48 protein-coding genes, 2 pseudogenes and 2 CRISPR repeat arrays (1 of these 52 running past the window's edge) are annotated in these 57,671 nt (G+C 51.3%); of the genes and pseudogenes, 9 read left to right on the top strand and 41 right to left on the bottom strand.

Going from position 1 to position 57,671, the window contains the following annotated elements; genetic code table 11:
* The 4 genes from GZ1_RS08535 to gabT all read right to left on the bottom strand — a co-directional run.
* Window positions 1-1,393, bottom strand: the 5' portion of a protein-coding gene (locus GZ1_RS08535) for an aldehyde dehydrogenase family protein (RefSeq protein ID WP_015375003.1). Its footprint begins 35 nt before the window's first position; the window shows 1,393 of its 1,428 coding nt (coding positions 1-1,393); the start codon lies at window positions 1,391-1,393; its stop codon lies off the left edge, out of view.
* A 106-nt stretch (window positions 1,394-1,499) separates the two neighbouring features.
* Window positions 1,500-2,918, bottom strand: coding sequence for a sodium:solute symporter family protein (locus tag GZ1_RS08530; protein ID WP_041470498.1), 1,419 nt, complete (start codon window positions 2,916-2,918; stop codon window positions 1,500-1,502).
* Window positions 2,919-3,064: 146 nt separating this feature from the next.
* Window positions 3,065-4,402, bottom strand: a complete 1,338-nt coding sequence (locus GZ1_RS08525; RefSeq protein ID WP_015375005.1) for an aspartate aminotransferase family protein — start codon at window positions 4,400-4,402, stop codon at window positions 3,065-3,067.
* A 321-nt stretch (window positions 4,403-4,723) separates the two neighbouring features.
* Window positions 4,724-6,070 carry a 4-aminobutyrate--2-oxoglutarate transaminase gene (gene gabT / locus GZ1_RS08520; RefSeq protein WP_015375006.1) on the bottom strand — a complete coding sequence of 449 codons (1,347 nt, stop codon included), beginning with the start codon at window positions 6,068-6,070 and terminating at the stop codon, window positions 4,724-4,726.
* Window positions 6,071-6,230: 160 nt separating this feature from the next.
* Between gabT and GZ1_RS08515 the strand changes: the two genes are divergently transcribed.
* From GZ1_RS08515 to GZ1_RS08485, 7 genes and pseudogenes are all read left to right on the top strand, one after another.
* Window positions 6,231-7,625: a sigma-54 interaction domain-containing protein gene (locus tag GZ1_RS08515; RefSeq protein WP_033011456.1), complete on the top strand. Its 1,395-nt coding sequence runs from the start codon at window positions 6,231-6,233 to the stop codon at window positions 7,623-7,625.
* A gap of 165 nt (window positions 7,626-7,790) precedes the next feature.
* The gene (gene speB, locus GZ1_RS08510) at window positions 7,791-8,765 is read left to right on the top strand and encodes an agmatinase (protein WP_033011454.1); all 975 of its coding nucleotides are present in this window, start codon (window positions 7,791-7,793) and stop codon (window positions 8,763-8,765) included.
* A gap of 30 nt (window positions 8,766-8,795) precedes the next feature.
* Window positions 8,796-10,244 (top strand): aldehyde dehydrogenase family protein, encoded by a 1,449-nt coding sequence (locus tag GZ1_RS08505; protein WP_060788325.1) that lies wholly within the window; start codon window positions 8,796-8,798, stop codon window positions 10,242-10,244.
* Between the two features lie 78 nt (window positions 10,245-10,322).
* The gene (locus tag GZ1_RS08500) at window positions 10,323-11,696 is read left to right on the top strand and encodes a purine-cytosine permease family protein (protein WP_060788324.1); all 1,374 of its coding nucleotides are present in this window, start codon (window positions 10,323-10,325) and stop codon (window positions 11,694-11,696) included.
* A 1-nt stretch (window position 11,697) separates the two neighbouring features.
* Window positions 11,698-12,519 (top strand): carbon-nitrogen hydrolase family protein, encoded by an 822-nt coding sequence (locus GZ1_RS08495; RefSeq protein ID WP_033011723.1) that lies wholly within the window; start codon window positions 11,698-11,700, stop codon window positions 12,517-12,519.
* 7 nt (window positions 12,520-12,526) lie between these two features.
* Window positions 12,527-12,868, top strand: a pseudogene (locus tag GZ1_RS08490) (cyclase family protein); the annotation flags it as partial.
* A gap of 400 nt (window positions 12,869-13,268) precedes the next feature.
* Window positions 13,269-13,580, top strand: a pseudogene (locus tag GZ1_RS08485) (cyclase family protein); the annotation flags it as partial.
* 60 nt (window positions 13,581-13,640) lie between these two features.
* Here GZ1_RS08485 and GZ1_RS08480 read toward each other — a convergent pair.
* Complete coding sequence (locus tag GZ1_RS08480; protein ID WP_060788323.1) at window positions 13,641-14,198, bottom strand: sugar O-acetyltransferase; 558 nt, start codon at window positions 14,196-14,198, stop codon at window positions 13,641-13,643.
* A 51-nt stretch (window positions 14,199-14,249) separates the two neighbouring features.
* The gene (gene dsdA / locus GZ1_RS08475) at window positions 14,250-15,629 is read right to left on the bottom strand and encodes a D-serine ammonia-lyase (RefSeq protein WP_060788322.1); all 1,380 of its coding nucleotides are present in this window, start codon (window positions 15,627-15,629) and stop codon (window positions 14,250-14,252) included.
* Between the two features lie 269 nt (window positions 15,630-15,898).
* On the opposite strand from dsdA, the gene GZ1_RS08470 reads away from it, so the two are divergent.
* Both GZ1_RS08470 and GZ1_RS08465 read left to right on the top strand, forming a co-directional pair.
* On the top strand, window positions 15,899-17,068 hold the full coding sequence (locus GZ1_RS08470) for an MFS transporter (protein WP_060788329.1): 1,170 nt from the start codon (window positions 15,899-15,901) through the stop codon (window positions 17,066-17,068).
* Between the two features lie 333 nt (window positions 17,069-17,401).
* Window positions 17,402-17,881 carry a GNAT family N-acetyltransferase gene (locus GZ1_RS08465; RefSeq protein ID WP_060788321.1) on the top strand — a complete coding sequence of 160 codons (480 nt, stop codon included), beginning with the start codon at window positions 17,402-17,404 and terminating at the stop codon, window positions 17,879-17,881.
* Between the two features lie 110 nt (window positions 17,882-17,991).
* Here GZ1_RS08465 and GZ1_RS08460 read toward each other — a convergent pair whose 3' ends face one another.
* From GZ1_RS08460 to GZ1_RS08300, 35 genes are all read right to left on the bottom strand, one after another.
* Window positions 17,992-18,615 (bottom strand): urease accessory protein UreH, encoded by a 624-nt coding sequence (locus tag GZ1_RS08460; protein ID WP_060788320.1) that lies wholly within the window; start codon window positions 18,613-18,615, stop codon window positions 17,992-17,994.
* 20 nt (window positions 18,616-18,635) lie between these two features.
* A complete protein-coding gene (locus tag GZ1_RS08455; protein ID WP_015375015.1) occupies window positions 18,636-19,451 on the bottom strand; it encodes an urease accessory protein UreD in 816 nt (271 codons plus the stop codon).
* Complete coding sequence (ureG, locus tag GZ1_RS08450; protein WP_033011718.1) at window positions 19,448-20,062, bottom strand: urease accessory protein UreG; 615 nt, start codon at window positions 20,060-20,062, stop codon at window positions 19,448-19,450. The genes GZ1_RS08455 and ureG overlap by 4 nt, the downstream gene beginning before the upstream one ends.
* Before the next feature lie 49 nt (window positions 20,063-20,111).
* Window positions 20,112-20,789: an urease accessory protein UreF gene (locus tag GZ1_RS08445; RefSeq protein WP_015375016.1), complete on the bottom strand. Its 678-nt coding sequence runs from the start codon at window positions 20,787-20,789 to the stop codon at window positions 20,112-20,114.
* Window positions 20,782-21,228, bottom strand: coding sequence for an urease accessory protein UreE (gene ureE / locus GZ1_RS08440; protein ID WP_020960052.1), 447 nt, complete (start codon window positions 21,226-21,228; stop codon window positions 20,782-20,784). The genes GZ1_RS08445 and ureE overlap by 8 nt, the downstream gene beginning before the upstream one ends.
* Window positions 21,229-21,238: 10 nt before the next feature.
* The gene (gene ureC, locus GZ1_RS08435) at window positions 21,239-22,948 is read right to left on the bottom strand and encodes an urease subunit alpha (RefSeq protein ID WP_015375018.1); all 1,710 of its coding nucleotides are present in this window, start codon (window positions 22,946-22,948) and stop codon (window positions 21,239-21,241) included.
* The gene (locus GZ1_RS08430) at window positions 22,945-23,280 is read right to left on the bottom strand and encodes an urease subunit beta (RefSeq protein WP_015375019.1); all 336 of its coding nucleotides are present in this window, start codon (window positions 23,278-23,280) and stop codon (window positions 22,945-22,947) included. Before GZ1_RS08430 ends, ureC begins: the two co-directional genes overlap by 4 nt.
* A 45-nt stretch (window positions 23,281-23,325) precedes the next feature.
* Window positions 23,326-23,631 (bottom strand): urease subunit gamma, encoded by a 306-nt coding sequence (ureA, locus tag GZ1_RS08425; protein ID WP_020755308.1) that lies wholly within the window; start codon window positions 23,629-23,631, stop codon window positions 23,326-23,328.
* Window positions 23,632-23,715: 84 nt separating this feature from the next.
* The gene (gene urtE, locus GZ1_RS08420) at window positions 23,716-24,417 is read right to left on the bottom strand and encodes an urea ABC transporter ATP-binding subunit UrtE (protein WP_060788319.1); all 702 of its coding nucleotides are present in this window, start codon (window positions 24,415-24,417) and stop codon (window positions 23,716-23,718) included.
* On the bottom strand, window positions 24,396-25,160 hold the full coding sequence (urtD, locus tag GZ1_RS08415; protein WP_060788318.1) for an urea ABC transporter ATP-binding protein UrtD: 765 nt from the start codon (window positions 25,158-25,160) through the stop codon (window positions 24,396-24,398). The genes urtE and urtD overlap by 22 nt, the downstream gene beginning before the upstream one ends.
* Window positions 25,135-26,193: an urea ABC transporter permease subunit UrtC gene (gene urtC / locus GZ1_RS08410; protein ID WP_060788317.1), complete on the bottom strand. Its 1,059-nt coding sequence runs from the start codon at window positions 26,191-26,193 to the stop codon at window positions 25,135-25,137. Before urtC ends, urtD begins: the two co-directional genes overlap by 26 nt.
* A gap of 10 nt (window positions 26,194-26,203) precedes the next feature.
* Complete coding sequence (gene urtB / locus GZ1_RS08405; RefSeq protein WP_060788316.1) at window positions 26,204-27,103, bottom strand: urea ABC transporter permease subunit UrtB; 900 nt, start codon at window positions 27,101-27,103, stop codon at window positions 26,204-26,206.
* Window positions 27,104-27,159: 56 nt separating this feature from the next.
* Entirely contained in the window at window positions 27,160-28,416 is a 1,257-nt protein-coding gene (urtA, locus tag GZ1_RS08400) for an urea ABC transporter substrate-binding protein (protein WP_025039014.1), read from the bottom strand.
* 289 nt (window positions 28,417-28,705) lie between these two features.
* Complete coding sequence (locus GZ1_RS08395; RefSeq protein WP_255211281.1) at window positions 28,706-30,016, bottom strand: methyl-accepting chemotaxis protein; 1,311 nt, start codon at window positions 30,014-30,016, stop codon at window positions 28,706-28,708.
* A 205-nt stretch (window positions 30,017-30,221) separates the two neighbouring features.
* Complete coding sequence (locus GZ1_RS08390; protein WP_060788314.1) at window positions 30,222-31,571, bottom strand: GntP family permease; 1,350 nt, start codon at window positions 31,569-31,571, stop codon at window positions 30,222-30,224.
* Window positions 31,572-31,705: 134 nt separating this feature from the next.
* Window positions 31,706-33,250 carry a gluconokinase gene (gntK, locus tag GZ1_RS08385; RefSeq protein ID WP_060788313.1) on the bottom strand — a complete coding sequence of 515 codons (1,545 nt, stop codon included), beginning with the start codon at window positions 33,248-33,250 and terminating at the stop codon, window positions 31,706-31,708.
* 17 nt (window positions 33,251-33,267) lie between these two features.
* Complete coding sequence (locus GZ1_RS08380) at window positions 33,268-34,284, bottom strand: LacI family DNA-binding transcriptional regulator (protein WP_060788312.1); 1,017 nt, start codon at window positions 34,282-34,284, stop codon at window positions 33,268-33,270.
* A 725-nt stretch (window positions 34,285-35,009) separates the two neighbouring features.
* Window positions 35,010-35,912 carry an Rpn family recombination-promoting nuclease/putative transposase gene (locus GZ1_RS08375; protein ID WP_060788328.1) on the bottom strand — a complete coding sequence of 301 codons (903 nt, stop codon included), beginning with the start codon at window positions 35,910-35,912 and terminating at the stop codon, window positions 35,010-35,012.
* Window positions 35,913-36,219: 307 nt separating this feature from the next.
* Window positions 36,220-36,777: direct repeats of the CRISPR family, unit length 30 nt; unit sequence GTTTCAATCCCTCATAGGTACGATAAAAAC.
* Between the two features lie 183 nt (window positions 36,778-36,960).
* Window positions 36,961-37,896, bottom strand: a complete 936-nt coding sequence (locus GZ1_RS08370; RefSeq protein ID WP_060788327.1) for an AEC family transporter — start codon at window positions 37,894-37,896, stop codon at window positions 36,961-36,963.
* A gap of 59 nt (window positions 37,897-37,955) precedes the next feature.
* Window positions 37,956-38,648, bottom strand: a complete 693-nt coding sequence (locus GZ1_RS08365) for a response regulator (protein WP_060788311.1) — start codon at window positions 38,646-38,648, stop codon at window positions 37,956-37,958.
* A gap of 13 nt (window positions 38,649-38,661) precedes the next feature.
* Entirely contained in the window at window positions 38,662-40,272 is a 1,611-nt protein-coding gene (locus tag GZ1_RS08360; RefSeq protein ID WP_060788310.1) for an ATP-binding protein, read from the bottom strand.
* A gap of 72 nt (window positions 40,273-40,344) precedes the next feature.
* On the bottom strand, window positions 40,345-41,871 hold the full coding sequence (locus tag GZ1_RS08355) for a tripartite tricarboxylate transporter permease (protein ID WP_060788309.1): 1,527 nt from the start codon (window positions 41,869-41,871) through the stop codon (window positions 40,345-40,347).
* Window positions 41,872-41,884: 13 nt separating this feature from the next.
* A complete protein-coding gene (locus GZ1_RS08350; protein WP_015375035.1) occupies window positions 41,885-42,340 on the bottom strand; it encodes a tripartite tricarboxylate transporter TctB family protein in 456 nt (151 codons plus the stop codon).
* Window positions 42,341-42,392: 52 nt separating this feature from the next.
* The gene (locus GZ1_RS08345; RefSeq protein ID WP_060788308.1) at window positions 42,393-43,433 is read right to left on the bottom strand and encodes a Bug family tripartite tricarboxylate transporter substrate binding protein; all 1,041 of its coding nucleotides are present in this window, start codon (window positions 43,431-43,433) and stop codon (window positions 42,393-42,395) included.
* Window positions 43,434-43,812: 379 nt separating this feature from the next.
* Window positions 43,813-44,661: an Rpn family recombination-promoting nuclease/putative transposase gene (locus GZ1_RS08340; RefSeq protein ID WP_060788307.1), complete on the bottom strand. Its 849-nt coding sequence runs from the start codon at window positions 44,659-44,661 to the stop codon at window positions 43,813-43,815.
* 100 nt (window positions 44,662-44,761) lie between these two features.
* Window positions 44,762-46,792: a CRISPR direct-repeat array (repeat unit 30 nt; unit sequence GTTTCAATCCCTCATAGGTACGATAAAAAC).
* A gap of 181 nt (window positions 46,793-46,973) precedes the next feature.
* On the bottom strand, window positions 46,974-48,134 hold the full coding sequence (locus GZ1_RS08335) for a mannitol-1-phosphate 5-dehydrogenase (protein WP_020756935.1): 1,161 nt from the start codon (window positions 48,132-48,134) through the stop codon (window positions 46,974-46,976).
* Window positions 48,134-48,577 carry a PTS mannitol transporter subunit IIA gene (locus GZ1_RS08330; RefSeq protein ID WP_020756936.1) on the bottom strand — a complete coding sequence of 148 codons (444 nt, stop codon included), beginning with the start codon at window positions 48,575-48,577 and terminating at the stop codon, window positions 48,134-48,136. Before GZ1_RS08330 ends, GZ1_RS08335 begins: the two co-directional genes overlap by 1 nt.
* A 5-nt stretch (window positions 48,578-48,582) precedes the next feature.
* Window positions 48,583-50,673, bottom strand: a complete 2,091-nt coding sequence (locus GZ1_RS08325) for a BglG family transcription antiterminator (protein WP_060788306.1) — start codon at window positions 50,671-50,673, stop codon at window positions 48,583-48,585.
* 268 nt (window positions 50,674-50,941) lie between these two features.
* Window positions 50,942-52,393 carry a PTS mannitol transporter subunit IIBC gene (locus tag GZ1_RS08320; protein WP_060788305.1) on the bottom strand — a complete coding sequence of 484 codons (1,452 nt, stop codon included), beginning with the start codon at window positions 52,391-52,393 and terminating at the stop codon, window positions 50,942-50,944.
* Between the two features lie 138 nt (window positions 52,394-52,531).
* Window positions 52,532-52,699: a DUF3368 domain-containing protein gene (locus tag GZ1_RS18205; protein ID WP_122983775.1), complete on the bottom strand. Its 168-nt coding sequence runs from the start codon at window positions 52,697-52,699 to the stop codon at window positions 52,532-52,534.
* Between the two features lie 156 nt (window positions 52,700-52,855).
* Window positions 52,856-53,257, bottom strand: coding sequence for a PIN domain-containing protein (locus tag GZ1_RS08315; RefSeq protein ID WP_223810919.1), 402 nt, complete (start codon window positions 53,255-53,257; stop codon window positions 52,856-52,858).
* Window positions 53,250-53,393 (bottom strand): UPF0175 family protein, encoded by a 144-nt coding sequence (locus GZ1_RS19945; RefSeq protein ID WP_020756490.1) that lies wholly within the window; start codon window positions 53,391-53,393, stop codon window positions 53,250-53,252. The genes GZ1_RS08315 and GZ1_RS19945 overlap by 8 nt, the downstream gene beginning before the upstream one ends.
* Window positions 53,394-53,446: 53 nt before the next feature.
* Window positions 53,447-54,910, bottom strand: a complete 1,464-nt coding sequence (locus GZ1_RS08310; RefSeq protein WP_033006555.1) for a CoA-acylating methylmalonate-semialdehyde dehydrogenase — start codon at window positions 54,908-54,910, stop codon at window positions 53,447-53,449.
* Between the two features lie 201 nt (window positions 54,911-55,111).
* Window positions 55,112-56,299 (bottom strand): iron-containing alcohol dehydrogenase, encoded by a 1,188-nt coding sequence (locus GZ1_RS08305; RefSeq protein ID WP_033006554.1) that lies wholly within the window; start codon window positions 56,297-56,299, stop codon window positions 55,112-55,114.
* Between the two features lie 198 nt (window positions 56,300-56,497).
* The coding region (locus GZ1_RS08300; protein ID WP_060788304.1) for a sigma-54 interaction domain-containing protein at window positions 56,498-57,671 on the bottom strand (1,174 nt) is incomplete at its 5' end.

The following is a 57,671-nucleotide window of genomic DNA, read 5'->3' as shown; positions in this document are numbered from 1 at the left end:
TCATTTCCTCGATCGCATAGCGAATCCCTTCGCGGCCAAACCCGCTTTCTTTCACGCCGCCGTACGGCATATGGTCAACGCGGAACGTTGGGATGTCGTTAATCAACACGCCGCCAACGTGCAGTTGTTTCGCCGCTTTCCACGCGGTATGGACGTTGTCGGTGTAGATGCCCGCCTGCAAGCCGTAGCGCGAGTCATTGACAAGTTCAATGGCTTCATCGATCGAACGGACGCGGTTGATCAAGACGATCGGGGCGAACACTTCTTGGCAAGACACTTTCATCGTCGGTTCGGCGTCCACAATGACCGTCGGAAGCAAGATATTGCCGTCGCGCTCGCCGCCGAGGACGACGTTGGCGCCGCCTTGTTTTGCCTCTTCGATCCAAGAGAGCGCCCGGTCGACATCGTTTGGCGTAATCAAGGCGGATACATCGGTGGTTGGATCCAACGGGTCGCCTGTTTTCAACTGTTTCGCGGCGGCGACAAATTTTTCGACGAACTCGTCATAGCGCTTTTCATGGACATAGACGCGCTGGAGCGAAATACATACTTGTCCTTGGAACGTGAACGCGCCAAATACGCAGCGCGGGATGATGCGGTCAATATCGACCTGCTCGTCGACGATCACGGCCGAGTTGGAGCCGAGCTCGAGCGTCACCCGCTTTAAGCCTGCTTTATTGCGGATCGCGATGCCGACTTCCGGGCTGCCGGTGAAGGTGATCATGCTGATGCGCGGGTCGGTGACGATTTTGTCGCCGACCGTGCGGCCGCTTCCGGTGACGACGTTGAGCGCCCCTTTCGGCAAACCGGCTTTTTCGAACAATTCGGCGATAAAATAGGCGGACAGCGGCGTTTGGCTGGCTGGTTTTAACACAACTGTGTTGCCCGAGGCGATGGCCGGGCCAAGTTTATGGGCGACCAAGTTCATCGGGAAGTTAAACGGCGTAATCGCCCCGATGACGCCGATCGGCTCGCGGACCGTCAAGGCGATGCGATTTTCCCCGCCCGGCGCCGCGTCGAGCGGCAGTGTTTCCCCATGAATGCGTTTGGCTTCTTCGGCGGCGAATTTGTACGTTTGGATCGTGCGGGCGACTTCCCCTTTCGCCGTGGTGATCGGTTTGGCTGCTTCCAAGGCGATCAACCTCGCCGCTTCTTCCTGCCGCTCTTTCAGCTGCTCGACGACCCGCTCTAAAATGGCGGCTCGTTCATGCGCTGGCATGGCCGCCATCGTTTGCCGCGCGGCGTACGCCGCCGCGATCGCTTCGTCGACTTCTTGTTCGGTGGCCACAGGGATTTCGGCAATCGTCTCGCGTGAGTATGGCGATTTCAGCTCAGTGTACGACTTGGCTTCCCGCCATTCACCGTTGATGTATAGCTGTTTTCTTTCCGCCATGTTCCCATCCTTTCCCTAAACTAGTATTCGCAACCCAAACATTGCCTGTGTCAATCCATTTTTTTATTTCGCCGCAAATTTGCTAGAATCCTCTTTTCTGATCCGTTTATAGGACATGTTGTTGCTCCTCTATCATTTTATTCCCTTCTTTCAGATTGGAGGATGGAAAGAGGTAAGAAAAAACCACAATCGAAACGATACTCACCCCAATTCCATACATGATCGGGTTGGTGGAACTCAATCCCTCCACGACCAAACCAATGAGAACGACCAATGAGCTGATCACAATCGAATAGAAGCCGGCTTTCGCTGTTGCTCGCTTCCAAAAGAAACCGAGAACCACTGGCACGAAAATGGCGCCTGACAAAATGGCATAGGCTACATCCAATGCGACAAGCACATCCTGAATCCAAATAGCAAAGACAATGGCGACAATCCCAACCGCTAGCGTCATCATTCTGGACAAAAGGACAAACTGTCGATCGCTCATATTTTTAAGCCAATATTGCTTCAAAATATCATGCGATAACAGAGTAGACGAGGCAAGCAATGTTCCGGAGGCCGTTGACATGAGAGCAGAACATACGCTGGCCAAAATGAGCCCTAACAAGCCGTGTGGCAAAATCTCTAATGACATGTTGGCAAATACGTTTTGCGGATCGTTCATATTCGGAAAAACAATCACCCCGCACATACCAATGACGCTTAACGCTACGGCATAAGCAACGCTGTAGAGACCAGCATATATTGCGCCGCCTCGAGCAATGTTCGGTGTTCTGGCCGTAAACACCCGTTGCCAAATGTCTTGTGATACCACCATTCCTAACGTATAGAGCAAGAAGTATTGGAAAATATTTGCCCATCCCATGGACGTCAGATCAAAATGCGACGCTGGCAATCGCTCCAAAAGCGATGTCCATCCGCCGACATGGGACAAACTCATTGGCAGCATTACGAAGAAAATGCCGACTGTCATGACGATAAACTGAATGATGTCCGTCATCGTAACGCTCCACATGCCCCCGAGAATCGTGTAAAACAGCACGATCCCCCCGCCGACTAACATCGAAACGGTCATGCTCCAACCTAAAACAGCATGAATGATGGTGCCCATCCCAATGACTTGTGTCACCGAAACCATCAGCGTATAAATCGCGGCAACCAACGCGCTGATCAAACGCGTTTCCTGATTGTAACGGCGGCCAAGCAGTTCGCTGATCGTGGTCACATGGGCGCCGTAAATTTGGTTTGTAAAAAACAGACCGAGCACAGCAATGCCCAAGCCAATCATAAAAACAAACCACATACCCGAAATCCCAAATTGATACCCTAACTTCGCCGTCCCAATCGTTGAAGCGCCGCCCAAAATCACAGCAGACAGACATCCAAGATAGACAAATAGTCCGAGATTTCGGCCTGCCAACGCAAAATCTTCGGCGGTTTTCGCCCGCTTCGCCCCCAAAATCCCTGCGACGATCAATACGAGAAAATAACATAAGAGAACCCCACTATCCAGTGCGTTCATAACCATTCCCCCATCCTCTTATAATTCAGAAATCGATCTCCTTCGAGGTCCTTTCATAAAGGCAGACATTCCTTCAACGAGACACGACATCGGTTCCTGAATACACCCAATTTCCAAATTGCAATCGACATGTGCCCCCTCTTTTTTCATTTTCCAGAAGCGAACGAATGCACACCGATTTCCGCTTCATATTCGGTCAACGCCTCGTCGAGCATGCTTAATCCTTCGTCAATCTGTTCTTTTGTCACGATCAGCGGTGGGATCATGCGAATCACTTCTCCTTGATTGCCGCATAGATAGAAAAGAACGCCTTTTTGCAGGCAACGATTCAAAATATTCATCACTCCCTCCCCATTCGGTTCGCCAGTATGCGGCTGGACGATCTCAATGCCGATCATCAGACCGATCGAACGCACGTCTCCAATGACGGGATGCTTCCTTTTTAAAACTTCCAGTTTTTTTCGCGCGTATTCCCCAACTTCCCTGCAATTTTCTAACAATTTTTCTTCCCTAAATACTTCTAAAGTCGCCAGCGCCGCCTCGCATGCGATGGGGTTGCCTCCAAAGGTTGTCCCATGGCTGCCGAGCGGCCACTGTTTCATTAATTCTTTCGAAGCCACTGTTGCACTTAATGGAAGACCGGAAGCGATGCCCTTGGCAATGGCCATAATGTCTGGAGTGACACCGAATGTTTGAGCAGCAAACCACTCGCCAGTACGACCAAAACCTGTCTGTACTTCATCGAAAATAAGTAAAATTTCATAGCGATCACAAATTTCCCTCATCTTGTGAAGCCACCCTTTGGGAGGCACAATATATCCTCCTTCTCCCAACACCGGCTCGACAATCATGCATGCCACTTCTTCCGGAGTCACTTGATGGGCAAACAAAGAAGCCACGTCGTTTTCAAGCCTATTGGCAAAATACACATCTGGATCCTCCCCAACTGGACAATCCTTTGGATTGGCATATGGAAGTTGATACGTCAACCCATTTGGCTGCAAGTATTTCCGATATTTGCTTTTCGATGTGCTGACGCTGAGCGCCCCTAACGAACGGCCATGAAAACATCCGGTAAATGAAATGACGTATGGCCGCCGTGTCACATGTTTCGCTAATTTGATCGCACCTTCGATCGCTTCTGTTCCACTGTTGGCAAAAAAGAAGCAGTCAAGTCCTTCTGGCAAAATTTTCGTCAGCTCTTCGGCCAAGCGCAAAATGGACTCATACATGATCACACCGCTCGGCCCGTGCATTAGGCGGTCTGCGGCCTCTTTGATGGCCTGCACGACCTTTGGATGACGATGCCCCGTATTCGCCACGGCGATACCAGAAGTAAAATCAAGATATTTCCTTCCATCTAATCCGTAATAGTAGCACCCCTCTTCCTTGACAACCGGCAGATTCGGATGGTCTTTCGCCATCGTTGGCGCGAGCAGGTCGGGCATTTTGTGAAAGAGAGGCATCCAGTTGCTCTGTGTCATGTACATCCCCCTTTGACCAAACCATTTGTTCATTGAAAGTAGTTCGCAAGTTTTGTGCCACCATTTTGACTATTCGATATTTTTTGTCAGCTATCCGCACTGGTTTCTATCATCTCATTTCCTGCGACCCCCCAACTGTTCTAATTCTTTTTTGAATTAAAAATTCATTTTTGCATCAATACGGATTGTTCTCCCTTCAAAAACATTCTCTCGTGGTAAAAGTGGTCAATCTCAATAAAAAACCGCGCCACAAAAAGGTGGCACGGTCCAAAATTCGACTGCATAGCGAAGTTTTCATGAGTAGTTTGGTCAGGACACTAATCATGCCAATTCGGCAATAACCTCTTCGATGACATCCAATGCTTCCTCCAGCTGTTCATCTGTGATGACAAGCGGCGTTAACAGACGAATGACATTGCTGTATAGGCCCGCACCCATGACGATGACCCCCCGTTGATGGCATTCTCGCAAAATGGCGGCCGTCAACTCCTTATTCGGTGTTTTCGTCTTAGCGTCAGTGACAAATTCAACGGCCACCATGGCGCCGAGCCCCCGAACATCCCCGACCGTCTCGTATTTCTCCTGCAGCCGTCTGAACCGATCAATGGCGATTTGTCCAATGACATTGGCCCGTTCAACCAACTGTTCTTGTTGCAACATGCGAATCACTTCCAAAGCGGCCACGCAGCCGAGCGGGCTGCCTCCGTACGTCCCGCCGATTTCTCCCGGGTTGGGTGCATCCATGACTTCCGCTCTTCCCGTCACCGCACTAATCGGCACTCCTGCCCCGATCGACTTGGACATGGTGATTAAATCAGGGATCACATCAAAATGTTCAATGGCAAACATCTTCCCCGTTCGTCCAAATCCCGTCTGGATCTCATCGGCGATAAACAAAATCCCGTATTTTTCACAAATTCGTTTGACCCCTTGAACAAATGTTTTCGACGGAACAATAAACCCGCCCTCCCCTTGTACAGGCTCCATAATGATTGCGGCTACCTCTTCTGCCGGAACGTCGGAGAGGAAAAAATCCTCAAGCCGCCGCAAAAGCTCGGCGTCCAATTCCTCGTTGGTCATGCCCGCTGGCTTTCGGTAATAATATGGATAAGGCAGTTTGTACGTATCGGGCGCAAAGGGGCCGAATCCGAATTTATAGGGTTTGACTTTGCTCGTGAGCGACATCGCCAGCAGCGTCCGTCCGTGAAATCCTCTTTCAAAGGAGAGAATGGCTCTTCTCCCAGTATACTTTCGGGCAATTTTGACGGCATTTTCGACCGCTTCTGCCCCGCTGTTCAAGAAGAAGGTCTTTTTCGAATGATTCCCTGGCGTGATGCGGTTCAATGTCTCTGCCAATTCGACATACGGTTCATACATCATAACGTGAAAACATGGATGAATATACTGCTCCGCTTGTTTTTGGATCGCTTCCACCACTTTCGGGGGGCAATGGCCGACATTGAGGCTTCCAATCGCCCCAGCCAAGTCGATAAACGTATTTCCATCCACATCGGTTAAGAGAGCCCCCTCTCCTTTTACCCCAAATGTCGGTACGGTGTGAAACGGCCCCCGCGGAACATTCTCTTCTTTTTTTCTTAATAGCTCCTTTGCTTTTGGTCCCGGAATCGCTGTTTTGACTTGGATATATTTTTTTGTTTTTGCCTTCATCTTTTTTCCTCCGTTCCTTATGTCATGATTCACTTTTTCATACATGCAAACAACATGCCAAAAACTTCACGGAAAATCATATGACAAAGAAAGAGGATTTTTTCTCTTCTTTAGATAAAGTTAGTAATAGAAGCGCTGACAGACTGCTAGGAGGGAAAGTATGCAACGTACAGCCGATGTGTTGGAATTCGAGTTGGATGCGATATTGAGATCATCGAACGACAATATTGTCATCGCAGACGAAAACGGGATCGTTCTTCGCGCCAGCCCGAATTGCTTGTCCATATACGGAAAGGACGCCTCTTATTTAGTCGGAAAATCGGTCTATCAATTAGAAAAAGAAAACGTCTTTTGCCCTTCCGTTACAGCCAGAGTATTGCGGGAGAAAAAAGAGGTTCAATTGATGCAGCAAACCGCCACCGGCCGGGTTGTCATGGCGACAGGAGTGCCGGTATTTGACCAACAAAACCGCCTTGTCCGGGTGATCAGTTTCTCCCACGATTTAACAGAACTGGAGCGTTTAAAAGAAGACTATGAAAAACTGAGAAAGCAGATGGAACATTATCAAATGGAAATCGAGGAGTTGAAACCGGACCATATCGTCATCCAAAGCAAGGCGATGGAACGAATTTGGAAGCTCGTGCACCGCGTGGCCCAATCGGATGCGACGGTTCTTTTCCTCGGCGAGTCTGGAGTCGGAAAAAACGTATTCGCCCGTTCCCTTCATCTCCATAGCCCAAGGCGAAACGAACCGTTTATTGAGGTCAATTGCAGCGCCATTCCTGAATCGTTGTTTGAATCGGAAATGTTCGGCTATGAAAAAGGGTCCTTTACCGGTGCGCAAAAAACAGGAAAACCGGGGCTGATCGAATTGGCCGACAAAGGGACTCTCTTCCTTGATGAAATTGGCGAGCTTCCCCTTTCGATGCAAGCGAAACTGCTGAAAGTGCTTCAAGAGAAAAAAGTCATACGCGTTGGAGGCATTAAAGAACGAACGGTCGATTTTCGTCTGATCGCCTCGACGAATCAGAACCTAGAACAGATGGTGAAGCAAGGGAAGTTCCGCCAAGATTTATTTTATCGTTTGCATGTGATTCCGATTTATGTTCCTTCTTTGCGCGAGAGAAAAGAAGATATTTTCATGCTGGCGCAATACTTTTTGAAAAAATTCAACGAAAAATACCAAATGGATAAATATTTCCATCCGTCCATCGTCGACCATCTCATTCAGTACGACTGGCCGGGCAACGTGCGTGAGCTGGAAAATATGATCGAACGGTTAGTCATTACTTCTGAAACGAGAGCCATTTATCCGGAATATCTTCCTTTTTCGATCCAAAAACATCCAGAGGTGATCACAACCCATCAATCGTTGGAAAAACAGAACGAACCGTCGACATTAAAAGAAGCCATGGAACAAGTGGAACGGCAATGGCTCCTGCGCGCCGTCAAACAGTGCAAAACAACATACGAGATGGCTGATTATCTTGGCATCAGCCAGCCAACGGTCGTACGAAAGCTGAAAAAGTATGGTATTGATTCAAAAACGAATTAAGATTCATTTTTGAATCAAGCGTTCGCTCATTTTTGAACATACGCAAGCAAGGATGGCGGTCAAAACAGCCCTGCTTACGTATTTTCTTGTCTACTTCCCCTTTTTGGCATACTTTTTGCTTCTAAATATCACAAACTATTTTTCACTGCCCAAGGAGGTCTTGACATGTATAAACCGAAAGATTCTTCCCAATCACCCCGCTTTTGCGGAGTTCGAACCTTTATGCGTCTAGAACCAATCAAAACGACAAATGGCATTGATTTCGCCGTGCTCGGTGTTCCATTCGACACAGCAGCCTCGAATCGCACCGGCCAACGATATGGTCCGCAGCACATTCGCAATTTTTCCGTCCTGTTGCGCCCTTACAATCCGGACATGGATATCGATATTTTTGCCTATTGTTCTGGCGTCGATTACGGGGACGTTGATGTCATCCCGGGCAATGCGCTCCGCACATATGATCGCATCGTCGAAGAGCTGCGGCCATTGTTAAAGAAAAACATCGTTCCGATTCTGATGGGCGGCGACCACTCCATTACGTTAGGACACTTGCGGGCTTTTTACGAACGCTTTGGTCCCGTTGCCCTCGTTCATTTTGACTCACACAGCGACACATGGGACCATTACTATGGAGAAAAATATATGCATGGCACACCGTTCCGCCGCGCGGTTGAAGAAGGGCTGCTCGATGTCAATCATTCCATTCAAGTCGGAATGCGCGGACCGCTCTACAGCGCGGATGATCTCGAGGACGCACGACGGCTTGGTTTTGAAGTCATTCCGATGAGGGAAGTCCGACAAATCGGCTTTTCCGAAGTGATGCGCCGCATCCATCAACGCGTCGGAAACAAACCGGTTTTCGTTTCTTATGACATTGACTTTGTTGACCCGGCATTCGCTCCTGGAACAGGCACGCCGGAAGTAGGCGGACCGACAAGCTATGAGGCATTAGAATACGTAAGAGGGCTTGACGGGTTAAATATTGTCGGATTTGATCTTGTCGAGGTGTTGCCTGCTTACGACAGCGGGGAAATGACAGCCATATTGGCGTCTGCTATTATATATGAAATGATCACACTTGTGGCGCTAAAGAAAAGGCGGGCGCAGGCCAACCGTCTATCCACAGCGACAACGCCATAAAACCATCTTGCCGAAAAGGAGCAATCTTCCATGATATACGTCAACGGAAAATGGAGTAAAGGAGAAGGAAAAAAAAGACCGGTCATCAATCCCGCGAATGAGGAAATCATTATAGAAATCAATGAAGCATCCCAACAACAAGCCGTAGAAGCGATCCAAGCAGCTCGTCATGCTTTTCAATATACCGATTGGCCATTCAATCCAGCAAAACGGATCGCTGCGCTTCGCCAATTAGCGGACCTGTTGGAACAAAACGCAGAAACATTCGCTTCGATCGAGACGTTGAATACAGGAAAACCGATTCGCGAGTCGCGCCTCGATGTCAGCGATTCAATCCAATGCCTTCGTTACTACGCCGATTTTGTTGAACAACGGGCCATCGAGGAAATAAAAAGAACCGATGGCACGACAAGCAAAATCATTGAGGAGCCAATCGGGGTATGCGCGTTGATTGTTCCTTGGAATTTTCCTCTCTTGTTAGGAATATGGAAACTGGCTCCAGCGCTTGCGGCGGGAAATACAGTGGTATTTAAACCATCAGAACTGACTCCGTTATCGTTCATCGAACTGACAAAGCTGATCGATTCCATCGGTCTCCCGCCAGGCGTGTTTAATCTTGTTCCTGGAGGCGGTTCGCCGGTTGGAGAAACATTGGTGACACACCCTGATGTGGAAAAAATATCGTTTACCGGCGGAACGAAAACCGGACGATGGATTTACGAACAAGGCGCTCGCCGTTTGAAGCGAGTATCTTTGGAACTTGGCGGAAAATCCCCGCTGCTCATTTTTGACGATGCGGATCTTGCCAGCACCATCGAGTGGGCGTTGTTTGCCTCCTTCTTCAATCAAGGAGAAGTGTGTGTGGCTGCTTCGCGAATTCTTGTTCAACGACGCGTTTATGATTCGTTTCTTGATCAGCTGACCCAAAGACTAGCTTCCCTCCGCATTGGCGATCCTTTCGCGGAACATACGGAGATGGGGCCGTTAATCAGCTCCTCACATTTAGAAAAAGTGGAAACGTATATCCAGATCGGCTTGCAGGAAGGAGGAGTACTGCTGCAGGGAGGAAAACGAATGAAAGAACGGGGGTATTATCTCACTCCTGCCGTTTTCGCCCATGTCCGTCAAGATATGCGCATCGTCCAAGAAGAAATCTTTGGACCGGTCATAACCGTACAACCGTTTGAACATGATGAAGAGGCGATCAAGTTGGCGAATGACACCATATACGGTCTGGCAGCCGGCCTATTCAGCCGCGATCTCGAACGGGCGGAACAAATCGCCGGGAAATTGAGAGCAGGAACGATTTGGATTAACAGCTATCACACTCCCTATGTCGATGCCCCTTGGGGAGGATTGAAACAAAGCGGAATCGGCCGAGAGCTTGGACCGCAAGGATTCGCTGCTTTTACGGAAACAAAGCATGTGAACATCAGCCAACATGGCAAACCACTCGGATGGTATTCATCGCACTCCTGATTTCGTCCTAAGGACGAAATCGGTGCAAGTTTATTATTCTGAATATTTAAAATAGAAAATCAAGAAGGGAGAATCCTTATGAAGTGGACAGAACGATTTGGTCATGATGATATTCGGCCGACCCCGATGAACGAACGGAGCATGAATTTTTTTAGCACGTTTACTCTTTGGATTGCGGCGAATGTGGTGATTACGACGGTCATGACGGGGATGATGTTTGTTCCTGACATTTCCTTCTCCAACGCCATGCTGGCGATTATTGTCGGTTCGGCGATCGGCGCCATTCCGCTCGCCCTTACTGGAAACATCGGCATCCGCACCGGTCTCCCTACAATGGTGATCACAAGAGCGGCCTTTGGACAAAAAGGCGCCATCCTTCCCGCCCTTGTCAACACGATCATTTTAATCGGCTGGAGCTGGATTCAAGCCTATATGGCTGGCCTTAGTCTGAATTATGCCGTCCATTACGCCACTGGATACAGCAATATCAACCTATTTGTCATCTTGACGGAACTTCTTGTTGTGATCATTACGATTTTTGGCCACCGAGGGGTGGAACGAATCGAAAAATATATATCGATTGCCATGTTGATTTTATCTTTCCTTGTTTTTTATAAAATTTTTACGACTTATGACATTTCGACACTAGTCGAAATGAAATTGAGCGAACATCCATCCATCACCACGATTATCGCCTTTGACATCGTCATCGCCACCGCTTTTTCTTGGATGTCGACGGTTTGCGATTTCAACCGCAACTGCCGCTCCGAAACAAGCGGTTTTTGGGGAACGTATTTTGGCTATCTGGTCGCTTCCATTGTTGCAATGGGGCTCGGCGCTGTCGTCAGCGGCTTCAGCATCGCCTCGAACATGGAACGGACGTATGATCCAACGATTCTCCTTGCGGCTTACGGGTTTGGATTGATCGCATCCATCGTTGTGTTCTTTTCTGTACTCTCGACCAATGTCATGGCATTATACAGCGCCACGATGTCGTTCATGAATGTCTTCCCGCGCGCAGGCTTTTGGAAACCGACGTTGATCATGGGAGTGATTTGCACGCTTGGCGCCTTGCTGAAAGAAGTGCTGATGTCCCATTTCTTTAACTTCATTATGCTGATTGCCACGTTGTTCATTCCTGTGTTTGCGATTGTGCTCGTTGATTACTTTTTGATCAAAAAAGGGGTATACGACGCAGAAGATATTTTGTACGACACAAAAGGTCAATATCGTTATCAAAAAGGAGTCAACATCGCCGCCTACATCACCTATATCGTTGGAGCTGTCTTCGCCTATTATTTTACGTACATTCATCCGCTTGCCGTCGGCTCCACCATGCTGACGTTTCTTTTATCGGGAGCTGTTTATTGGGGGGTGATGAAATGGACAAAACAAATATCTGCGAGCACGAATACGGTCGAGCTTCAATCTCCCACTCGCTTGGAGGGATGATATGAACAGACCATTTGACATCGCATTGGCGCAGATGATGCCGGCCGACGGCGACATTGGCGCCAACTTGGCCAAAATGGAAACGATCATCCATGAGTGCAAACGAAAGTTCCCTAATGTTCGCCTTCTTCTGTTCCCGGAACTTTGCACCACTGGTTACGTACTGTCAGAAATGCTAAAAGAGGCGGCCCAGACATGGGACGGCTCTACGTTCCAACACATGAGCCAACTTGCCCAAACATTTCAATTGTATCTGGCCTACGGGTACGTTGAAAAAGACCATACAGGAAATCTATACAACTCTCTTATGTTGATCGATCCTAATGGACAATGTATCGGAAATTACCGGAAAATCCATTTGACTCCTTTTGAAAAAGCCTGGTTTTCCAAAGGAGCCGAGCCGGTGCTGGTGGATACAGAACTCGGCCGCATTGGTCTAATGATTTGCTGGGACTTGGCTTTTCCGGAACTAGCAAGATACTTAGCGGTTCATGGAGCCGAGCTTCTTCTCGTTCCATGTGCTTGGGAATCTCCCTTTCATGCACCGTTTCAAAAATTCGCCATGGCACGAGCGATCGATAACACGGTTTATGTGGCGGCATGCAATCAAATTGGATCGTCTTCTTCTTTCCATTTCTTTGGTTTATCCTCTATTTATGGGCCGGATGGAAGGAAAATAGCCGCAGCCAACATGAATGGACGGGAAGAGCTCGTACACGCTATGATCGATCAAAATCAACGCCAAGCGTTAAAGAAACACTTTTACACCATGATGGACGAACGACGAATCGACCTTTACCGACAATGGATTTGGAGGGAATGACGAGAACATGATCATCCAAAAACTCATCGACCTCACCATGCCGATCACGGCCCAAACTCCGGTGTACCCGGGGGATCCGAAGCCGAAAATCGAACCGGCGGCGACGTTCGCCCAAGACGGCTATCACGTCAGCCGCCTTGTGCTTGGGTCGCACAGCGGCACGCATGTGGATGCGCCGTTTCACTTTTACGAACACGGTTGGCGGCTCGATGACGTGCCGCTCACCTATTTTCTTGGCCGCGGCATCGTGATCAATGCCACGGGGAAAGCGGAAGGCGAAGCGGTGACGATGGCCGATGCCGCTCCGTATATCCCGAAGCTGTCGCCGGGAACCGTTGTGTTGTTTCATCCTATTTCGCGCAGGAGACTCCCACTTCAACGACCAAAGGGAGTAAGTGGGAGAGGAATGCGCGTTCCCCCTTTCTTTTGTGTATGATAGAATAAAGGCGTGGAGAAAACCGTTCAATAAAGGCACTCCAATCACGGCTACTCGATGTATGGAGTTGGTTACAGGAAACGTTGTAACCGTAAAACATCGAGCGTAGGTCCGTCTGTTGTGTGTGGAAGCCAAGTACTGCCAACAGACACACCGAGAGAATCGGTAACGATGCAGGCATGACCTGCGTCGTTGGGTAGTCGTCAACCTGCCCCCTGATGCAACCCCAAGTCAAGGAAGGAGGACGAAGTCCGTTTGCACTTCTGGGGAGTTGCAAGCCCCCACTTCAAGCGTTCGCAAAGTGGGGGTAGTTGACACCGGCTGGTCGCAATACGCCGGAACAAAGCGGTATTTTTCCCATCCGTACGTTGCGCCGGAGGTGATTGAAGCGATGCTGGAGCGAGGCGTGCGGACGTTTTTCATCGACGCGCTCAACATCGACCCGCCGGACGGCTCTTCGTTCCGCGCCCACGAACTTATTCTTGGCGCCAACGGGGTGATCGGAGAAAATTTCGTGAACTTCGAGCGAATCGATTTTGATGACCCGTATATTATTGCCCTTCCTCTTTCCTTGCCTGGCTGCGACGGTTCGCCTGTTCGGGCGGTGGCAGTGCAGTGGGCGTAACAAAGAAGGATGATGCAACCAAACGCCCCGCACATGCTTTGCGCGGGGCGCGGCCTTGGGCTATTTGAGCCATTTGATCACTTTCGCCGGGTTTCCGCCAACGACCGCGTTGGCGTGGACATCTTTTGTCACAACCGCCCCTGAGGCGATGACAGCGTTGTCGCCGATCGTGACGCCCGGATTGATGACAGCCCGCCCGCCGATCCAGACGTTATGGCCGATCACAACCGGCTTTCCGTACTCCAACCCGGAATTTCGTTCGTGCGGATCGAGCGGGTGAGTCGCCGTATAAATGTGCACACCGGGACCAATAAAACAATGGTCGCCGATTCGCACTTCACATACATCCAAAATCACGCCATCAAAGTTCATAAAAAAGTTTTCGCCAACGTGAATGTTATAGCCGTAGTCGCAGCGGAAGTTCGGCTCGATAAACAGCCGTTCTCCCGTTGAACCGAACAGTTCTTTGAGCAGAGCGGTTCGCTTTTCATATTCCGTTTCCAACGTTTCATTATACAAACGAACGAGCCGCCGCGCCCGCTCCCGCTCCTTGACGAGCTCCGGATCAGCGGGATTGTACAAGTGTCCCGCCACCATCTTTTCTTTTTCGGTTTTCATCGAACCCCTCCAACATTTCATGCATTCGTTTCAAAACTCCATGGAATGATCTTATCGTCCTTCAGAAAAACCGTTCCCTGTCATCGTTTCGATGCGCACGCCTTCCCGATAATAGGCCTCCATCACATCCTTTGGCACCATGCTTCCACCCGTCGCCCAGCCAATATGGACGGCGTTTTTCATCTTTTCTTTCAAACCGTTTGCCTCTACGTACGTTTGCCCCGCCAAATCACGAAACAGCCGAACAGGCCCCGCCACCCCCGCCAAGGCGGACGGCTCTAAATAGATTTCCTCCGTTTCCACCATCGCCGCGAGCAAGCGGTAAAGCGTCGAATCGTCCACCGTATAGACGCCGCTGATGACGTTCTCAAGCATGTTTCCCACCAGCCGCGACGGCCGCCCCACCGCTAGCCCGTCCGCTTCGGTCTTATTGTCGAGGCCAAAATCTTGCACCGACACGCGGTCGTGCTCTCCTGTCATCAACCCAAGCAGCATGCAAGGCGAATGCGTCGGCTCAGCGAAAAAGCAATGCACATGATCGCCGTACACGAGCTTCAGCCCAAACGTCACCCCGCCCGGACCGCCGCCGACGCCGCAAGGAAGATACACAAAGAGCGGATGGGTTTCATCAACCGTGATGTTCATGTCCTCTAATTGCTTTTTCAGCCGAAACGCCGCCACCGCATAGCCTAAAAACAGATGGATCGAGTTCTCATCATCGATAAAATACGACGTTGGATCCTCGGCGGACTGTCTTCGCGCCTCTTCCACCACTTTGTTGTAATCAGTGAGATGTTCGATGACGGTGACCCCTTTGCTTCGCAATAAGTCTTTTTTCCATTGTTTCGCATCGGCTGACATATGAACGGTGACGCGGAACCCAAGCTGCGCCCCGATGATGCCGATGCTCAAGCCTAAATTTCCTGTCGAACCGACGACAAGCGAATAGCGGGAAAAGAACTGCCGGAATTCTTCGCTGTCCATCACCGCATAGTCCTCTCCTATGGCGATCATCCCGTTGGCGAGCGCAAGATCTTCCGCGTGTTTCAACACTTCGTAAATGCCCCCACGCGCCTTGATCGACCCGGAAATCGGGAGATGGCTGTCGCATTTTAGCAACAGCTCCCCCTCGATGTTGGTCTGAAACATCTTTTCCAAACGCCGTTGCATGTTCGGAATCCGGACTAAAGGGGATTCGATGATGCCATAGGCCGGCCGCGTCTCGGGAAAAACTTTCGCGATGTAGGGGGCAAAGCGGCGCAATCGTTCTTCCGCCTCCTTGACATCGCGTTCGCGTAAAGGAATCGTTCGAATAGCTTGCGCAAACGCGTGATATTTTGGATTGCGCCAAAACACCTCTTCGGCCGCCATGATCGTTTTAAGCAGCGGGAATTCCTTTATCCACTTTTGGATTTCGTTTTTGGTCATCATGCACCATTCTCTCCCATGCGTGTTTGTCGTTTCGCACCCTGGGCGGATGCCGGTCCAAAGTCCGCTTCATTGTTTGTCGAACCGTTTACCTCCAGTCTCGCGAAAACCGCTTCCATTGTCAATGGGGATGAATGGAAATGGTTTGTGGATGACATTCGGGAGTGATCCCAGCCTTGTCGGAATGGCCAAGCGAGGCATGATCTGCTTTGAAAAACGCCTGTCTTTCCATTATGATGAAAGAGGCAAACCATATCGTGGAGATGATGATCATGGGCAATCGCCGTGATTTATCGCTTTTGTTTCTTGTGATGTTTTTGGTCATGGCCGGGTTTGGCATCATTATCCCTGTCCTTCCATTTTACGCAGAAAAAATCGGCGCGACTCCAACACAACTCGGTTGGCTAATGGCCGTGTATTCGCTCATGCAATTTTTATTTGCGCCGATGTGGGGGAATTTATCGGACCGCTATGGACGAAAGCCGATGTTGCTCATCGGTATTTCTGGCTTAGCACTTTCGTTTTTCTTGCTCGCCGTCGCGACAAAACTTTGGATGTTGTTTGCCGCTCGCATCATCGGCGGATGTCTATCGGCGGCCACGATGCCGGCCGCTATGGCGTACGTCGCAGATGTGACAACGGAAGAAGACCGGGGCAAAGGAATGGGGATGATCGGAGCGGCCGTTGGGCTTGGATTCATTTTCGGACCGGGGATCGGCGGCGTGTTCTCGAAAGCGAGCTTAACCGCTCCGTTTTGGATGGCAGGCAGCTTGGCGCTCTTGACCGCTCTATTCGTTTTCGTTTTCTTGCATGAGTCGCTTCCGAGAGAAAAACGAATGAATATACGAACAAAGCGGCCATCGCTTGCGGCCGCCCTCCAAGGGCCTGTAGCGCGCCTATACTTACTGCAGCTGATCACAACGTTTTCCCTCGCCGGACTTGAAGCGACGTTCGCCTATTTTGCCGCTGAACGAGCGGGGCTTTCGTCGACGGAACTTGGCTACATCTTTATGATCATGGGGCTTGCAGGGGCCATCGTCCAAGGAGGGTTGCTTGGAAAACTGATCCGCTCATTCGGGGAAGGAGCTGTCATTCGTGTCGGGCTGTTCTTGTCAGCAGTTGGCTTTTTTCTCATTTTATTCGTTCACAGCTTTTGGACAGCCGCGCTCTATTTAACGATTTTCGGCATTGGAAACGGCGTCATCCGCCCGTGCGTCTCCGCGTTGTTGACGAAGTATACAGCGGATGGCCAAGGAAGCGCAACAGGCGTCTTATCCTCGTTCGATTCGCTCGGCCGCATTGGCGGTCCGGCGATCGCCGGCTGGTTGTTCACCTTAAAGTCCAGTTTGCCATATATGTCAGGGATTGTGCTAACATTCATTTCCTTCGCTGTTTTTCAATCGTTTCAACGCGCGATGATGCAAAAAGACTCGGCCCTTTGACACAAGAGGAGGACGGATGTGGACATCCCCTGTTACAGATCAGCGAGCGAGAAAGCCCACTCCTTGAGGGGTGGGATGAAAGCGAGCCCCGTCTAACCTAGCGCACTGGTCACAGGTGCGCCGCCCATGGGGGTACATCCTAACCCGATGGGACGGGGTGATGACACACCCCTGAATTTGGGCGTTGTCCGAACCAGAAATGGATGAGGACGCGAACGACTCAAGAATCCCACGCCTTTAGGCGTGCGGAGTGTCAAAATCACGCACGGAAGTGAACGTCTTATGCATTGGGGTGATCAAACATCATCATCTGCACAAAGGAGGAGGAGCGCCTTGAACATCGTTCCAACCAAACAGTTGGACCGCGCCATCGTCAACCAATTTTTCAACGACCATTGGGGAAGTCCGCAAATGGTTGTCTCGACCGGCATCTATACCTGCAGCGAGCTGGATGGATTTGCGGCTGTTGAGAATGGATCTCGGATCGTCGGGCTCATTACGTTTGTGATTTGCGGAAACGAATGCGAGATCATCTCGCTAGACAGCATAATGGAAAACCGCGGCATCGGCAGCGCCCTTTTGCATGAGGCAGAGGCATGGGCGAGACAACAAAGGTGCACGGCTGTTCAACTGATCACTACCAACGACAACTTGCATGCCCTTCGTTTCTATCAAAAGCGCGGCTATCAAATTGTGAACGTCTTTCCCAACGCTGTCGACAAGGCGCGACAAATCAAGCCAAACATTCCGAAAACAAGTCCTGACGGCATTCCTATTCGAGATGAGTTGTTGCTTGTAAAACCACTGGTGTGACACGAGGTGATGATGACGCCGCATCGAAAAAGAAGCACCGGCCTTCTCCCAAGACCGGTGCTTCTTTGTTTTGAACAACCCTCCACCTATGACGCCAGCCGCGAGGAGCGTCAAATTTCGGCGGCGATATGATACATGTAATAGACCCCATAGGCGATGCTGATGAGGGAAACGGTTTTCACGATCCATTGATTCATGACTTGCTGTTTCGCTTTCATCCAAACAAACGGAATCCCGAGAAACGTCGTGAACAGCATCATGCCGATGACCGTTCCTAGGCCAAAAATCAAAATAAAAGCAAGCGCCATCCAAGTTCCTTTGACCGTCGTCATCGTCAACAACACCATTCCGGCGCTGCCGGCCAAACCGTGGACGATGCCGATCAATGTCGATTTCACATGTAAATGATGAATATCGCCCTGGTGATGATGATCCAGCCTCATTGTCGAGCGAAAACTGGCGATCCCTAACATGATGATCATTACGCCGACGGCCATTTCAAGGTAAGAAGCAATCTGTTCAGGAATTTGCCGCTCAAAGGCGATCATCGCCATCCCAACAACGAGCAGCGTCAACGTATGGCCAATTCCCCAAAACATGCCGGCCAGCGATGAAAGGGACAGTTTTTTCGTCCGGCTGGCAATGGTCGAAACGGCAATGACATGATCCGGTTCCGTCGCATGCTTCATTCCTAGCAGCAATCCAAACAAGAGCACAGGCCATATCGTTCCCATTGTCTTCTTCCTTTCCCTTGTCAATATTTCCTCCAACAGACTGGCGCTTTCTCACCGCATTGTTGGCGAATAAACTGTTGGACGCGTTGGAATATCGCTTCAATGGCCGATGTTTCATACGCCAATATACGTACAGAAAAGCCTGGAACGGCTGCCGCTGAAAAACCGCAGCGAACCTCTTTCGGCATCTCTTCCATGAATTGGTTGAACTGTTCTAACACTTCCTTTGTGATGAACGGAGAAAGAGCCACGAATGATCCGACATGCGTATAGCCGCCGAGCTGCAGCATGCTCGTTAAGTGCTGCCGCGAGTCCAAGTACAGATGATCAAACAGAACGAGCGCCTCGTCTTGATACACCTTCAGTTTCGAGCGAATCCAATCATAGCGGAACAGCTCGCCGCTTTCCGACCATCCAGGCGTGATGATTTCGCCATAAACAAACGTGGAGCTTGGCGTGATGTACACTGTCGTTTCTTGATAAAAGCGCGCATGCTCATAGGCGATCGTCGGGTCGGGGAAATATTCAAGTACGCTTTGCTCCCCAAGTGACAATCGTGTATACTGCCTTACAGGCGTTGAAGGAGTTTTGTAGATTTTCGCCGCCGACTGGGTCGTCACCATCAACCGGGCGCTGGGCTCGAGGAAGATTTCCATATCATATGAATCCCCATCGACATACCCGCCGCCCACGTGGACAAGATATAACGTCGGATGAGCCGGATCGAGGTAAACAGGACGCATCAGTTTCAGCGCCCCTTCACTATAGTTGTCCAAAATGACGGTGCGGCCGTTTTTCACGACCGCTGTACATCGCAAACGCCCCGTCCAGCTCATTCTTCCAGCCCTGCCAGCAGCACCTGTTTTTCGATCCAATCCACAACGTCAAAAAGACCAATCTCTTCTTTTAAATTTGTAAAAATGACCGGCTTCGCCCCTCGCGCTGCTTTGGCGTCCCGTTCCATCACTTCCAGACTGGCGCCGACGTAAGGGGCAAGATCGATTTTGTTGATCACGAGCAAATCTGACTTCATCATCCCCTGTCCGCCTTTGCGCGGAATTTTCTCCCCTTGGGCGACGTCGATGACATAAATGGAGAAATCGACCAACTCCGGGCTGAAGGTCGCCGCCAAGTTATCGCCGCCGCTCTCGATCAAAATGAGTTCCACATCTGGATGGCGCCGTTTCAGTTCATCAATGGCCGCAAAATTCATTGATGCGTCTTCGCGAATGGCCGTATGCGGGCACCCGCCCGTTTCGACGCCGATAATCCGATCTTCCGGCAAGACGCTATGTTTGATTAAAAATTGGGCATCTTCTTTTGTATAAATATCATTCGTAATGACCGCGATGCTAAAGCGGCGATGCATCGCCCGCGTCAGCTTCTCGACAAGCATCGTTTTGCCGGCGCCGACCGGGCCGCCGATGCCGATTCGTACCGGTTCCATTCTGGATTCTCCCTTCTCTGTCCTTCTTTCGTTCCACGTCAAACAAGATTTACGACATAAACAATCGAACAGGAAGACGTTCATGCTGCATTTGCGCGATTTCCAAGCCGACGGCTGCCGCCCCGAGCTCCTCTTCGTCGAGTGTCTCGATGATGCTCGCGGCATGAATCAAATATGGCTGCGCCATGACGAGCAGCTTTTGCCCGTCCGTCTGGCCGAGGGGAATGCCGCGAACCGCGTTTTGCACCATCGTTTGTACGGAAGCAAACAAATACGTCAGCACCGTCGTTTGTTTGGCTGCTCCGATTTTGCGGCCAACCGCCGCAAACACAATGGCCGGATGAATGGACCGCGTCGTTTGCACGATCTCATCCAATTCATCGACTCCGTAAATGTCGCGGCACAGTTTCCATAAGCGCCCCCCAATCATTCTCGTTCCTTCTCGCGTTTCCTTCGCCAAGCAGAGAGCAAACAGCGTGTCGTTCAGCCGCCGCAGTCCTTCCATACGGTCGACTTCCAACTGCTCATAGGCGATCCGGCACGCCAATCCCTCCGTATACGTCAGCTGGGTTTGGATATACACGACGAGCGCGTCGCCAAACGTTTTGGCATCACGAATTTGTTCATGGTACATATAAGTTTCAAACCCAAAGGAATGGGAAAACGCTCCTGATGGAAAATTGGAATCGGAGAGCTGCAGCAGCCACAGCAGCTGTTGGTCAGTCATGGCGATGCCCGATATGGCGGAACGCTTGTTTTACTTTCCGTTTTTCCCTCTTGTACGGGATGCCGAGTTGCTGGAGCAGCTCTTCGACTAAATAGTCGTATTGGACGAGCATTTCCCCTTCCTCGAATTGGGCGGGCAAGTGGCGGTTGCCGAGCTGATGAGCAATCTCCCCCATTTGTTTCATGGAAACAGGCTGGATGACAAGCAAATCATCGGGAAGAACGGATACGACAATGGCATTATGCTCATCCATCCATAACACATCTCCGTCTACCAATTCTTTCGCTTCTTTCAAGCGAATGCCAATCTCCCTCCCATGGTCGGTCACCACCCGCTGAATTCGTTTTACTAAATCATCGCTTGGCATGTACACCCGTTCGATGTGCGGGGGGAGAGAAGAAAGAGCTCGAATGTTGCCGATAACCGTTTCTACAATCATCATCATCACCTCAAAACAGAAAATATCGTTGCGCCATGGCCACAACTTCAGCCGGTTCGCACGTGATGAGCCGCCCATCGACCTTCACTTCATACGTTTGCGGATCGACATCGATTTGAGGCATGGCGTTGTTGAACACCATATCGTGTTTCGTTAACGAACGAATGTTTCCAACCGGTTTGACGATTTTGTGCAATCGCAGTTTGTCAGGGACGCCGCGTTCGAACGCCGCTTTGGACAAAAACGTAATGGACGTTTTCGCGACGGCGGCGCCATAGTTGGCGAACATCGGGCGGTACAGAGCGGGCTGCGGCGTCGGAATGCTGGCGTTCGGGTCGCCCATCACGCTGTAGGCGATCATCCCGCCTTTGATGACGAGCTCAGGCTTGACCCCGAAAAAAGCGGGATGCCAAACGACCAAATCCGCGAATTTTCCGACTTCCACCGAGCCGACATATTCGGCAATCCCATGCGTAATGGCTGGATTGATCGTATATTTGGCTACGTACCGTTTGACGCGGACATTATCGCCTCGCCCCGTTTCCTCCGGCAAGCGGCCAAACTGTTTTTTCATTTTGTCGGCCGTTTGCCACGTACGTAAAATGACTTCACCGACCCGTCCCATCGCTTGCGAGTCGGAACTGATCATGCTGAAGGCGCCGATGTCGTGCAAAATGTCTTCTGCCGCGATCGTTTCTTTGCGGATGCGCGAATCAGCAAAGGCAATGTCTTCTGGAACGGACGGATCTAAATGATGGCACACCATTAACATATCTAAATGCTCATCGAGCGTGTTTTTCGTATACGGCCGCGTCGGGTTCGTGGAAGAAGGCAAAATGTTCGGGAAGCTGGCGACTTTCATAATATCGGGCGCATGCCCCCCTCCGGCTCCTTCCGTATGGTATGTATGAATGACGCGTCCGTTAATGGCCTTCAGTGTATGCTCGACAAACCCGCCTTCATTCAACGTATCGGTATGAATGGCGACTTGCACGTCGTACTCATCCGCCACTCGCAAGCACGCATCAATCGCTGCCGCCGTCGTTCCCCAGTCTTCATGAAGCTTAAGTCCCACCGCGCCCGCGCGCACTTGCTCCGCGATCGGCTCTTTCGCCGACGCGTTGCCTTTTCCTAAAAACCCAAGATTCATTGGGAACGCTTCGGCGGCTTCAAGCATCCGGTAAATGTTCCACTCTCCCGGCGTGCACGTCGTGGCATTCGTTCCGGTCGCCGGCCCGGTCCCGCCGCCAATCATCGTCGTAATGCCGGATGACAGGGCGGTTTCGATTTGCTGCGGGCAAATGAAATGGATATGGGCATCCACTCCTCCAGCGGTCACGATTTTCCCTTCGGCCGCGATCACTTCCGTTGAGGCGCCGATGACAATATTGACGCCGTCCATTAACAGCGGATTCCCCGCCTTGCCGATGGCGGCGATGTTTCCATCTTTGACCCCGATATCGGCTTTGTAAATGCCGGTGTAATCAACGATGACGGCGTTCGTCAACACTAAATCGACCGCTTCGTCGCGGACAGCGAGCGGATGCTGCCCCATCCCGTCGCGAATCACCTTCCCGCCGCCGAATTTCACTTCATCGCCGTAAACGGTATAGTCATGCTCAATTTCAATCCATAAGTCTGTGTCCGCCAACCGGATGCAGTCCCCGGTCGTCGGTCCAAACATATCCGCGTATTGCCGTCTTGACATGGAAAAACTCATTCTCTTGCTCCCTCCTTCCCGTTGTCATCAAGCGGACCGTTGACCATATTGTTTAATCCGTACACCCGGCGCTTGCCGGAGAACGGGACGAGCTCCACTTGCTTCGCATCCCCGGGTTCAAAACGGACCGCTGTCCCGGCTGGGATGTTCAAATGTTTTCCGTATGCGGCCTGTCGGTCAAATTCGAGAAACGAATTGACTTCAAAAAAGTGAAAATGGGAACCGACCTGCACCGGGCGGTCGCCGCGGTTTATGACCGTCAGCTTCGTAACCGGCTTTTGCCGGTTGCACACAATCGGTTCGTCGCGCAATCGGTATTCTCCTGGAATCATAGGACCACTCCTTTAATCCACCTTCATCGGAATCGGCCGGCGCTATTACGACCGGATCGGCTGGTGGACCGTGACGAGTTTCGTGCCGTCCGGAAACGTCGCCTCGACTTGAATCTCGTCGATCATGTCAGCGACGCCTTCCATCACATCATCGCGCGTCAAAATCGTTGCGCCGTATTGCATCAACTCCGCCACCGTCCGCCCGTCGCGGGCTCCTTCCATCAGTTCATACGTAATGAGCGCCACCGCTTCCGGATAATTTAGCTTCAAGCCCCGCTCTTTCCGGCGGCGCGCCAAATCAGCGGCAACGACGATCAGCAGCTTTTCCTGTTCACGCGGAGTCAGTTTCACTCATCTCTTCCCCCCTCTTGAATGCTCCCGCCTATACTCGCAGGTTCAAAAAATCTCTCATTCGCTAACACCGCTGTCTGCTGCTTAAACAGCAAGAAATGATTGAATATAATTCAAATCAGCCCCATCGACATCCCCTTTCGCCACGACAGCGCCGCGATCCAAAATATAGAAACGATCGGCACAAGAAAACGCCAGCTCCACGTTATGTTCGACCAATATGATGCCAACCTGCTTTTCTTTGGCAATTTTCATAATCGCATCATGAATCAACGCAACGATCGAGGGCTGAATGCCTTCCATCGGTTCATCAAGCAAGAGCAGTTTCGGCCGGCCAGCCAACGCGCGGGCAATGGCCAGCTGTTGCTGCTGTCCGCCGCTTAAATCTCCTCCTTTTCGCTGGCGCATCTCTTTTAAAATCGGGAACAGCGCGTACATTTCATCCAGAGTCGGCTGGTGACGGACTTTTTCGGCCTGCGCTTCCAGCCCGAGAAGAATATTTTCCTCCACCGTCAACGCCGAAAAAATTTCCCTCCCTTGCGGCACATAGCCGATCCCCGCTCGCGCCCGCCGCTCCGGCGGCCATCGCGTGATATCTTCCCCCTCCCATTCGATGACGCCTGACATCGGGCGAATCAACCCGATGATCGTTTTCATCAACGTCGTTTTTCCGACCCCGTTTCTGCCCAACACCGCCGTCACCCGACCAAGAGGAACATCCATGTCAACATGATCGAGCACCACACTTCCGTCATAGCCAGCGGTTACATTCCGGAGGCATAACACGCGTTTTTCCTCCTTCCAAGGTACACATCGATGACTTGTTCGTTTTGCTGCACTTCATCCATCGATCCTTCGCACAATACTTTTCCTTCATGCATGACTGTCACTTGTTTGGAATAGCGGCGGACAAAGTCCATATCATGCTCGACAATAATGACCGCACAATGTTCGGCCATTTCATGGAGCCATTCCCCCGTGCGCTCCCGCTCCGCCGCACTCATGCCGGCGATCGGCTCATCCAATAGGAGGAGCTGCGGACGCTGAATGAGCTGCATGCCGATTTCCAACCACTGCTTTTGGCCATGAGACAGTGAGCCCGCTAAGCGATGACGTTCATCGAGCAATCCAATTTTCTCTAGCTGTGCCGCCATCATTTCTTTCTCTTCTCCAGTCAACTTCGCCCGCAAAACGGAACGCAGACGCCGATCTTGTCGCATGGCTAACTCCATATTTTCCCATACCGTCAAAAACGGAAAAATGGAAGGGCTTTGAAACTTCCGGGCGATGCCTATTTGCACGATCTCGTATTCCGGCCGTTGCGTGATGTCATGGGAGAAAAACAGCACCCGCCCGTCCGTCGCTCTCGTCCGCCCGCAAATGACATCGAGCAGCGTCGTTTTTCCCGCTCCGTTCGGGCCGATCAAAAACCGCACTTCATGAGGGTAAACCGCGAGATCAACACCTTGCAAAGCACGAAATCCATCGAAGTCAACGACGACGTCACGACACATCAACACGGGCTTCACGTTCATGCCCCCTTTTTTCTTTGATGCGAACGGCAGCGAGCGATTCATAAATGCCCGCCAATCCCTTCGGAACAAACAGCACAACAACGACAAACAAGGCGCCTAACAAAAGCAGCCATAGATCCGGATAATTTTCGCTTAAAAAGCTTTTCGCCGTGTTCATGACAATCGCACCAATGATCGCGCCCATGAGCGAGTGGCGTCCGCCGACAGCGGCCCACAGCACCATTTCGATTGAAGGAATAATCCCCATCATCTCCGGGGAAATGAGCCCGACTTGCAGGACAAACAATGCGCCTGCCACTCCGGCAAAGGCGGCTGACAAACTATACACAAACACTTTATAGACGGTCGGATTAAACCCTAAAAAACGAACCCGATTTTCAGCGTCGCGAATGGCAATGAGCACTTTTCCTAGCTGACCAGTCGTTAGACGGCGCGTCATAACGAAAATGAGGGCAAGAACAGCTGCTGTCAGCCAATACAACACAATTTGCGTAAGCGGCGATGATAACGAAAAGCCGAACACGGTCGAAAAATTGGTCAAGCCGTTCGTTCCGCCTGTCCATTCTTGCTTGCCGATAAACAGCGTAACAAACACGACAACAACCGCCTGGGAAAGGAGAGAAAAATAGACGCCTTGAATCCGATTTTTAAACGTTAAATAGCTTAATAGCGCAGCGAGCAACGTAGGAAGAGCGATCGCGGCGGCGATGGCCACCATAGGATGCGCAAACGGCTTCCAAAACCACGGCAGTTCGCGCACGCCGCTCCATTCCATAAAATCAGGCAAATGCCCTCGCGAAGCTTCGAGCTTCAAATACATCGCCATGCAATAAGCGCCTAACCCGAAGTACACCCCATGGCCGAGGCTCAAAATGCCGGTATAGCCCCAAATGAGGGAGATGCCGACCGCCACGATGGCAAAGCAAAGAAATTTGCCGAGCAGGGACAAGCGGAACTCGGTCAAATAAAACGGCGCAAGAAACAAGGCGGCAAAAAACAGCCAGTATCCCCAACGTTTGTTCACCATGCTCCCCCCCTCAATCGAGCGACCGCGTTCTCACGCTAAGAAGACCGGACGGTTTCCATTGCAAGAAAGCAATAATCAAAACGAACACAATGACTTTGGCAATGGTGGCGCTTGTGGAATATTCGACGAACGTCGAAATCAAACCAATGCCAAATGCCCCCAGCAGCGTCCCGGCCAGTTTTCCCACTCCCCCTAAAATGACGACCATAAACGCATCGACAATATAGTACGTGCCGATCGTCGGCCCGATCGGCCCAAGCAAGGTCAACGCGCATCCCGCCACCCCCGCCAACCCTGAACCGATCGCAAACGAGTAAGCATCGACCTTTTGCGTGGCAATGCCGAGGCAGGCTGCCATCGACCGGTTCATGGTGACGGCTTGAATGCGTCGGCCAGCTCGTGTTTTCATTAAATACATATAGAGAAAGAAAACGATCGCCAACACAAGGCAAAGAATAAACAACCGTTTATACGGAAACACTGCCCCAAACAAGCGGATTCCGCCATCCAGCCAGCTTGGCGGCACAACCGCCACGTTGGGCGCCCCAAAGATGAGACGGGCGGTCTGTTGCAAAATCAAACTGATCCCCCATGTCGCCAACAAACTGTCCAGCGGGCGGTGGTACAAATGGCGGATCAAACTTTTTTCCAGCCCCCATCCAAGCAGAGCGGCGGCCAAAAATGACAATGGAATGGCGGCGACAAAATACAGCCCTGCCGAGTGCGGCATATGGCTAGTGAACCATTGCTGGATGACATAGGTCGTATACGCTCCGACCATCATCAGTTCACCGTGCGCCATATTGATGACACCCATCAGCCCGAACGTGATCGCCAACCCAATGGCGATCAAAAGCAAAATCGAACCGACGCTCAGCCCGTTGAATAATTGGTCAATGAACATCGCCATCCCCCCTCTCATGTCCGCTGGGCGAGAAGGAAGGACATGCCTTCCTCCCCATGCAACTATTCACTTAATCCTTTCCCCCATGGGTAGCTTTTTAAATACGGATCCGGCTTCACCGGCTGACCGGAATTCCATAACTCTTTGAATTGTCCGTCCGCTTGGATTTCACCAATGCGCACCGTTTTCCATAAATGCTGCGTTTCCCCGTCAATTTTCACCGTTCCTTCCGGCGCCTTGTATTCAAGGCCGGCCGCCGCTTTTTTCACTTGATCCACATCAAAGGAGCCGGCTTTTTTCACTGCTTCGGCCCATAAATGAACGGCTGTATACGCCGCTTCAATCGGATCATCGGTCACGCGGTCTTGCCCGTACTTTTCTTTATACTTTTGTACAAACGCCTTATTTTCCGGTGTATCGGTCGTCTGAAAATAGTTCCACACAGCCAAGTGACCAGCCAACACATCCGGCCCGATCCCGCGTATTTCTTCTTCCGCGATGCTGACGGACATCACCGTCACGTCTTTCGGTGTGATGCCAGCGTCTTTCAACTGTTTGAAAAAGGCGACATTGCTATCGCCGTTGAGCGTATTGAAGACGACAGCCGGTTTCACTTGTTTGATTTTGCTGATAATGGTGCTATAATCGGTATGGCCGAGCGGCGTATATTCTTCCCCGACCACTTGCCCGCCTTCGGCCTTCAGCTGAGCCTTGATGATTTTGTTGGCTGTCCGCGGAAAGACGTAATCCGACCCGAGCAAGAAAAACGTTTTGCCGCGGTTTTTCAAGAGCCAGCTGACCGCTGGAACGATTTGTTGATTCGTCGTCGCCCCGGTGTAAAAGATGTTCGGCGACGACTCCATCCCTTCATATTGCACCGGATACCAAAGCAGCCCATTGTTTTGCTCCACAACCGGAAGCATCGCCTTGCGGCTCGCCGATGTCCAACCGCCAAAAATGGCGGCCACTTGATCTTTTTGCAGCAATTTTTTCGCCTTTTCGGCAAATGTCGGCCAGTCGGACGCTCCATCTTCCACAACCGGTTCAATTTTCTTGCCGAGCAGCCCCCCAGATGCATTGATTTCCTCGATCGCCATTAACTCGGCATCGCGCAGCGACACTTCACTGATGGCCATCGTTCCGCTTAACGAGTGCAGGATTCCTACTTTGACCACATCCCCTTCTTTTCCAGCCGAAGATGAATCATTTTGATTCTCGTTTTTGGCTTGATCCACTGCTGATGACGCCGCACATCCCCCAAGAGCAAAAACACTGACGCATAAAAGCAGCCATAATTTCCACATGAATGCTGGTTTCATTCGCACACCCTTCCCCCTATTCATTTGAAACATCGATGAATTCCTGCCCCTCGTTCATCTAAAAGAGCGCATCCCTCCCTTGTTCCTCAAAAGCGATGCATGTTCTCCACGTTGAGGATTTGTTCTTGATTAGCAGTATAAGGCCCACGTTTCACGGACTCAACATATTTGTCATATTTTATTACATATTTTTGTTATATTTATTATCAATCATCTTCCGACCAATCAGCCAGGTCGAAAAACAAAACATGCCCCAAAAAGGCACACATGCGCCTTTTTGGGGCGTCTTTCATTTCGAAAGCGCCAAATCCGCTCCGATGACTCCGACAATTTGACCGTTATGATCCCTAATGGGAGCGGACACCGTGACGCAAAGATGTTTCGTCAATGCCGATACATACGGATCGGAAACATACACTGTTCCTCTACAAGCTTCCTGAAACCACGACCGGACTTTGGCGTTGACCAAGCCCGCCGGCGGATTCGAATAGACAAACGCCCCATCAAGACGATTCGACCAGACAGCCTCAATCTCTCCATTCTCAGATAAAAATCGATCCAGCACGCGTTGATGCATGGCCTCATCCATTTGTTCCAACGGAGCTGACTGAAGCAAAGCCGATAGTTTCTGAATCGTGTTTTTCACGACCGCATCATCGACAGCAATCGTTTCCCTCATCCAATCACGTCCGACCGTTTGTTGCAGCTCCTCCGCTGTCTTTTGCAGCGCTTCGTTAATGCGTAAAATCTGTCCGACGCTCTCGTGCTGTTCGTTCATATCCGCCGTCACTCGCTCGACAAACCGTTGATTTTCCCGGCTCAATTGCACGATTTCTTCAAGCAGGCCGGCGATTTCTTTCACGCTGTCCGACTGTCCAGACGCTGACCGGACAGAAGAGGAGACGAGGTCCGTCATATCATTCAGCTGTCGATGCAGCGAATGAAGGAACGACATAATCGCTTCCATTTCTTTCTCTTCGACATCGATTTGCTTTGTTTCTTCGCGAACGATATCGGTTGTTGCTGCGATTTCGCGTTGAATAAGGGACAAAATATCCTGTGTTTGCTGGACAGCTTCCGACGTTTGATTCGCCAACATGCCGATTTCCCGCGCGACGACCGCAAACCCGCGCCCATGTTCTCCCGCACGAGCCGCCTCAATATTGGCATTGAGCGACAAAATTTTCGTTTTCTGCGAAATCTCGCCGATCGCCGATATAATTTGGTTGATGCGTTGCGAATGATGAACGAGATGGTCCATTTGTTTCAACAACGTTTCATGATGGGAGCGCAATGCTCGAATTTCCTTTTGCAACGTTTCTAATGAATTCCATGAATGCAGCCAATGTTCGGAAAACTGCTGGCTGCTCGCATACATATCACGCGAAGATGCAGCGATTTCCCTAGCCGCCTCCTCGATTGTTCGCATTTTGTTCGCCACTTTTTCCGTATACTCCACCGTTTTCTCGCTATGGTCCATCAGCTCTGCCGCACTATTCCGGCTTGAATCGGAAATGTCATTCAGCGAAAGTGCCGCCATCTTCATCTGTTCCATCGCCGCCTTGAGCTGATCGACGGCCACGACAATTTGCCTTGCCATTTGTTGTGATCCTCCCTGCGTTTCCTCACGTCGAGGCTGATCCAATTCACGCTTTGTTTTTCGCGCCGCACGTCTCGCAAAAATCAATGGACGTCACTCCTTATGTAATTTTTTATTACATAATTATAATATAAAATATAACAAAAGGGCATATAAAAATAAGACGCCCGTTCTCCTAAAAAACAGGCGTCTTGCATTGGAAAGGCTAGAGGACCATATTCAATAACAAAATGAAGACAAACGCCACCACCGAAATAATCGTCTCCATCGCCGTCCATGTCATGAGCGTTTCTTTCACCGTCATGCCGAAATATTCTTTGATCATCCAGAAGCCGGAGTCATTGACGTGCGACAAGATCAACGAACCCGCGCCGGTCGCCAAGACAAGCAGTTCCACGTTCGTTCCCGGCATGGTAGCCGCGATGGGGGCAACGATGCCGGCAGCGGTCATCATCGAGACGGTCGCCGATCCCGTCGCTACGCGAATGAGCGCCGCAATGCCCCAGCCTAACAGGAGCGGAGAGAAGTGCGAGTGTTTCGCCACTTCCGCGATTTGTTCGCCGATGCCGGAATCAAGCAGCACTTTGTTGAATGCGCCGCCCGCCCCGATGACAAGCAGGATGTTCGCGACCGGGCCGAGGCAGTCGTTGGCGAATTTCAGCACGGCATCGCGGTTGAAGCCGCGGGCGTAGCCTAAGCTGAAGAACGAATAAACCGTCGCGATCAAGAGCGCGACAATGGGGTCGCCGATAAAACGCAGCACTTTCGCTGCTTCCGACTTTTGATCAAGCGTCACGTTTGCCACAGAGGCAATCAACATCAAAATGACCGGAAGCAAAATCGTGAACAGTGTATTGCCAAAGCCAGGAAGCTCACGTGCTTCTTTATGCTGCACAAGCTGTTCGGCAATCTCCGCCGGCACTTTTTTATACATGCGCGAGCCGATCCATTTACCGTACAGCGGTCCAGCAATGATCGCCGTCGGCAGACCGACGATGATTGAATAGAGAATCGTCTTTCCGACATCCGCCTTAAAAATGCCGACTGCCGCCATCGCCGCCGGGTGCGGCGGGACAAGGCCGTGAACGACCGATAAACCGGCGACAAGCGGAATGCCGATCGTGACCAGTGAAATGCCTGTTTCCATCGCAATCGTAAAAACAAGCGGAATAAGCAAGACAAACCCGACTTGGAAAAAGACCGGAATCCCGACTAAAAAAGCGACGACCATCATCGCCCAATGGACGCGTTTTTGGCCGAAGCGGTCGATCAACGTTTTCGCAATGCGCTCAGCGCCGCCCGATTCAGCCATCATTTTGCCAAGCATCGTCCCGAGCGCCAGAACGATCGCCAAAAAGCCGAGCGTGTTGCCAAGCCCCGCCTTGATCGAGTCAATGATGCCCGGCGTTTCCGGCGACGGCGCGATAAGCGGCATGCCCATCGCCAGCCCGACGCCGACGGACACTAAAATGAGTGCGACAAACGGATGCATTTTCGCCATAGTAATGAGCAATAATAACACGATAATAGCAGCAACAACAATGGCGATTTCCATCACAAGCTCCCCCTTTATCTTTGAGATAAATCGATTTAGTGAACAAAGCAAACGTTTTCAGATCTTTGAAGGAAAGGGCTAAATCGATTTAGCGCCCGATCATAGCCAGCTAAATCGATTTAGTCTTCCTCCCTTTACCCACTCCGCCGCTGAAACGCAGCGATGATGTCAAATTCCTCTTTCAATCGCTCATACAAGCGGGCATACAAATCAAACAGTTCAGCGTAAAGGAGCGTATGTTCTTCCTTCGGTTCATGACGGGCTGTCGTGTCGATCCACGTTTTCACCGTTTCGAGCGACGGCAGCTCGCCTAACGCGTAAAGCGCCACCGCAGCCGCCCCCAGCGCCGACGCCTCGTGCGTCTGCGGCACGATGAGCGGTTTGCCGAGCATATCAGAAAGCATTTGCCGCCAAAACGGCGATTTGGCAAATCCGCCTGAGACGCGGATTTCCGACATCGGCCCCGTGACATCGCGAATGGCCAAAGCGACAGACAAAATGCTGAAGCAGACGCCTTCCATGACAGCGCGGATGAAATGCTCGCGCTTATGATGAAGGCCGAGGCCGAAAAATGTCCCGCGCGCATTCGCGTTCCAATGCGGCGCCCGCTCGCCTGACAAAAACGGCAAAAACACAAGCCCTTCCGCCCCCGGCGGGACGCGTTCCGCGTATTTCGTCAACAAGTCATACGGATCCATGCCGAGCTTTTTCGCCACTTCCCGCTCCTGGGCGCCGAACTCGTCGCGCAGCCAGCGAAGCAAAATTCCGCCGTTGTTCGTCGGTCCGCCGACGACCCAATAGCCGGGCGTCAACGCATAACAAAACGTCCGCCCTTTTTCATCGGTCGTCGGTTTTGCCGCAATCGTCCGCACCGCCCCGCTCGTTCCGATCGTGATGGCCGCTTCACCTGGGAGCACCGCCCCGACGCCGACGTTGGCGAGCACGCCGTCGCTCGCCCCGATGACAACAGGCACATCCGAAGCGACTCCCATTTTTTCCGCCCATTCTCTTCTCATCCCAGTCATGATGTGAGTGGCGGGAACGAGCTGCGGAAGTTGCTCGCGGCGAATGCCGACAAGGGCGAGCGCCTCCTCGTCCCAATCGAGCGTGTCCAACCGGAATAAACCCGTCGCCGATGCCATGGAATGGTCGGCGACATAGTCACCGTACAGGCGATACAGCACATAATCTTTCACCGACACAAACCGCCGTGCTCGCTGAAATACGTCCGGCTGCTCTTCCTTGAGCCAAAGCAATTTCGATAGCGGCGACATTGGATGGATCGGCGTGCCCGTCCGCCGATAAATGGCAAGCCCGTTTTGCTCTTTCAACAGCCGCTCCGTTTGAGCCACGCTTCGGTTGTCCGCCCAGATGAGGAGGCGGGTGAGCGGCCGCCCCGACTCGTCAAGCGCCATAATCGAGTGCATCGCCGCACTCAAGCCCATCGCTTTCACTTGCGCTGGGCGGATGCCGTGGCGGATCGTCACCGCCCCGACCGCTTGAACGACCGCCGCGAACAGTTCATCGGGATCCTGCTCGGCAAACCCCGGATGCGGCTGGATGATCGGATAGTCGACAGCGTGAGAAGCCAGCACCTTCCCCCGCCCGTCAAACACGACCGCTTTCGTACTTGTCGTCCCAATATCAATCCCAATGACGACGTCCCCGTGAATCGCCATCGTTTCTCCTCCCTTCTTCATGCCTTCCCCCGCCTGATCGATGTCCGTTCCATCAATGTCGGGGAGAAACGAAATACGCGCGGACCGTCGGCTTTTTTCGCTTTCATTTGTTCAAACACGCGCTCAGCTGCTTTTTTCCCCATCGCAAACGTCGGCTGGGCGATCGTCGTCAGCGCCGGCGTGTAAATGTCGGCAAACGGTACATCATCGATGTTGATGATCGCCACCTCATCCGTCACACGAACCCCTGCGTCTTTCACAAACCGCAAAACCCCCATCAACGTCAAGTCGTTGATCGCAAACAAGGCGTTCGGCCGCTCCGATTCCATGAACCGCTTCTTCAGCTCCCCAGGCAGCGCGGCAGGTTCAGCGGCGATGACGTTTTGATCGCCAACTTCAAATCCCCTTTTCTCCATGGCCGCCCGAAACCCTTCCAACCGCTCCATCCGCGGCACGTTGTAAGGGACAAGCGGAGGGGTGACAATAGCGATGCGCCGATAACCGTTGGAAGCGAAATAATCGACTGCCATCTCCGCGGCAGCGAAGTTATCCAGAAGCACGCTGTCCGCCTCCACTCCCGGCACCATCCGGTCGACAAACACAAGCGGAAACCGTTCCTCGACAAGACGGCGGTAGACGTCCTCGTTCTTTCCTGTCGGAAACACGATCAGCCCGTCCACTTGCTTCGCCAGCAGCGTATCGACATATGTTTTCTCCTTGTCCGGATCATCGCCGGAATTGCAGACAATGACTTGAAACCCGCGCTTTTGGCATTCCTCTTCAATGGCGTGCAGCACTTGCGTTGTCATCATATGAAGCATATTAAAGACAATCACGCCAATGGTCGCTGTCGTCTTTTGCTTCAAACTGCGGGCGATGATGTTCGGCTGATACCCAAGCTCTTCAATCGCCTCGGCGATGCGCTTTCTCGTCTCCTCGCTCATATACTCATAGCGCTTATTTAAGTATTGCGACACGGTACTTTTCGAAACGTTGGCCAATTTCGCGACATCGGCCATCGTTACTTTTTTCAAAAGGGATCCCTCTCTCGCACTAAATCGATTTAGTTCAAAAGCGCTTTCATAAACCGGTTTAGCTTTATTATAAACCAAGTGAAAGCGGTTTACAATAGTTTTTGTTTGAAATCCTAGAAATCAATGAACGGTATACGGCCGTGACAGCTTGCCAATGATGTCATTCCGCCCGAATGGATCGCGCCAAACGGCTTCATAGATTGTACTTTCATTTTGCACTAAGCAATGCATTGATTCATTTTTATGAACAAATACCTATTTTTAATATGGTCATAAAATTCCTTCTTTTCCAAATTTCCAATAAAATTATAATTGTATTAGAAATGTAAATATATAGAAGATCGTTGAAAAATGCACACTCTAAGACAGGGATTTAGGAGGTCTTATACCGAAAAAGAAACATTTCTAGGAGGCTAGTGAAAAACAACCGATTTCGCTGAATCAGTTGCTTTTGGATGAACGAAAAGCGTTGATTTTAAAGGATTTCTCAATTTGAGAAGGAAATCCGTTTTCTGCGACTTTTCACTAAATCACCAGATTAGAAGACTGATCATAAAAGAAAAACGCCGTTCATAAATCGAAAAAGTTCCCAAAACACGGCGTTTCCAAAAACCTCCCCTGGGAACGAAACGTCCGAAGGCTCTAACAAGACGGCCGCCGCCCTTTATGAGGGATTTGACGCCATTGCGGGCGGCGACGTTCGCTCTAGCCAGGGGGCATCCGACTTACTGCCTCACCTTTTCAATCGTCTCGACCGGCAGCCCAGTCAGTTCGTGAATCGTGTCGACATCGTACCCTTTCGCCAGCATTCTCTTCACCACGTCGAGCTTCCCTTCCTCGATCCCTTGTTGGCGTCCTTGCTTCATCCCCTGTTCGATTCCTTGTTGGATTCCCTTTTCCATCCCCCGCTGTTCGTATGAGACGATGAGTTCCATCACACGCTTTGCTTCCCTCGTTTCCATTTGGCTCACCTCGTTTCGCAGTTTCGCTTCCTCCTCTTCGGATAGCCGCAAATACGTCTCGAAAAAACCGAACAACAGCCGCTGTTTCGCTTCATCCAGCTCGAGGCGGACGAGCATGCGCAAAAATTCCTTTTTCACGTCGACTTTCTCATCTTCATTATACCCCATTTTGCTTAGCAAGGCAGCGGCGACAGGGTTGGCATGGCGGATGTACGCGCGCCACGGCAGTTTGCATAGCTCCACCGTCAAAAAGCGGAAGTCAAGAACGGTCAAAAACGGAAACTGCATGACCCATGAGGAAGGCTCATCGTATTGTTCGTCATAACTGAAGATGGCAATCGGGAGAATACGGCGGCGGTATTTTTGAAACAAGCGGCTGAAGTAGAGGAACATTCGCTCGGGGAAGGTCCGCTGGGTGTAGCTTTGATGCTCGACATGGACAATGACGAGCCCGTCTTCCCCTTTTACCTTTGTTTCGACCAACAAGTCGACGCGGTGCTTCTCTCCGGCCGTCACATCGGTGAACAGTTCCTCGGAGAGGAAAGAGAGATGGTGAACGTCAATGTACTCGTACACGTCGGGAAAGAAAAGAAGCAAAAACTCCTCAAAAAATGTCGACAGCAGCTCTTTGAACAACCGGTCATGATCGATTCGCTTCCTAGCCACGTTTTCCCTCCCGGCAATGTCGGATTCACCGTACTGTATTCGCCCTTCGCGGCCGAACTCCTCCTTATCCCTCCCACGTTTTTTGGCATGTGCCATTTCGCATTCGTCCTTTTCCTATAAGGGTGGTGATGTAGTGAAAAAACCGCGAAAAACACTATTTTCTCAAGTGGATAAGTCTTTTAAAACTAGGCCTTCTCTCGCGCCCCAAAACGCTGATTACGCGAAAGCCACCGTTTTTCACCGGTCTTCTATGTCGAGCGGTAAAACAAGCTGAACTCAGCAGTGGTTCAGCTGTGGCAGGGAGATAGGTTCAATCCCTCATAGGTACGATAAAAACCTTCGCAAGATACGGTTTGATCGTGGTGACAATCTCTTGTTTCAATCCCTCATAGGTACGATAAAAACATATCCTTGGTTGGAAAGAATTTATCCCAATTCCAAGAGTTTCAATCCCTCATAGGTACGATAAAAACTCCTTTCTACAAGTCGAAGCGATGGGAACGAAAGCGTGTTTCAATCCCTCATAGGTACGATAAAAACGCTGATTACATGGAAGCAAGTAAAGAACACTATAGTTTCAATCCCTCATAGGTACGATAAAAACACTTGTAATGTGTGACTCTTCATTTTGTTCCCTCCTGTTTCAATCCCTCATAGGTACGATAAAAACTAGGCTTGCGCAAGTTCTGCCGCTGCCGGCGCGAGTTTCAATCCCTCATAGGTACGATAAAAACGATAGCAGTGTAGCAACTGTTTGCTTGCGTGATTCGTTTCAATCCCTCATAGGTACGATAAAAACCGAGGTAACAGGAATTGTGATTGGTGACGTAAAAGGGTTTCAATCCCTCATAGGTACGATAAAAACCCCAAATCATGTGCGTAAAATCAAGCTTTTCCCCTTTTGGCTGTTTTCAGAATAACACGTTTCAAAAATTCTGTCAATACTGTTCAGCCGTGTTGGCTGTAGGATTTTGACGCGAAAAGACATTGTCGTCGATCCCCCGGGATTTTTGCACGATTGGAGGTCGACGACAACTTGCCCCCGTTTTCATCCGCCAATCGGAAACAGCAGGCGGGCCGCATATACTGCGCCTGTCACGGTAATGGCGCTCAACAAGGTCGACACCAACACCGCCTGGGCGGCATAATCTGGGTGGCAGTCATACTCGAGTGCATACAGCGCCGTATTGCGCGAGCACGGATAGGAACTGGCAATGAGCAATGCCTGAGCCGTCACTCCATCCATTCCTAATAGAAAGATCAAAGACGCAGCCAACAGCGGCGACAAAATCAAGCGCCCGAACACACTCACATACACAAGCGGCGGCAAGGCAGTAAAACGGGCGTAGGCGATTTGCGCTCCCAACGTAAAGAGAGCGATGGCTAAAAACGCATCGGCAACCCGCTGAAGCGGCGCCCATAAAAATGATGGGATGGGGATATGAAGCCATCGACAAACTACGCCAAGCAACAGCGCGTGAAGAACGGGATTTTTCCATATCTCCGCAGTCCATTTCCCTCTTTTTCCATTCCCGGATACAAACTGGTATACCCCATATGTATTCGTCAAGAAATTTTGAAAGATCGTCACCATAATTTGAATCGTCGCCCCGAGCGGATGTTGATGAAATACAAGCTGACTGACCGGGATGCCGAAATTACCTGAGTTGTTCAACACAATGGTGTTTTGAAATACGGCTGACAAACTCCGTTCCAATTTGAATAACTTGGCCATCATCATACTCAAAACGATCAGTCCGCTGTTTTGCAACAAGAGAAATTCTAAGATGGCCGCCAACACTTTTCCATCCAACTCACTGTCATACACGTTGATGAATGCGACTGCCGGCAGCAGGACGTACATGTTCAATTTGGATAACGTATTGAGGTCAAGATGAAAGAAGCGGTGAAGCCCTGCCCCCAAGCCGACAATCAATAACATCGGAACCATCACTTGCAATAAAATGCCGCTAAAAACAGCCAAGACGCTCTCCTCTCTTTCTTTATCCATATAATGCATGTTTCATTTTTGAAAATCCATATCTACATTTTCTTCTTGTAAACTCGTTCCGGCCGCCCAACGGATCCATAGGCAATATCGGCCGTCACCTGGCCGACAGAGACGAGATACTCCAAGTAACGGCGGGCCGTCGTCCGGCTGGTTCCGATTTGCCGCCCCACTTCTTCAGCGGTGATGCCTTCTGCGCACTGTCTCACAACCGCCAACACTTTTTCTAGGGTCAATGGCTGAATGCCTTTAGGCAACATGGGCTGTTCCTTAACGGACACTTCTCTTCCCATTAAGGCATCAACCTCTTCTTGGCCAATCCACTCTTTCTCTTTCACCCACCGTTGCATTTTGTCATAATACTCCTTGTATCGATTTAACGTTTCCGCAAAACGGTCAAACATAATCGGCTTGATAATGTAATCAAACACTCCGCCATGCAGCGCTTGCTTCAGCGCCTCCACTTCTCGTGCTGCGGTGATCATAATAATATCGATATCGGAAAAACGCTCTCGCACCCATTTCAAAAACGAAAGGCCGTTCATATCGGGAAAATAGACGTCAAGCAACAACATGTCTGGCCGCAACACCTCCGTCAATTCCCTTGCCTCTTCAGCGTTCGTGGCGATGCCGACCACTTCATAACCGTTCACTTTCTCGACAAAGCGCCGATTGATTTCCGCAATGCGACGGTCGTCTTCAATAATCAGTACACGAATCGGCAACATCGGTTCCCTCCTTCTAGCCTTGGCGGTCCTGCCGCCCGACATGGGCTGGCCGCTTTGGGATCATGATGGTAAATACCGTGCCTGCTCCTTGCTCCGATCGATGCGTCATTTGCCCCCCGAGCATTGTCAACGCCCGGTTCACTAGATCAAGCCCATACCCCCGCCCTCCGGCCGCCTTCGTTGAAAAGCCGCGCTCGTAGATCCGTTCCGCTACAGCTGGGTCAATGCCTAATCCGTTATCCTCAACCTCAATAATTAAATCATCGCCAAGGTCAGTCAAAAAAACGGCCACCCGTTTCTCTTCCTTTCCGTTATGGAGAACGGCTTCCATGGCGTTATCTACGACATTCCCAATAATGGTTACCAGATGGTCCCGGTCCATCCATGACGGCACATCACGGAAACTGCTTTCCCGATCAATTTCAAACACAATTTTCAGCTCGTTGGCGCGATTGAACTTGCCGATCAGCAGACCGCCGATGATCGGATCTGGAATTTCTTTCATGACAAACCGGACGATGTTTTGTTGCAAGTCGGTCTCTTTTGCGATCAGTTCAAGCGCTTCCTCATACGATTCCAGTTGAATCAGGCCAGAGATCAAATACAGCTTGTTGGAAAATTCGTGCGTTTGCGCGCGCAAGGCATCGGCATAACTTCGCAGCTGTGACAGCTCTTTTGTCAGGCGATACAGTTCTGATTTATTGCGAAACGTCGACACCGCCCCGATCACGCGGTCCGCTTTATCTTTAATCGGAATGCGATTGGCAATGACCGTTTCTTCACCTAACACCATTTCATCGTCAAATTCCGCCTGCCCCGTCCGAATGACTTCAGGCAGCCTCGAGTGGGGAATAAGCTGCAAGATCGGCATTCCCAGCACATCGCGTTCGTTCTCATACCCAAGCAGCTTCAGTGCCGTTCGGTTGACCATTGTAATCGTTCCCTCTTGATTGATGGCCACAATTCCTTCGCGAATCGCCTCTAAAATCGCTTGCTTTTCTTGGTAGAGCAAACCGATTTCTTCCGGTTCAAGGCCATGAATCGATTTCTTCACCGCCTTGGCGATCGCCACGGCCCCCACCGCTCCGAGCAAAAGGGCAAGAACAGAGAAGAGAAAAATCTTCAGGCTATATGACCACACCGTTTGTCGAATATCCTCTAGCAAAAAACCAACCGAAACAATGCCGATCACATGTCCGTTTTCATCCAAAACCGGCGCTTTTCCCCGGATCGCCGGACCAAGCGAACCGACCGCCTCGGAAATAATCGCTTTGCCTTTCAGCACTTCGCCGTTGTCGCCCCCTACCATATGCTTTCCAATCCGATCTGGCAGTGGGTGAGCGTAGCGGATTCCCTTACGGTTGCCAATCACTACGTACTCCGCCCCTGTCTTTCGGCGAATATATTCAGCAAACGGCTGCAAGCGCACTGACGGATTCGGGTCGCGGAACGCCTCGCGCACGAGCGGAGTCGACGCGACCGTCTCGGCCACATTCAGCGCTCGCATGCCAATTTGTTGTTTGAGCGTCGTCGCAAACATATGCTGAAACAAAAACGTTAAAACCACGATCACCAGCAGCAACAATGAACAAATAATGACCATTAACCGTGTTTGAAGCTTCATAGGGCTCGCTCCCCAAACAGCAAATAAAGAAAGACAGTCCGCCTGTTAGGCGGAACGTCTTTCTTTCTATTATTACATATCTTCGTTGATGACAACCGATTTTCCTCTTAGTTTCATGACAAACGGCACGGCAATCCATAAAAAGGCAATGACCAACAAGACGAGCGAAATCGGCTTTTCAAAGAAAACGAGATAGTCCCCGTTTGATGCCGTCAACGCCCGGCGCATATTGTTTTCGATCATCGGCCCCAACACAAGCCCCAGCACAAGCGGGGCAAGCGGATAGTCGTGTTCCGCAAGCCAATAGCCGAGCAAGCCAAATGCCAACAACAGAAACACATCAAACGTCGTCACTTGCACCGCATACACACCGAACACGGAAATGGCAATAATAAGTGGCAACAAATATTTCGTCGGCGTCTGGATAATTTTCGCGAACACTTTGACGAGCGGCATGTTGAGAATGAGCAACATGACGTTGCCGATAAACATGCTGGCGATCAATCCCCAGGCGACAGCTGGATGCTCATCGAACAACAGTGGACCTGGCTGGACGTTGTACATAATGAGTGCACCCATGAGGATCGCTGTCGTCCCTGAACCAGGAATGCCCAGCGTCAAAAGCGGAATCATTGCGCCCCCGGATGCGCCGTTGTTCGCCGACTCCGGCGCCGCCACACCGGCGATCGTCCCTTGCCCGAACTTTTCCGGATGTTTGCTCACTTTCTTTTCAAGAATATAGGAGAAAAACGATGCCAACGTCGCTCCGGCTCCCGGCAGCACCCCGATGAAAAAACCGAGCAGCGACCCGCGGGCAATCGGGCCGGCACTTTCCTTCAAGTCCGCTTTCGTCGGCAACACGCGGCCAATTTTCGCAATTTCCCCGCTGTTCATTTCGTTGTGGAGAATGGACTTGAATACTTCCCCCAACGCAAACAACCCGACCGCTACGGTTAAAAACTCCAGCCCCCCATACAAATAGGAAATGTTGTACGTGAAGCGTGCGACGCCAGAGACGTTGTCGAGCCCGATCGTGGAAAGCAACAAGCCGAACACCGTCATGATCCACGCTTTCGTCATCGATTTGCCGGCAAGGCCGCTCACCGCAGCAAGCCCCAGCAGCATAAGCGAAAAATACTCCGCCGGACCGAACTTCAAGGCGACATTGGACAGCGGCTCCGCTAATAATACAAGACCGATGAGCGACACAATCCCCGCCACAAACGAACCGATCGCCGCAATCGCCAGCGCCGCTCCGGCTCTCCCCTGCCGCGCCATTTGGTAGCCGTCCAGCGTCGTGACAACAGACGATGATTCCCCGGGCGTGTTTAACAAAATTGACGTCGTCGACCCGCCGTACATCGCCCCGTAATACACGCCTGCCAGCAAGATGATCGAACTGGCAGCCGCCTGCTCGGGACTCAAACCCGATGTCATCGACGCCGTCACCGGAATGAGCAGCGCCACTCCGCTCATCGGCCCGATCCCCGGCAGCACGCCGACCGCCGTGCCGATCAACACCCCGATAAACGCAAACAGCAAGTTATGCGGCTGAAGCGCCGTCTGAAATCCGTCAAACAAAAACGATAGTGTGTCCATGATGCCCCTCCTTTCATTGGAACCAAATCGGCCAGCTCGGCAATGTTCCTTGCAACAGTTTCACATAAAGGCCATATACGCCTAACGAAAAACCAGCCGCAATGGCGATCGATTTCCACAGCGCCCCTTTTTCCATCGTTTGAAAGCCGATCACAAGAAACAGAAACGTCGTGATCACATATCCAACCGTTTCAAGCAACGCCGCATAGAAAATGGCGGCGATGAAAATGACAAGAAACTTTTTATATTGCCGCGGCAGTTTCTCCCCTGTTGCGCCTGAATAATTTCTTGTCTCAAACAGCAGTTTTATGCTTAATAAAACCAACACAAGTCCAAGCAAAAACGGAAACACGTTCGGCCCGACAGCGCTGCCGTAGGCGCTTTTCGATATGCGCAAACTTTCCACCATAAACAAAGCGCCCACAGCCAAAAACGCCACCGCCGCGATCCGGTCAGCCGTTTTGTTCATCGCTTTCCCTCCCGCTTTTGGAAAAAGGGGAAGAATGCTCTTCCCCCTCGAGTTATTTATGCATCCCAAGCGACTTCAGCAGGTCGCCGACTTGCTGCTCTTGCTCTTGCAAAAATTTCGTAAACTCTTCGGAATTGCGGTACTCTGCTTCCCAGCCTTGCTTTTGCAGCTCTTCTTTCCATTTTTCATGCTCAGACAGTTTTTTCAATGTCTCTTCCCAAAACGCTTTTGCTTCCGAAGACATTTCCTTCGGCCCGAACACGCCGCGCCAGATCGTAAATTCTGCATCAATGCCAAGCTCTTTCAACGTCGGCACGTCTTTCAGCACTCCGCCGAGGCGTTCTGGAGCGGAAACCGCCAACACCCGCACTTTGCCGGCTTTCAAATACTCCCCAACCGAAAACGCATCCGTTGCAATCACATCGGCATTGCCTCCAAGCAGCGCCGCCATTGCTTCCCCGCCGCCATCGTACGAAACATACTTGACTGATTTCGGATCGATGCCCGACTTATAGATCGGCAAAATCGCAACTAAATGATCCATCGAACCAGGCGCCGATCCTCCAGCCACAGTGACCGATTTCGGATCTTGCTTAATCGCGTCAAGCAATTGGGTCAATGTTTGAAACTTGGAATCGGCCTTGACAACAATGGCTCCGAAGTCTTTCGTCAACTGGGCGAGCGGCGTCGTGTCTTTGTAGCCAAACGGGCTGTTCCCTTCTTTTTTCAAGTTGTTGATAATAATCGGCGGAGAGTTGACAAACAGTTTGTAATCGTTTTTGACATCCTGGGTGGCGTACACAGCCATAAAGACCGCCCCGCCGCCGCCCGGTTTGTTTTCGACCGTCATCGTTTGTTTGACGAGCCCCGTCTCATCGAGCACTTTCGTAATGGCGCGGGCCGTTAAATCCCAACCGCCGCCCGCCCCAGACGGAGCAACAATCGTAATCGGCTTCGTCGGATAGTTTGAGGCCGATGAGCCAGAGTTCGAACCGGATGATTTCGACCCCGCCGATTCATTGCCCCCACAGGCCGCCAAAGCCAGTGTCATCATCCCTGCAGCGAGCAATCCCCACCATTTCGTTTTCTTCATTTCTCCCTGCCCCCTTGTTTTTGATAACGTTTTCAAACTCAACCTTACCATGCCCCAGGGTGAACGTGAAGTTTTTGAAAATAAAATGAATTTTGTGCATTTTGTTCATGGACGTATAATCAACATGACCTGATATGGCCAAGACGCCTCGGGGAACGCTGGAGTCTCAAAGCAAAAAAAAGACCGCCAGCCTTCAAGGCCGACGGTACATAAAACGTTGATACAGTGCATACTTTCTGCCGTTCGTTCCTCCTCTTTCATGTGGCAGGACGATCATTCGTTTTTTACAATCGATCACTTACGAATCAGTGATTTCATCTACCTCTTTTGCCACCGCCAACTGTCCTCGTTAGATGGCCGCCACTTGTATTTGATTCCCCTACTCTTCAAGCAATTCCCGAACATCTTGCTCTGGAAGATCCACCAACCGGGCAATGTCTTCCACCGACATTCCTTTGCACGCCATGTTGCGGATCAGCTGTTTCATTCCTTGTTTTATCCCCTGTTTCCTTCCCTTTTGCTCATAGGAAATGATCAGCTCCAACACTTGCTCTTTTTCTTTCGTTTCCATCGCCCTCACCTCTCTTTGCAGTTGTTGCTCTTCCTCCTCCGACAACTTCACATATGTTTCAAAAAAGCCCAAGAGCAGCCGCTGCCTCGCTTCATCCAGCTCCAATCGCACCAACATGCGCAAACACTCTTTTTTCAACTCGACTTTCTCACTTTCAGTATACCCCATTTTGCCAAGGAGGGCAGCCGCGATCGGATTGTCATGCCGGATGTAGTCCCGCCAATGTTTCTTGCGCAGCTCCACCGGGAAAAAGCGAAACTGCAGCACGTCGCCAAAGGGAAACTCGATTGAGAACACGGACGGTTCCTCGCGAAGGGCCTCATAGCTGAAGACAGCGATCGGAACGATGCGGGTGCGGTATTTTTCAAACAGACGGCTGAAATAGACAAACATGCGCTCTGGAAACGATGGTTGCACATAGCTTTGATTCTCCACATGAACGATGATCAGCCCATCTTCTCCTTTCAGTTTCGTCTCGACCAATAGATCGACGCGGTATTTTTCACCTGCGGTGACATCGGTAAACAGTTCTTCGGACAGGAAGGACAAATGGCGGAAATCAATGTGTTCGTGCATGTCGGGGAAAAAGAGGAGAAGAAACTCTTCGAAGAACGTTTGAATCAGCTCTTTGAACAATCGGTCATGGTCAATGGCCATTCGATCACCCCTCTTTGAACGTGTTCGATTCTATCCATTCGCAAGCAGGGGGTGAAAATCCTGCATGGGAGACAGAAAAAGTTGTGCCGTACTACACAGTGTTTCAATCACTGATGGGGACGATAAAAGCCTGAAACAGTCCGATTGGAACGGTACGAGTGAGTAGTTTCAATCCCTCATAGGTACGATAAAAACATCAGGACAAAGCGTTCATGGACCGATTCCTTCACATGTTTCAATCCCTCATAGGTACGATAAAAACGTAACTATTACTCCACTCACAAAAAGGCTTTCTCGGGGTTTCAATCCCTCATAGGTACGATAAAAACCTAAAATCCACCCGTAGCCACGTTTTCGCTTCGTCGTTTCAATCCCTCATAGGTACGATAAAAACTTTTACCTTAATGCCTAGACCATTGATCATTTTGTGTTTCAATCCCTCATAGGTACGATAAAAACGAATATGACGGCAAACTATACGGAATGACGAAAAACAAGTTTCAATCCCTCATAGGTACGATAAAAACAAAGAAAGGCAACGGAAAAATACCAACCTGAGGCGAAGTTTCAATCCCTCATAGGTACGATAAAAACGAGCGTGCCGGCACGGCAGGAATTTCGCCGTGCCGGTGTTTCAATCCCTCATAGGTACGATAAAAACGTCCTGGGTAAACACTTCCGACAAGCTGGCAAGCGTGTTTCAATCCCTCATAGGTACGATAAAAACCGTATTGCAGGTTTCAGTACGAAATCTTTTCCGGTGTTTCAATCCCTCATAGGTACGATAAAAACCGCACCAAACGGCTTCAAAGCGCAAATTGTCGCTATGTTTCAATCCCTCATAGGTACGATAAAAACTTGCCAACGTTTCAAAAGCTCGTACATTCGGATAGAAGTTTCAATCCCTCATAGGTACGATAAAAACTCGAAGCGATCAATGATATATTTCATTTAACCACCTCTGTTTCAATCCCTCATAGGTACGATAAAAACCCGACAAATTATGCGGCCTCCTTTTTATTGATACCAGTTGTTTCAATCCCTCATAGGTACGATAAAAACCTGAATTTCCAGACCAACAATTTTGGCTACTTGCCGAAGTTTCAATCCCTCATAGGTACGATAAAAACATTTGAAGACGCGGTACACCATTCAGAAATTCAGACGTTTCAATCCCTCATAGGTACGATAAAAACCAAATCGCGCTGGCCAAACGACTCATTAAAGATGGGTTGTTTCAATCCCTCATAGGTACGATAAAAACTGTATGAACTCTGGATTGTCCTTTACGCCACATCTCGTTTCAATCCCTCATAGGTACGATAAAAACCCTTCCGCGAGCGCCTTCATTGCTCGGTCAAAGGTGACGGTTTCAATCCCTCATAGGTACGATAAAAACCCCTTGTCGCCGCATTGGCTCAGTGGGAGCGTGAAAGTTTCAATCCCTCATAGGTACGATAAAAACGATTGATCGGGAGAGCGGACGTTTATGCAGGGTAGAAAGTTTCAATCCCTCATAGGTACGATAAAAACTACAACGCAATCCAAAACCGAAAGGTAAGTTCTTTATTGGTTTCAATCCCTCATAGGTACGATAAAAACGCTCTATGATGAAGAAACAAAAAGCCCGATTGATTGTTTCAATCCCTCATAGGTACGATAAAAACACAAAACTCTTAATGCTGTTCCACACACTCGATGTGTTTCAATCCCTCATAGGTACGATAAAAACTTTGATTGTTGTATTTGATGAGCTTATGACAGTTTTGTTTCAATCCCTCATAGGTACGATAAAAACTTAAGCCGATCATAATAAGATCGGTTAATTTTTTGGTTTCAATCCCTCATAGGTACGATAAAAACGATGACGGCCGAAGACGCAAAGCGAGAAATGTTCAGTTTCAATCCCTCATAGGTACGATAAAAACCAAATACCGTAGTTCAGGGTCGCGGGTAAGGCGACCCACGTTTCAATCCCTCATAGGTACGATAAAAACTCTTGCCACCTTCTCCACCTCCACTTGATTTTTGATGAGTTTCAATCCCTCATAGGTACGATAAAAACTTTCACAGTGATGTTGGAAGAAACGGAGGTGGTGATGTTTCAATCCCTCATAGGTACGATAAAAACCCCAAACCATACGCATCAAATCAAGCTTTTTCTCTCTGAGCTGTTTTCAGAATATCACGTTTCAAAAATTCTGTCAATACTGCTGAGCCGTGTTGGTTGTAGGATTTTGACGCAAAAAAACATTGTCGTCGATCCCCCGGGATTTTTGCACGATTGGAGGTCGACGACATTTGAAAGGCGGTCAGCTTTTGTTTTTCTCCATTCTCCCGTACTCTTCCCTCACCGCCGCCACGAGCGGGTGCCCACTTTCAAGCCCCGCGTATTGCCGAAGCGCGCCTTCGATTCCATGTTGGGCGATTGTTTGTTGAAGGGCGGCGGCTTCCACGTCGCGGTCGTCATCGAACCGCAGGAGGGCGGCGATTCCTTTAGCCAAGCCGTGCGGGACGTTGCCGAATAAAGCGCAATATTGCACGGCTGGCGCGACGAGGCGGTCGTTCGGCCCAAGTTTGCGGATCGGCGAGCGGGCGACACGGATGATGTCGTCGGACAGCGCCGGGTTCATGAATCGCCCGATCGTCGTGTCGATATACGCGCGGTGCTCATCTGCCTTCCAACCGTGCTTTTTCACCAACACCGCTCCGGATTCGCTGAGCGCCTGTTCGACATCCGCCCGAATGGCGCTGTCTTTCATCGCGTCTTGCACGGTTTCGTATTGCTTGAGGTAGCCTAAGTAGGCGGCAAGGGCATGGCCGGTGTTGACAGTAAATAACTTTCGTTCAATATACGGCCCTAAGTCAGCGACAAAATGCGCTCCTTGAATCGGCGGAACCGCGCCGATGACGTTGCGCGTTTCAATCGCCCATTCGAAAAACGGCTCGACCGTCACCGCCAGCGGATCATCGTTCGTTTGGTTTGGCACGATGCGGTCAACCGCGCAGTTGAGAAAGCCGACCGACTCGCCCGCCAGCTGTTGTTCGGCTTCGGAAAGATGGGCAAACACGTGCTGCTTCAACGTCTCCGTGCCGCCGATCATATTTTCGCACGCAATGACATGAAGCGGAGCTTGCCGGGCGGCCAGCCGCTGCTTGAGCCCGGCGGCGATGACCGGGGCGATGGCCGGCAAAATGTGCGGGCCGACGGCGGTCGTGACCAAATCAGCGGCGGCGATCGCCGCGATGACTTGCTCCCGCTCTGTTTGGCTGTTCAACGCCGAGACGCCGCGCACCCATTGTTCTTCTCGCTGCTCGCCGGCGACAATGACGCGATACTCCCCCCGCTCTTTCAGCAAACGGACGATTTGTCCATTGACATCAACGAACACGACGTCATATCCCGACGCCGCCAGCAGACTGCCGATAAAGCCGCGGCCGATGTTGCCGGCGCCAAAGTGGACGGCCCGCATCAGCCGTTCACCTCATTGAGCAGCGCAAGAATTTCTTCTTCTGTTTTGGCGTTCGCCATTGCTTCTACATGATCCGCTTCCGCACACACAAGCGCGAGTTGGGAGAGAATGTCCAAATGTTCGCCGTCTTTACCGGCAATGCCGATCACGATCGTGGCCATGTTGCCGCCGCCAAAATCGACGCCGCCTGGAACTTGCACGATCGAAATGCCGGACTGTTTCACGAGCGCTTTTGCCGCTTCCGTTCCGTGCGGAATGGCGACGTTGTTGCCGATATACGTTGATGTCAGTTCTTCCCGTTCAAGCATCGCATCAACATATGCCGGGGCGACATATCCTTGCTTAACCAACACCTCGCCGGCGAGACGGATCGCCTCTTCTTTCGTTTTTGGTTGTGCATTGAGCACAATGTTTTCTTTGTTTAAAATCGAATGGGTCAACATCTATTTCACTCCTTCATCGATATCCAATAATCATCGAAAAATTGTTCCAAATGACCGCTAATAAGCGAATACACTTCGTCTTCGCCGCCATAAGCCAACGTGGCCGCGCTTTGCTCGTCCTTTACGAGCAACGTGCTCACATGGCTTAATACTGAAAGCATCTCTTCATCCGCATCAGCAGGGCCGAGAAGCAACACAACCGTGTTGATCTCCATCGGCTCCCCGTCCATGCCGGGCACCGTTTGCGGCGCATCAAGTCGGTACATCGTCAGAGATGGACGAAGGACAGCGAAGCTTCGAGCGTGGTAAAGCGCCAGCGTCGTGCCAGGGACGCCAAGCCCGCCAAGCGACTCGCGGCGCCGCAGCTCCTCGATGACGACATCGGCATCGACGATGACGCCGCTTCGTTCGAGGCGGCGGCACGCGTCCGTCAATAGTTCATGAACAGAGCGCCTCTTGACCACCTCGAGGGAAAAACCGTCCAACAGGTGGACGACCGTCTCGCTGATGCGCCGAACCGCCTTCATCGCCTCGAGCGCTGGCCTGTTTCTCTGTGCGATTGACTCTTTCCTCATCCGCTTTTCAGCGGCCGATTTTCGCTCTAAAAATTCACGAATCGCCCGCGCTTCCTCTTCCGTCAACATCGGGCTGACGGTGAAATATGGGCCGCCTTCATCGGCCAGCGGCACGGTCGAGACGACAAGGTCATACGCGCTTGCATCTTTCTCTTTCCATTCAAACACGGACGCTTGTTCCAGCGAAACAATGTCCGGAATCTCTTTTTTCAGCCTCGTCGCTAAAATTTTCGCCGTCCCAAGCCCGCTCGAACAAATGACGAGCACCCGCCAGCCTTTTTTCTCCCGCATGAGCGCGGCGGCAAAATGGAGCACTAAATAGCCGATCTCCTCCTCAGGCATCGGGACGTTGCCAAACAGTTGCTTTGCCCCTTCTGCGACAATGGCGAACAGCTCCGCATAGTCCCGCTTAATTTGCTCAAGCAGCGGATTGGATACCCCCATCCCGTGCTCCAAGCGGTACAGGGCTGGCTTCAAGTGGACGACCAAATCTTCATACAGCGTGCGGTCGGCGGACAAATCGACGCCAAGTTCGCGGCTGACAAAGCGGATGAGTTGCTGCGCTTTCATGCCAACCGCCAAACTTGCCTCCTCCATCATCGTCCCTTGGCGGCTGCGCCATTTCGCTCCCATCAAGTGCATCGTCATATAGCCGATCTCCTCGCTGGGGATGGCAACGCCAAAGACTTTTTCCAACGATTCGGCGAGCACGCGAGCGATTTCGTATTCGTTCGTCGCTTGAAGCGTCTGCAAATCCCGCGGATCGAAGTGGATCGCTTCTCCCCGCTTGATGCGCTCGATCGCTAGAGCCAAATGGACGACAAAGGCGATGTACGAGCTATCGGCCATCGGAAACGGGAGCGTTTCTTTCACTTGCTCGATTTGCTGCTCAATGATGGCAAGCTTTTTCCGGTCGATGAACCCGAGCAGTTTTTCCGCCATCGTATCAAGCGGTTCGTCAGCGCGCCTTTGGATCGTCTCTTTCATGAGCGCCAAAAATTCGTGTTCATTCACATGGCGGAACAACAAATCGCTCATCAAGCGCCGTTTCGCCGATTCTGAACCGGCCAGTTCCACCCCGTATCCACGCTTGCGGATGAGCGAAAGTCCATACGTCTCGATTGTTTGTTCCAATTTGTCCAAATCAAAGCTGACGGTCGCCACCGTCACATTCAAGTCATTTGCCAAGGAGACAAGTTTCACCGGCTCGGCCGCTTCCAACAGCGCAATTAAAATCATGAGTTGCCGCTCTTCGGGGGTGTATTCATGATGAGAAAGGCGAAACAGCTCTGCGGCCAGCGCCTGTTTGTTTTCTTCCCTTCCGATGAGCCGAACGCCGACTCCTGCCTTTTTCACCAACTCCAGCCCGTAACGACGCAACACCGATTCGAGCCCTTGCAAATCGCGGTGAACCGTACGGGCGCTGACATTCAGCTCCTCGGCCAGTTCGCCGACGGTCAAATCACGGTCGCTTGCCAACAAACGCTCAAGCAGCTTCCGCTCCCTTGCCGATACGTACATCGCCGTTCACCTCCCATCTTCGATCGTATTGTTGACAGGTTTAAATTGGCCAATCGGTTCTTCATCTCTTATTGTAAGGGCTTTTTTCTTTGTTTGACAATGAATAGATGTTTCGTTTTCGTCATTGTTATTGTTGACAGATTTTAATTTCACATTCACAGTTCCTGTTTCGGCACCAAACGAAACCCGCTGGCTGCCCCACCGAAACAGCCGGATTCCGCAAAACAAAACGCAGGGGGAACGCCATTCCCCTGCGCTTCATGCCGATTTACGCATTCTTTTTCAATTGTTCAATCAACTCATCGTATTTCGGGCTGTTTAAGAAGTTTTCAACCGATACGTGGTAGGCGTTCGGCAATTTTGCTTTCGCCCGGTCGGTTAAGTTTTGGTGGGTAACGACGATGTCGGCGTCGGCCGGAAGCTGGTTGATCGCTGTATTCGTCACTTCGATATCGAGCCCGGCCTTTTGTACTTTGTTGCGCAAAATCGATGCTCCCATCGCGCTCGAGCCCATTCCGGCGTCACACGCAAAGACAATTCTTTTGACCCGTGCAGGGACGGCCTGTTCCGCCACCGCCGCTGCCACTTCCTCTTGTTGCTGCAACGCGGCCGCCACTTGGCTTTGTTTCCCCTTTAACTGTTGCATTTTTTCTGCCGCCTTGGCCAAGTCTTCTTCCTCTTCGTTTTGTTTCGCCGATTTCAAGAACACCGACGCGACGAGGAACGATACCGCAGCGGCGACGAACACGCCGGCTAGCACGCCAAAGTAATTCCCTTTTGGCGTCATCGCCAGCAAGGCGAAAATGCTTCCCGGCGACGGCACGGCCACAAGCCCGGCGTTGAGGATGGTAAACGTGAACACCCCGCTCACGCCGCCCGCCATCGCCGCTAAAATCAAGACCGGACGCATGAGAATGTATGGGAAGTAAATTTCATGAATCCCGCCTAAGAAGTGGATAATCACAGCCCCTGGTGCCGACTGTTTCGCCATCCCCTTGCCAAACAGCCAATACGCGAGCAAAATGCCAAGTCCTGGACCTGGGTTCGTCTCGAGCAGGAACAAGATCGATTTTCCCGTTTTCGCCGCCTGCTCGACGCCAAGCGGGCTTAAAATGCCGTGGTTGATCGCATTGTTCAAGAACAGCACTTTCCCTGGCTCGATGAACAAGTTCGCCAGCGGCAACAAATGCCAGTCAATGATTTTTTCCACTCCCGCTGCTAATGTTTTGCTGATGAGCGAGATGACCGGGCCGACTCCTTTAAAGGCAAGGAGCGTCAACACGCCGCCGACGATCCCGGCCGAAAAGTTGTTGACAAGCATCTCGAATCCTTGCTTGACTTTCCCTTGGAACAATCCATCCACTTTTTTGATCACATAACCGCCAAGCGGCCCCATGATCATCGCACCTAAAAACATCGGGATGTCCGAACCGACGACCACGCCCATCGTCGCCGTCGCCCCGACGACACCGCCGCGGACGTCGTACACCATTTTGCCGCCCGTATAGCCAATCAACAGCGGCAGCAAATACGTAATCATCGGACCGACGAGCTTCGCAAACGTCTCGTTCGGCAGCCAGCCCGTCGGGATAAATAGGGCGGTAATCAGCCCCCAGGCGATAAACGCGCCGATATTCGGCATAATCATGCCGCTCAAATAACTGCCAAACCGCTGAATCTTCACACGGAATCCTGTTTCATTTCCGGTTGTATGCGTCATAACGTCGCTCCTCCTTTTGCTTGACTGTATCTTTATCTTAAAACGCTTACAACCGGCCTTCAATGAGAAGTAAACGCGATTTTGTCAAGGGGGTTGTTGACAGGGGTTAAAAAAGAAAACCCCGCGCGGCGGGCGGGGTTACGGCGTTTCTTCTGCCAACGACAACGCCTCTCGATAGAGACGTTGGGAGAGATAAAATCCATTGTCAAGCAGAGTGTCTAACAGCGGCTTGACTTCCGCTATTTTCCTGTTTTTCTTCCCTAGAATCAAAACTCCAATTGTACCGATAGGCCGTGAACTACCCACCACCTACGCTTCGCTTAGAGATGGGGGCTTCAAGCGACTTGTGTGTGTTCGCTGAACGGTAAGCCACACACAAGAACCCTTTACGCTTCCCTTCGTTCCGAAGGTGTCCGTTCTAGCCATATTCTATCCTATTCGTTGGCTGACGCCAACCGACATTCATCTCCCACTTTCACTTCGTTTCAAAGTGGGAGACTTCTTTCGGAAAGATGTTAAAAAGAATTGTTTCGACAATGGTCTAGCAGCATGCTCATCCATCACAACGGCTTGAGCACCAAGTTCTTTCGCTCCAATAATAACTTCTAACTCCCCGGCATGGAATTTTCCATACAAACTTTCAACAAGGCCGCGATTTTTTACATGGTATAGTCGAAACACCCCCTCGTTGACCAATCGTTTGAGCTCTTCTTTTCCATAATGGCGTGGGGCATGGTGATGAACAATTTCTTGATAGACAGCTTCCGGAACATATACTTCATCAAATAGGTCAGACAAAAGAGTCAATTGACCAACGATCGACAGACCTATAATCGGTGTAGAGTTGACCGTAACCCTACTCATTGCGATCCCTATTTTCATTGCTCAATTGTTGCACCGTGTCCCAATCATCTTTGATGTGTTCCTCCGTATATTCCATCCAAGGAATCGCCTTCGAACGCAATACATCGATAAATTCCCCTAAGGATTTTCCTGCCAATTCAGGGCGATAAAAAAGCAGCCCGAATCCAAGCGGGCTGCTTCATTGTTTTCCTATTCATATCTCGCCGTCACCATTTTCTTTCTCGTATAAAACTCGACGCCGTCGCGGCCGTTGGCGTGGAGGTCGCCATAGAACGAGTTTTTGTAGCCTGAGAACGGGAAAAACGCCATCGGCGCTGGGACGGCGACGTTGATACCGAGCATGCCAGCGTCGATTTCTTCACGGAACTGGCGGATCGCTTTGGCGCTGTCCGTGTAGATGCAGGCGCCGTTGGCGAATTCCGACCGGTTGGCGATCTCAATCGCTTCGTCCAAATCGCGGGCGCGGACGACCGACAGAACCGGGGCAAAAATTTCGTCCGTCCAAATCGTCATGCCCGGTTTGACATGGTCGAAAATCGTCGGGCCGATGAAATACCCTTTTCCGCTCGTCGCCGAGTCGCGGCGGCCATCGCGGACAAGGAGCGCCCCTTCTTTTTCGCCGATTTCGATGTATTTGATCGTCCGTTCTTTGTGCGACTCGCGGATGACCGGGCCTAAAAAGACGCCTTGGTCGAGCCCGTTGCCGATTTGGATGCGATCGGCGGCTTCTTTGAGCCGTTTCACTAACTCATCAGCGATATCGCCGACAGCAACGACGACCGAACACGCCATGCACCGCTCGCCCGCCGAACCGAACGCGGCGTTGATGATGTTCGTCACCGCCATATCAAGGTCGGCGTCCGGCATGACGATCGAATGGTTTTTCGCGCCAGCCAGCGCCTGTACGCGCTTGCCGTGGGCGGCGGCCGTTTTGTACACATATTCGGCGACCGGCTGTGAGCCGACGAACGAGACGGCTTTAATATCTTTGTGCTCTAAAATGCCGTTCACGACTTCATGCGCTCCGTGGACGATATTGAGCACCCCCGCCGGCAGGCCGGCTTCGGTGAACAGCTCTGCCAAACGGTTGGCGAGCATCGGCGTCCGCTCGGACGGCTTCAACACAAACGTGTTGCCGCAAGCGATGGCAAGCGGGAACATCCAGCACGGCACCATCATCGGGAAGTTAAACGGCGTAATGCCGGCAACAACGCCAAGCGGGTAACGGTACATGCCCGATTCGATGCCGGTCGCGATATCCGGCAGCTGTTGGCCCATCATAAGCGTCGGAATTCCCGCCGCAAATTCGACGCACTCAATGCCGCGCTGCACTTCACCGTATGCATCCTCATACACTTTGCCGTTTTCAAGCGTCACAAGTCTGGCAAGTTCCTCCCAATGCTCGACAAGGAGCTGCTGGTAGCGGAACAAAATGCGGGCGCGGCGCGGAACGGGCACTTTGCGCCATTCGCGGAACGCTTCTTTCGCAGCCGCCACCGCCGCATCAAGCTCATCGCGCGAAGAGAGCGGCACTTTCGCCAGCACTTCTCCTGTCGCCGGGTTCGGCACGATTTCTTCTTTTCCGGATGTTGACGCGACCCATTGGCCGCCGATAAAATTTTTCAATGTTTTCGTTTCGGTCACGGAACTCATGGATGAAACCACCTTTCTAGTCGATCTTTCAAAAGATTGGTTCATGAACGCACACAAGAGCTATGGATGATCGACGAGCGCTTCCTTTCGCGGAAACGGCCGGCGGGCTGAACGCTTCCAAAAAGCGGCGTTCTTTGCTGTCCGTTTGCTGCTGGTCGCTGTCATGCGTCCTGCAATCGCCATCCCAGCCGTCGGACTCATTTACGAACTTACGGTTTTGGTGTCGTACTGATAGTCATAACAATAATGGTACAAGGCGACGATTTCCTCATGGGTCGGCACTTTCGGATTGTTGCTTGGACTGCCGCTCGCGAGCGCATCGGCCGCCATTTTATCAACCGCTTTGTCAAACGCCGCTTTGTCGATGCCCCACGTTTTCATATTCGGAATGCGCAAATCGCGGCAAAGCTGTTTCACTTCTTCAACAAGCGCCTCAGCTGCTTCCGTATCGGAAACGTCTTTGAGCGGCGGCTTGATGATTCGGGCGATCACCGCCAATCGTTCGATGGCGCTGTCTTTTGTAAACTCCAGCACCCCCGGCAGCAACATCGCGTTCGATACGCCGTGCGGCACGTGGAAAAGCGCGCCGATCGGCCGCGACATGCCGTGCACAAGCGTCACCGAGGCGTTGGAAAACGCCATGCCCGCTTTCATGGCGGCGATCGCCATTTTTTCCCGCGCTTCGATGTCTTGACCGTTTTCATACGCCCGGCGCAAATGACCGACGATCGCTTCGATGGCAGAGAGCGCCAGCGCATCGGTCACCGGGTGGGCGCGTCGGGAAATGTACGCCTCGATCGCATGGCAGAGGGCGTCGATGCCCGTGGCCGCGGTGACGGACGGCGGGCACGAAACCGTGAGCAACGGGTCGACGATCGCCACGGCTGGAAGCAGCTCCGGTTGGGAAATCATCATTTTGACGTCCGTCTTCGTATTGATAATGACCGTTACTTTCGTCACTTCCGAACCCGTTCCGGCCGTTGTCGGAATGGCAATGAGCGGCAGCGGTTTTTCGGCAAACCGCTTTTGATTGCCGATATAGTCGCTGATCTCCCCTTCATTTGTCATCATGACGGCGACCGCCTTGGCGGCGTCAATGCTGCTACCGCCGCCGATGGCGATGACGACATCGCACCGCTCGCTCCGGCAGACGTCAAGCGCCTCTTTCACATGCACATCCGTCGGCTCGCTGTCGACTCCTGTATACTTCACAAACGGCAGCCCTGCTTCTTGCAAATATTGCTCACAGCGGGCAACCACCCCGATGTTCTCCATCACCGGGTCGCTGACGATGAGCGCTTTCGTTCCGAGCGCTTTTGCCTGTGGGCCGACTTCGGCGAACGTATTGCGCCCATACACAACCCGGCTGGGCACCAACAATTCGTACATCGCGTCCCCTCCTGATTTTGATAACGGTTTCACCTCTTTTAGAAAGCAAGTTTCGTACCAACATACAAAGCGCACCGCAACAAGGAAGTCGATTCAAAACAAAAGCGCCATCACCGACACAAACAAGACATCTATCAAACAATAACCAGACACTAATCCGACATCACAACAAAAACGACGGCTGTTCCGCCGTTGTGTCTATAATCCGTATTTTTTCAGTTTTTCATATAACGTCGAGCGGTGAATGCCGAGCCTCCTTGCCGCTTCCGCCTTATTGCCGCCCGCCGCCACCAGCGCCGCAGCGATTCGTTCCCGCTCGGATTGGTAAACCATTTCTTTCCATAGGTCCGCTATTCTCACACCCTGATCTGGCAAAGCGGAGACGGCCGGTTGAACGGTCGACAAATACGCTGGCAAGTGTTCGCGTTCGATCACATCTCCTTCAACCATGCTGATCAGCCATTCGACGACGTTGACCAGCTCGCGGATGTTTCCCGGCCAGGAATAGTCGACAAGCACTTCCATGGCCTCTTTGGTAAACGACTTCAACGCGACGCCAAACTGCCGGCACATCCGTTCCATATGGTGGGCGAGCAGCGCCGGAATATCCGTTTTCCGCTCGCGCAGCGGTGGGAGATGAATGCGAATGATGTTCAAGCGGTAAAACAAATCTTCCCGGAACGTTCCATTCCGCACCATCTCCTCGAGCGGCTTGTTCGTCGCGGCAATAATGCGCACGTCCACCTCGGTTTCGTATAGCCCGCCGACTTTTTCCACCTTTTTCTCTTCCAAGACGCGCAAAATTTTCGCCTGCATGGCCAGCGGCATATCGCCGATTTCATCCAAAAACAGCGTCCCCCGATGGGCGAGTTGAAACTTGCCGGGCTTGCCCCCTTTTTTCGCTCCGGTGAACGCCCCGTCCTCATAGCCGAACAGCTCCGCTTCCAACAACGACTCCGGGATGGCGGCGCAATTCACGCTGACAAACGGTCCGTCCGCATGCGGCCCCGCTTCGTGGATCGCCCGCGCCACCACTTCTTTCCCTGTCCCGCTTTCACCGGTAATCAGCACCGTCGACGGCACGCGCGCCGCCCGGCGGATCATCTGCTTCACCGCTGCGATCGCCGGGTTGCGGCCAATGATCCGCTCGATTCCTTTCGGGGCGGAGTCGGCCGTCTCCTGTGGTTTCGCTTCTTTCTTCTCCTTCCGGCTTGCCTCACGCGACAGCTCCTGCAGGCGCCGGAAAATTTCATATACTTCCGATACCCCTTGGAAAATAAGCATCCCGATCGCCCCGATCACCTTGCCGTCCCGCCAAATCGGGATGCGGTGCACCACCATCGGCTGGCCGTAAATTTTTTGAATATATCCT

The organism is Geobacillus zalihae NBRC 101842 (assembly GCF_001544135.1).
Classification (GTDB): domain Bacteria; phylum Bacillota; class Bacilli; order Bacillales; family Anoxybacillaceae; genus Geobacillus; species Geobacillus zalihae.
This window is presented reverse-complemented; position numbering and strand designations above follow the sequence as displayed.

Excerpts from the sequence above, each read along its gene's own strand:
- GZ1_RS08530 (WP_041470498.1), bottom strand. The coding sequence starts at position 2,918 with ATGAACGCACTGGATAGTGGGGTTCTCTTATGTTATTTTCTCGTATTG.
- GZ1_RS08525 (WP_015375005.1), bottom strand. The coding sequence starts at position 4,402 with ATGACACAGAGCAACTGGATGCCTCTCTTTCACAAAATGCCCGACCTG.
- gabT (WP_015375006.1), bottom strand. The coding sequence starts at position 6,070 with ATGAAGGCAAAAACAAAAAAATATATCCAAGTCAAAACAGCGATTCCG.
- GZ1_RS08515 (WP_033011456.1), top strand. The coding sequence starts at position 6,231 with ATGCAACGTACAGCCGATGTGTTGGAATTCGAGTTGGATGCGATATTG.
- speB (WP_033011454.1), top strand. The coding sequence starts at position 7,791 with ATGTATAAACCGAAAGATTCTTCCCAATCACCCCGCTTTTGCGGAGTT.
- GZ1_RS08505 (WP_060788325.1), top strand. The coding sequence starts at position 8,796 with ATGATATACGTCAACGGAAAATGGAGTAAAGGAGAAGGAAAAAAAAGA.
- GZ1_RS08500 (WP_060788324.1), top strand. The coding sequence starts at position 10,323 with ATGAAGTGGACAGAACGATTTGGTCATGATGATATTCGGCCGACCCCG.
- GZ1_RS08495 (WP_033011723.1), top strand. The coding sequence starts at position 11,698 with ATGAACAGACCATTTGACATCGCATTGGCGCAGATGATGCCGGCCGAC.
- GZ1_RS08480 (WP_060788323.1), bottom strand. The coding sequence starts at position 14,198 with ATGAAAACCGAAAAAGAAAAGATGGTGGCGGGACACTTGTACAATCCC.
- dsdA (WP_060788322.1), bottom strand. The coding sequence starts at position 15,629 with ATGATGACCAAAAACGAAATCCAAAAGTGGATAAAGGAATTCCCGCTG.
- GZ1_RS08470 (WP_060788329.1), top strand. The coding sequence starts at position 15,899 with ATGGGCAATCGCCGTGATTTATCGCTTTTGTTTCTTGTGATGTTTTTG.
- GZ1_RS08460 (WP_060788320.1), bottom strand. The coding sequence starts at position 18,615 with ATGGGAACGATATGGCCTGTGCTCTTGTTTGGATTGCTGCTAGGAATG.
- GZ1_RS08455 (WP_015375015.1), bottom strand. The coding sequence starts at position 19,451 with ATGAGCTGGACGGGGCGTTTGCGATGTACAGCGGTCGTGAAAAACGGC.
- ureG (WP_033011718.1), bottom strand. The coding sequence starts at position 20,062 with ATGGAACCGGTACGAATCGGCATCGGCGGCCCGGTCGGCGCCGGCAAA.
- GZ1_RS08445 (WP_015375016.1), bottom strand. The coding sequence starts at position 20,789 with ATGACTGACCAACAGCTGCTGTGGCTGCTGCAGCTCTCCGATTCCAAT.
- ureE (WP_020960052.1), bottom strand. The coding sequence starts at position 21,228 with ATGATTGTAGAAACGGTTATCGGCAACATTCGAGCTCTTTCTTCTCTC.
- ureC (WP_015375018.1), bottom strand. The coding sequence starts at position 22,948 with ATGAGTTTTTCCATGTCAAGACGGCAATACGCGGATATGTTTGGACCG.
- GZ1_RS08430 (WP_015375019.1), bottom strand. The coding sequence starts at position 23,280 with ATGATTCCAGGAGAATACCGATTGCGCGACGAACCGATTGTGTGCAAC.
- urtC (WP_060788317.1), bottom strand. The coding sequence starts at position 26,193 with ATGGTGAACAAACGTTGGGGATACTGGCTGTTTTTTGCCGCCTTGTTT.
- urtB (WP_060788316.1), bottom strand. The coding sequence starts at position 27,103 with ATGGCGATGTTCATTGACCAATTATTCAACGGGCTGAGCGTCGGTTCG.
- urtA (WP_025039014.1), bottom strand. The coding sequence starts at position 28,416 with ATGAAACCAGCATTCATGTGGAAATTATGGCTGCTTTTATGCGTCAGT.
- GZ1_RS08395 (WP_255211281.1), bottom strand. The coding sequence starts at position 30,016 with ATGGCAAGGCAAATTGTCGTGGCCGTCGATCAGCTCAAGGCGGCGATG.
- GZ1_RS08390 (WP_060788314.1), bottom strand. The coding sequence starts at position 31,571 with ATGGAAATCGCCATTGTTGTTGCTGCTATTATCGTGTTATTATTGCTC.
- gntK (WP_060788313.1), bottom strand. The coding sequence starts at position 33,250 with ATGGCGATTCACGGGGACGTCGTCATTGGGATTGATATTGGGACGACA.
- GZ1_RS08365 (WP_060788311.1), bottom strand. The coding sequence starts at position 38,648 with ATGTTGCCGATTCGTGTACTGATTATTGAAGACGACCGTCGCATTGCG.
- GZ1_RS08360 (WP_060788310.1), bottom strand. The coding sequence starts at position 40,272 with ATGAAGCTTCAAACACGGTTAATGGTCATTATTTGTTCATTGTTGCTG.
- GZ1_RS08355 (WP_060788309.1), bottom strand. The coding sequence starts at position 41,871 with ATGGACACACTATCGTTTTTGTTTGACGGATTTCAGACGGCGCTTCAG.
- GZ1_RS08350 (WP_015375035.1), bottom strand. The coding sequence starts at position 42,340 with ATGAACAAAACGGCTGACCGGATCGCGGCGGTGGCGTTTTTGGCTGTG.
- GZ1_RS08345 (WP_060788308.1), bottom strand. The coding sequence starts at position 43,433 with ATGAAGAAAACGAAATGGTGGGGATTGCTCGCTGCAGGGATGATGACA.
- GZ1_RS08340 (WP_060788307.1), bottom strand. The coding sequence starts at position 44,661 with ATGGCCATTGACCATGACCGATTGTTCAAAGAGCTGATTCAAACGTTC.
- GZ1_RS08335 (WP_020756935.1), bottom strand. The coding sequence starts at position 48,134 with ATGCGGGCCGTCCACTTTGGCGCCGGCAACATCGGCCGCGGCTTTATC.
- GZ1_RS08330 (WP_020756936.1), bottom strand. The coding sequence starts at position 48,577 with ATGTTGACCCATTCGATTTTAAACAAAGAAAACATTGTGCTCAATGCA.
- GZ1_RS08325 (WP_060788306.1), bottom strand. The coding sequence starts at position 50,673 with ATGTACGTATCGGCAAGGGAGCGGAAGCTGCTTGAGCGTTTGTTGGCA.
- GZ1_RS08320 (WP_060788305.1), bottom strand. The coding sequence starts at position 52,393 with ATGACGCATACAACCGGAAATGAAACAGGATTCCGTGTGAAGATTCAG.
- GZ1_RS08315 (WP_223810919.1), bottom strand. The coding sequence starts at position 53,257 with ATGAGTAGGGTTACGGTCAACTCTACACCGATTATAGGTCTGTCGATC.
- GZ1_RS08310 (WP_033006555.1), bottom strand. The coding sequence starts at position 54,910 with ATGAGTTCCGTGACCGAAACGAAAACATTGAAAAATTTTATCGGCGGC.
- GZ1_RS08305 (WP_033006554.1), bottom strand. The coding sequence starts at position 56,299 with ATGTACGAATTGTTGGTGCCCAGCCGGGTTGTGTATGGGCGCAATACG.